Origin of the sequence: Dactylosporangium sp. CA-139066, from assembly GCF_050936175.1 — a bacterium.
GTDB lineage: Bacteria > Actinomycetota > Actinomycetes > Mycobacteriales > Micromonosporaceae > Dactylosporangium.
Genome location: NZ_JBNJNH010000001.1, coordinates 286,229 through 342,383, shown reverse-complemented (window position 1 = coordinate 342,383; position 56,155 = coordinate 286,229). Strand labels below are relative to the sequence as shown.

52 protein-coding genes (2 of these 52 cut by a window edge) are annotated in these 56,155 nt (G+C 72.4%); 22 read left to right on the top strand and 30 right to left on the bottom strand.

Annotated features, from left to right (window positions below; all coding sequences use genetic code 11):
- The 4 genes from ACQEVU_RS01595 to ACQEVU_RS01580 form a co-directional block, all read left to right on the top strand.
- A protein-coding gene (locus ACQEVU_RS01595) for a PHP domain-containing protein (RefSeq protein ID WP_433319378.1) crosses the window boundary here: on the top strand, positions 1–769 show its 3' portion. The gene continues 953 nt to the left of window position 1, outside the view; the window shows 769 of its 1,722 coding nt (coding positions 954–1,722); its start codon lies beyond the left edge, outside the window; its stop codon occupies positions 767–769.
- Positions 769–1,155 carry a hypothetical protein gene (locus tag ACQEVU_RS01590; protein ID WP_433319375.1) on the top strand — a complete coding sequence of 129 codons (387 nt, stop codon included), beginning with the start codon at positions 769–771 and terminating at the stop codon, positions 1,153–1,155. Before ACQEVU_RS01595 ends, ACQEVU_RS01590 begins: the two co-directional genes overlap by 1 nt.
- A gap of 102 nt (positions 1,156–1,257) precedes the next feature.
- Positions 1,258–1,764, top strand: coding sequence for a MarR family winged helix-turn-helix transcriptional regulator (locus tag ACQEVU_RS01585; protein WP_433319372.1), 507 nt, complete (start codon positions 1,258–1,260; stop codon positions 1,762–1,764).
- Positions 1,765–2,652 (top strand): aminotransferase class IV, encoded by an 888-nt coding sequence (locus ACQEVU_RS01580; RefSeq protein WP_433319370.1) that lies wholly within the window; start codon positions 1,765–1,767, stop codon positions 2,650–2,652.
- Here ACQEVU_RS01580 and ACQEVU_RS01575 read toward each other — a convergent pair.
- Positions 2,649–3,347, bottom strand: coding sequence for an HAD family hydrolase (locus ACQEVU_RS01575; RefSeq protein WP_433319367.1), 699 nt, complete (start codon positions 3,345–3,347; stop codon positions 2,649–2,651). The genes ACQEVU_RS01580 and ACQEVU_RS01575 overlap by 4 nt on opposite strands.
- Before the next feature lie 198 nt (positions 3,348–3,545).
- On the opposite strand from ACQEVU_RS01575, the gene ACQEVU_RS01570 reads away from it, so the two are divergent.
- From ACQEVU_RS01570 to ACQEVU_RS01555, 4 genes are read left to right on the top strand one after another with little or no spacing between them, the layout of a single operon-like run.
- Complete coding sequence (locus ACQEVU_RS01570) at positions 3,546–6,836, top strand: FtsK/SpoIIIE domain-containing protein (protein ID WP_433319364.1); 3,291 nt, start codon at positions 3,546–3,548, stop codon at positions 6,834–6,836.
- Positions 6,837–6,851: 15 nt separating this feature from the next.
- Entirely contained in the window at positions 6,852–7,748 is an 897-nt protein-coding gene (era, locus tag ACQEVU_RS01565; protein WP_433319361.1) for a GTPase Era, read from the top strand.
- Between the two features lie 16 nt (positions 7,749–7,764).
- Positions 7,765–8,544: a DNA repair protein RecO gene (gene recO / locus ACQEVU_RS01560; RefSeq protein ID WP_433319358.1), complete on the top strand. Its 780-nt coding sequence runs from the start codon at positions 7,765–7,767 to the stop codon at positions 8,542–8,544.
- Complete coding sequence (locus tag ACQEVU_RS01555; RefSeq protein WP_433319355.1) at positions 8,541–9,332, top strand: isoprenyl transferase; 792 nt, start codon at positions 8,541–8,543, stop codon at positions 9,330–9,332. Before recO ends, ACQEVU_RS01555 begins: the two co-directional genes overlap by 4 nt.
- Here the strand turns inward: ACQEVU_RS01555 and ACQEVU_RS01550 are convergent.
- Positions 9,329–9,895: a hypothetical protein gene (locus ACQEVU_RS01550; RefSeq protein ID WP_433319352.1), complete on the bottom strand. Its 567-nt coding sequence runs from the start codon at positions 9,893–9,895 to the stop codon at positions 9,329–9,331. The genes ACQEVU_RS01555 and ACQEVU_RS01550 overlap by 4 nt on opposite strands.
- A gap of 99 nt (positions 9,896–9,994) precedes the next feature.
- Here ACQEVU_RS01550 and ACQEVU_RS01545 point away from each other — a divergent pair, with 99 nt between their 5' ends.
- The gene (locus ACQEVU_RS01545) at positions 9,995–10,591 is read left to right on the top strand and encodes a TetR/AcrR family transcriptional regulator (RefSeq protein WP_433319349.1); all 597 of its coding nucleotides are present in this window, start codon (positions 9,995–9,997) and stop codon (positions 10,589–10,591) included.
- Positions 10,592–10,594: 3 nt separating this feature from the next.
- Here the strand turns inward: ACQEVU_RS01545 and ACQEVU_RS01540 are convergent, their stop codons facing one another.
- The 4 genes from ACQEVU_RS01540 to ACQEVU_RS01525 are packed head-to-tail and all read right to left on the bottom strand — an operon-like array spanning position 10,595 to position 13,788.
- Positions 10,595–10,933 (bottom strand): cytidine deaminase, encoded by a 339-nt coding sequence (locus ACQEVU_RS01540; RefSeq protein ID WP_433319346.1) that lies wholly within the window; start codon positions 10,931–10,933, stop codon positions 10,595–10,597.
- Positions 10,926–12,272, bottom strand: a complete 1,347-nt coding sequence (locus ACQEVU_RS01535) for a hemolysin family protein (RefSeq protein ID WP_433334746.1) — start codon at positions 12,270–12,272, stop codon at positions 10,926–10,928. Before ACQEVU_RS01535 ends, ACQEVU_RS01540 begins: the two co-directional genes overlap by 8 nt.
- Positions 12,245–12,700, bottom strand: a complete 456-nt coding sequence (gene ybeY, locus ACQEVU_RS01530) for an rRNA maturation RNase YbeY (RefSeq protein WP_433319344.1) — start codon at positions 12,698–12,700, stop codon at positions 12,245–12,247. The genes ACQEVU_RS01535 and ybeY overlap by 28 nt, the downstream gene beginning before the upstream one ends.
- 14 nt (positions 12,701–12,714) lie before the next feature.
- On the bottom strand, positions 12,715–13,788 hold the full coding sequence (locus ACQEVU_RS01525) for a PhoH family protein (RefSeq protein WP_433319341.1): 1,074 nt from the start codon (positions 13,786–13,788) through the stop codon (positions 12,715–12,717).
- A gap of 243 nt (positions 13,789–14,031) precedes the next feature.
- Between ACQEVU_RS01525 and ACQEVU_RS01520 the strand changes: the two genes are divergently transcribed.
- The gene (locus ACQEVU_RS01520) at positions 14,032–14,814 is read left to right on the top strand and encodes a VOC family protein (RefSeq protein WP_433319338.1); all 783 of its coding nucleotides are present in this window, start codon (positions 14,032–14,034) and stop codon (positions 14,812–14,814) included.
- Here the strand turns inward: ACQEVU_RS01520 and ACQEVU_RS01515 are convergent.
- Positions 14,811–16,160, bottom strand: coding sequence for a serine hydrolase domain-containing protein (locus ACQEVU_RS01515; RefSeq protein ID WP_433319335.1), 1,350 nt, complete (start codon positions 16,158–16,160; stop codon positions 14,811–14,813). The two genes, ACQEVU_RS01520 and ACQEVU_RS01515, sit on opposite strands and share 4 nt — an antisense overlap.
- A complete protein-coding gene (locus ACQEVU_RS01510; RefSeq protein ID WP_433334744.1) occupies positions 16,157–16,510 on the bottom strand; it encodes an HIT domain-containing protein in 354 nt (117 codons plus the stop codon). The genes ACQEVU_RS01515 and ACQEVU_RS01510 overlap by 4 nt, the downstream gene beginning before the upstream one ends.
- A gap of 51 nt (positions 16,511–16,561) precedes the next feature.
- Here ACQEVU_RS01510 and ACQEVU_RS01505 point away from each other — a divergent pair, with 51 nt between their 5' ends.
- A complete protein-coding gene (locus ACQEVU_RS01505) occupies positions 16,562–17,404 on the top strand; it encodes an SDR family NAD(P)-dependent oxidoreductase (RefSeq protein ID WP_433319332.1) in 843 nt (280 codons plus the stop codon).
- A gap of 556 nt (positions 17,405–17,960) precedes the next feature.
- On the opposite strand, the gene ACQEVU_RS01500 is transcribed toward ACQEVU_RS01505, so the two are convergent.
- Genes ACQEVU_RS01500 through hrcA form a run of 3 tightly spaced genes read right to left on the bottom strand, consistent with a single transcriptional unit; the run spans position 17,961 to position 20,829 of the window.
- Positions 17,961–18,659 (bottom strand): 16S rRNA (uracil(1498)-N(3))-methyltransferase, encoded by a 699-nt coding sequence (locus ACQEVU_RS01500; protein ID WP_433319329.1) that lies wholly within the window; start codon positions 18,657–18,659, stop codon positions 17,961–17,963.
- Positions 18,656–19,780: a molecular chaperone DnaJ gene (gene dnaJ, locus ACQEVU_RS01495; RefSeq protein ID WP_433319326.1), complete on the bottom strand. Its 1,125-nt coding sequence runs from the start codon at positions 19,778–19,780 to the stop codon at positions 18,656–18,658. The genes ACQEVU_RS01500 and dnaJ overlap by 4 nt, the downstream gene beginning before the upstream one ends.
- A gap of 26 nt (positions 19,781–19,806) precedes the next feature.
- Positions 19,807–20,829 carry a heat-inducible transcriptional repressor HrcA gene (gene hrcA, locus ACQEVU_RS01490; protein ID WP_433319323.1) on the bottom strand — a complete coding sequence of 341 codons (1,023 nt, stop codon included), beginning with the start codon at positions 20,827–20,829 and terminating at the stop codon, positions 19,807–19,809.
- A 184-nt stretch (positions 20,830–21,013) separates the two neighbouring features.
- On the opposite strand from hrcA, the gene ACQEVU_RS01485 reads away from it, so the two are divergent.
- The gene (locus tag ACQEVU_RS01485) at positions 21,014–21,655 is read left to right on the top strand and encodes a DUF4870 domain-containing protein (protein WP_433319320.1); all 642 of its coding nucleotides are present in this window, start codon (positions 21,014–21,016) and stop codon (positions 21,653–21,655) included.
- A gap of 63 nt (positions 21,656–21,718) precedes the next feature.
- On the opposite strand, the gene hemW is transcribed toward ACQEVU_RS01485, so the two are convergent.
- Positions 21,719–22,915 (bottom strand): radical SAM family heme chaperone HemW, encoded by a 1,197-nt coding sequence (gene hemW, locus ACQEVU_RS01480; protein ID WP_433319317.1) that lies wholly within the window; start codon positions 22,913–22,915, stop codon positions 21,719–21,721.
- 17 nt (positions 22,916–22,932) lie between these two features.
- Between hemW and ACQEVU_RS01475 the strand changes: the two genes are divergently transcribed.
- From ACQEVU_RS01475 to ACQEVU_RS01465, 3 genes are all read left to right on the top strand, one after another.
- Positions 22,933–23,709 carry an enoyl-CoA hydratase-related protein gene (locus tag ACQEVU_RS01475; RefSeq protein ID WP_433319314.1) on the top strand — a complete coding sequence of 259 codons (777 nt, stop codon included), beginning with the start codon at positions 22,933–22,935 and terminating at the stop codon, positions 23,707–23,709.
- 56 nt (positions 23,710–23,765) lie between these two features.
- On the top strand, positions 23,766–24,665 hold the full coding sequence (locus tag ACQEVU_RS01470; protein ID WP_433319311.1) for a hypothetical protein: 900 nt from the start codon (positions 23,766–23,768) through the stop codon (positions 24,663–24,665).
- A 152-nt stretch (positions 24,666–24,817) separates the two neighbouring features.
- Positions 24,818–25,738 carry a phytanoyl-CoA dioxygenase family protein gene (locus tag ACQEVU_RS01465; protein WP_433319308.1) on the top strand — a complete coding sequence of 307 codons (921 nt, stop codon included), beginning with the start codon at positions 24,818–24,820 and terminating at the stop codon, positions 25,736–25,738.
- Between the two features lie 62 nt (positions 25,739–25,800).
- On the opposite strand, the gene ACQEVU_RS01460 is transcribed toward ACQEVU_RS01465, so the two are convergent.
- The 9 genes from ACQEVU_RS01460 to ACQEVU_RS01420 form a co-directional block, all read right to left on the bottom strand.
- On the bottom strand, positions 25,801–26,079 hold the full coding sequence (locus tag ACQEVU_RS01460; protein WP_433319305.1) for a GlsB/YeaQ/YmgE family stress response membrane protein: 279 nt from the start codon (positions 26,077–26,079) through the stop codon (positions 25,801–25,803).
- Between the two features lie 69 nt (positions 26,080–26,148).
- Positions 26,149–26,628 carry an NUDIX domain-containing protein gene (locus ACQEVU_RS01455; protein WP_433319302.1) on the bottom strand — a complete coding sequence of 160 codons (480 nt, stop codon included), beginning with the start codon at positions 26,626–26,628 and terminating at the stop codon, positions 26,149–26,151.
- Positions 26,625–28,502, bottom strand: a complete 1,878-nt coding sequence (gene lepA / locus ACQEVU_RS01450) for a translation elongation factor 4 (protein ID WP_433319299.1) — start codon at positions 28,500–28,502, stop codon at positions 26,625–26,627. The genes ACQEVU_RS01455 and lepA overlap by 4 nt, the downstream gene beginning before the upstream one ends.
- A 179-nt stretch (positions 28,503–28,681) precedes the next feature.
- The gene (locus ACQEVU_RS01445; protein WP_433319296.1) at positions 28,682–28,936 is read right to left on the bottom strand and encodes a hypothetical protein; all 255 of its coding nucleotides are present in this window, start codon (positions 28,934–28,936) and stop codon (positions 28,682–28,684) included.
- A gap of 502 nt (positions 28,937–29,438) precedes the next feature.
- Positions 29,439–29,993 carry a YbjN domain-containing protein gene (locus ACQEVU_RS01440; RefSeq protein WP_433319294.1) on the bottom strand — a complete coding sequence of 185 codons (555 nt, stop codon included), beginning with the start codon at positions 29,991–29,993 and terminating at the stop codon, positions 29,439–29,441.
- 169 nt (positions 29,994–30,162) lie between these two features.
- On the bottom strand, positions 30,163–30,786 hold the full coding sequence (locus ACQEVU_RS01435; RefSeq protein WP_433319291.1) for a hypothetical protein: 624 nt from the start codon (positions 30,784–30,786) through the stop codon (positions 30,163–30,165).
- Positions 30,774–31,175, bottom strand: a complete 402-nt coding sequence (locus ACQEVU_RS01430) for an acyl-CoA thioesterase (protein ID WP_433319288.1) — start codon at positions 31,173–31,175, stop codon at positions 30,774–30,776. Before ACQEVU_RS01430 ends, ACQEVU_RS01435 begins: the two co-directional genes overlap by 13 nt.
- A gap of 20 nt (positions 31,176–31,195) precedes the next feature.
- Positions 31,196–32,875, bottom strand: coding sequence for an energy-dependent translational throttle protein EttA (gene ettA / locus ACQEVU_RS01425; RefSeq protein ID WP_433319286.1), 1,680 nt, complete (start codon positions 32,873–32,875; stop codon positions 31,196–31,198).
- 92 nt (positions 32,876–32,967) lie between these two features.
- Positions 32,968–33,552 (bottom strand): hypothetical protein, encoded by a 585-nt coding sequence (locus tag ACQEVU_RS01420; protein ID WP_433319283.1) that lies wholly within the window; start codon positions 33,550–33,552, stop codon positions 32,968–32,970.
- A 111-nt stretch (positions 33,553–33,663) separates the two neighbouring features.
- On the opposite strand from ACQEVU_RS01420, the gene ACQEVU_RS01415 reads away from it, so the two are divergent.
- A complete protein-coding gene (locus tag ACQEVU_RS01415) occupies positions 33,664–35,064 on the top strand; it encodes an alpha,alpha-trehalose-phosphate synthase (UDP-forming) (RefSeq protein ID WP_433319280.1) in 1,401 nt (466 codons plus the stop codon).
- Between the two features lie 63 nt (positions 35,065–35,127).
- Positions 35,128–37,683, top strand: coding sequence for a trehalose-phosphatase (gene otsB, locus ACQEVU_RS01410; protein ID WP_433319277.1), 2,556 nt, complete (start codon positions 35,128–35,130; stop codon positions 37,681–37,683).
- Between the two features lie 159 nt (positions 37,684–37,842).
- Here otsB and cobA read toward each other — a convergent pair whose 3' ends face one another.
- The 3 genes from cobA to cobC are packed head-to-tail and all read right to left on the bottom strand — an operon-like array spanning position 37,843 to position 41,113.
- Positions 37,843–39,054: a uroporphyrinogen-III C-methyltransferase gene (cobA, locus tag ACQEVU_RS01405; protein WP_433319274.1), complete on the bottom strand. Its 1,212-nt coding sequence runs from the start codon at positions 39,052–39,054 to the stop codon at positions 37,843–37,845.
- Positions 39,051–40,094, bottom strand: coding sequence for a nicotinate-nucleotide--dimethylbenzimidazole phosphoribosyltransferase (cobT, locus tag ACQEVU_RS01400; RefSeq protein WP_433319272.1), 1,044 nt, complete (start codon positions 40,092–40,094; stop codon positions 39,051–39,053). Before cobT ends, cobA begins: the two co-directional genes overlap by 4 nt.
- The gene (gene cobC, locus ACQEVU_RS01395; protein WP_433319270.1) at positions 40,088–41,113 is read right to left on the bottom strand and encodes an Rv2231c family pyridoxal phosphate-dependent protein CobC; all 1,026 of its coding nucleotides are present in this window, start codon (positions 41,111–41,113) and stop codon (positions 40,088–40,090) included. The genes cobT and cobC overlap by 7 nt, the downstream gene beginning before the upstream one ends.
- 47 nt (positions 41,114–41,160) lie before the next feature.
- On the opposite strand from cobC, the gene ACQEVU_RS01390 reads away from it, so the two are divergent.
- A complete protein-coding gene (locus ACQEVU_RS01390) occupies positions 41,161–43,380 on the top strand; it encodes a transglycosylase domain-containing protein (protein ID WP_433319267.1) in 2,220 nt (739 codons plus the stop codon).
- 333 nt (positions 43,381–43,713) lie between these two features.
- Here the strand turns inward: ACQEVU_RS01390 and ACQEVU_RS01385 are convergent, their stop codons facing one another.
- Positions 43,714–44,289: a GNAT family N-acetyltransferase gene (locus ACQEVU_RS01385; RefSeq protein WP_433319264.1), complete on the bottom strand. Its 576-nt coding sequence runs from the start codon at positions 44,287–44,289 to the stop codon at positions 43,714–43,716.
- Positions 44,289–48,152: a cobyrinate a,c-diamide synthase gene (locus tag ACQEVU_RS01380; protein WP_433319261.1), complete on the bottom strand. Its 3,864-nt coding sequence runs from the start codon at positions 48,150–48,152 to the stop codon at positions 44,289–44,291. Before ACQEVU_RS01380 ends, ACQEVU_RS01385 begins: the two co-directional genes overlap by 1 nt.
- A 90-nt stretch (positions 48,153–48,242) precedes the next feature.
- On the opposite strand from ACQEVU_RS01380, the gene ACQEVU_RS01375 reads away from it, so the two are divergent.
- Positions 48,243–49,079, top strand: a complete 837-nt coding sequence (locus ACQEVU_RS01375; protein WP_433319259.1) for an SURF1 family cytochrome oxidase biogenesis protein — start codon at positions 48,243–48,245, stop codon at positions 49,077–49,079.
- Positions 49,080–49,140: 61 nt separating this feature from the next.
- Here the strand turns inward: ACQEVU_RS01375 and ACQEVU_RS01370 are convergent, their stop codons facing one another.
- Positions 49,141–50,670, bottom strand: coding sequence for an ATP-dependent DNA ligase (locus ACQEVU_RS01370; RefSeq protein WP_433319256.1), 1,530 nt, complete (start codon positions 50,668–50,670; stop codon positions 49,141–49,143).
- A 38-nt stretch (positions 50,671–50,708) separates the two neighbouring features.
- Positions 50,709–50,954, bottom strand: a complete 246-nt coding sequence (locus tag ACQEVU_RS01365; protein WP_433319253.1) for a hypothetical protein — start codon at positions 50,952–50,954, stop codon at positions 50,709–50,711.
- Positions 50,955–51,132: 178 nt separating this feature from the next.
- On the opposite strand from ACQEVU_RS01365, the gene ACQEVU_RS01360 reads away from it, so the two are divergent.
- A complete protein-coding gene (locus ACQEVU_RS01360; RefSeq protein ID WP_433319251.1) occupies positions 51,133–52,059 on the top strand; it encodes a GGDEF domain-containing protein in 927 nt (308 codons plus the stop codon).
- Between the two features lie 233 nt (positions 52,060–52,292).
- Here ACQEVU_RS01360 and ACQEVU_RS01355 read toward each other — a convergent pair whose 3' ends face one another.
- Positions 52,293–53,816: a putative bifunctional diguanylate cyclase/phosphodiesterase gene (locus ACQEVU_RS01355; RefSeq protein WP_433319249.1), complete on the bottom strand. Its 1,524-nt coding sequence runs from the start codon at positions 53,814–53,816 to the stop codon at positions 52,293–52,295.
- A gap of 186 nt (positions 53,817–54,002) precedes the next feature.
- On the opposite strand from ACQEVU_RS01355, the gene ACQEVU_RS01350 reads away from it, so the two are divergent.
- Complete coding sequence (locus ACQEVU_RS01350) at positions 54,003–54,263, top strand: hypothetical protein (protein WP_433319247.1); 261 nt, start codon at positions 54,003–54,005, stop codon at positions 54,261–54,263.
- 300 nt (positions 54,264–54,563) lie between these two features.
- Here ACQEVU_RS01350 and ACQEVU_RS01345 read toward each other — a convergent pair whose 3' ends face one another.
- On the bottom strand, positions 54,564–54,782 hold the full coding sequence (locus ACQEVU_RS01345) for a DUF7455 domain-containing protein (protein ID WP_433319244.1): 219 nt from the start codon (positions 54,780–54,782) through the stop codon (positions 54,564–54,566).
- 427 nt (positions 54,783–55,209) lie between these two features.
- Between ACQEVU_RS01345 and ACQEVU_RS01340 the strand changes: the two genes are divergently transcribed.
- Positions 55,210–56,155, top strand: the 5' portion of a protein-coding gene (locus tag ACQEVU_RS01340; RefSeq protein ID WP_433319241.1) for a CBM96 family carbohydrate-binding protein. 689 nt of this gene lie beyond the right edge of the window; 946 of the gene's 1,635 nt are visible here — the first part of the coding sequence; the start codon lies at positions 55,210–55,212; its stop codon lies off the right edge, out of view.

The following is a 56,155-nucleotide window of genomic DNA, read 5'->3' as shown; positions in this document are numbered from 1 at the left end:
GACCGTCGGCGGCCTCTGGGACAGCCTCCTGGCCGAGGGCAAGAGCTGGTGGATCACCGCGAACTCGGACTCGCACGTCGTCTGGGAGGAGACGGCGAAGCGCCCCGGCGACACGGACTTCAACACCAACGGCTTCCACTTCGACCCGGTCTACGGCCAGCCGAACAACTCCACCGCCGGCGACTTCTGGCCCGGCTTCTACAGCCGGACCCACGTGGGCTCGCGCAACTTCAGCTACGCCGCGGTCATGGACGGCATGCGGGCCGGCCGGATCTGGGTCGACCACGGCGGCCTGATCAGCGACCTCGACGTGCAGGTGCGTGCCAAGGGCAACCCGTTCGGCGTGACCCTCGGCGACTCGCTGGTGCTGCGCCGCGGCCAGAACGCCGAGCTGGTCATCAAGATCAACCTGGCCAACAAGGCGAACTGGGCGAACTTCGTGCCGGTCCTGTCCCGGGTGGACGTCATCCGCGGCGAGATCACCGGCCCGGTCGCCGACCAGGACTCGCTCAAGGCGCCCAACACCAAGGTCGTCAAGAGCTTCGAGGTCAACAAGTCGACCGGCACCGTGTCGTTCACCTACGACCTCGGCCCGGTGGACAAGCCGTTCTACGTCCGCCTGCGCGGCACCGACGGCAACCGCACCGCCCCGGGTTACCTCGGCGCGGCGATCGACCCGGCCGGCCCGGCGATCGACGTGCTCGGCGACGCCGACCCGTGGAAGGACCTCTGGTTCTACGCGAACCCGATCTTCGTCTACGCGCGGTAATGACCGGCTTTCCCGACGTGCAGGCGGCCGACCACCACATCCTGGAGGGCGGCCGCCCCGCGTTCACGTATTTCGAGGGCGGCCAGGTCGTCGTCGGCACCGAGGCGGACCGGCCCCCGGAGGGCGCCCGCCAGGTGCTGTTCGAGGGCGCCGAGCGGCTCAAGGGCACGGTCGCGGTCGCGGCCATCGTGGCCGGGTCGGCGATCGACCAGGTCGTGATCCTGGGCGGGATGGCGGCCGTGCCGGAGATGCTCGTCGACACGCGCGACCACGTGCGCCCGATCTGGCGCGACGGCGTCCTGACGCTCGTCACCCAGTTCGGCCGCGGCGGCGTGCTCGTGCCGTTCGAGCCGCCGAACAACCGGCCCTGCTGCGCCGATCACTGAAAGCGGATCACGGGAAAACCGATCACGGAAGAACCGATCACTGCAACCTGCCGCAAACGGGGCCCGCCGGGAGATCCGGCGGGCCCCGACTAGTCTCGTGACATGCCCCGAGACCATCTCGACGCCGTCATCGACGAGTGGCGCGAGCAGCTGCCCGACATCGTCGGGCCGTCCATGGCCCTGGGCAAGCGCGTGCACCGCCTGGCGCTGCGGCTGCAGGAGGTCGTGCGCAACGAGACCGCGGCCGCGGGCCTGACCCCGGCCGAGTACGACGTGCTGTCCGCCCTGCGCCGCGCCGGCCCGCCGTTCGCGCTCAAGCCGTCCGACCTGGCCTCCGGGCTGCTGCTCACCTCCGGCGGGATCAGCAACGTGCTGCGCCGGCTGCAGCAGGACGGGCTCATCGAGCGCGCGCCCGACGCGGCCGACGCCCGGGTCGCGTGGGTCCGGCTGAGCCCGGCCGGCGTGGCCGCGGCCGAGAAGGTCGTGCGGGCGGTCACGAGCGCGCAGGCGCGGCTGTTCGCCCCGGCGTCCGAGGCGCTCGTCGGCGCGGCCGCGGACCGCCTGCGCGACGTGCTGATCGCCCTCGGGGACACTGCGAAAGAGGACTAGATGCTGCAGCGGTACGACGAACGCAACGCGGACCTGCGGTACTGGGTCAACGGCACCCTCCGGCACCGCGACGAGCCGGGCATCTCCCCGTTCGACTCCGTCGTGCAGGGCGGGGACGCGGTGTGGGAGGGCCTGCGGGTGTACGACGGCGGCGTCTACGGCCTGCACGAGCACCTGGCCCGGCTGCGCCGCTCCGCCGCCGCGCTCGGCTTCGAGGGCGTCCCCGCCGACGCGGACATCGTCGCCGCGCTGCGCGAGACCCTCGCCGCCAACGGCATGCGCGACGGCGTCCACGTGAGGCTGACGCTCACCCGGGGGGTCAAGGTCACCAGCGGCATGGACCCGCGCCTCAACGCCTCGGGCTGCACGCTCATCGTGCTCGCCGAGTTCAAGGCGCCCGTGTACGACACCGGCGGCCTCACGCTCGTCACCAGCAGCGTGCGCCGCCCCGGCCCGGACGTGCTCGACCCGCGCATCCACCACAACAACCTGATCAACTCGATCCTGGCCAAGATCGAGGCGAACGTCGCCGGCGCCGACGACGCGATGATGCTCGACGGGCGCGGCTTCGTGGCCGAGACCAACGCCACCCACCTGTTCGCGGTGGCCGGCGGCGAGCTGCACACGCCGCGCGCGGTCGCCTGCCCGGAGGGCATCACCCGGGACACGGTGCTGCGCATCTCCCCCGTGCCGGTGCACGTGCGCGATCTGGGCCAGGTCGAGATGTACACCGCCGACGAGGTCTTCTGCACCGGCACCATGGGCGAGATCGCCGGCGTGGTGGCGATCGACGGCCGCCCCATCGGCGACGGCAAGGTGGGCCCGGTGACCAGGCAGATCGCCGACCTGTACCGGGCGCACGCCAGGGCCAACGCGGTCGCCGTCTAGAGCTTGCGCGCGGCGAGCTCCTCGTAGAGCGGCGCGGCCCGCTCGACCAGCGGCCGCAGGTGGTCCGGCACCTCGGCCGGGCGCGGGTCGTAGGGCCCGAAGCCGGTGGAGCGCTCGACGGCGGCGTACCAGTGCGGCGCCCACACGCCGTCGGTCTCGCGCCGCCCGGCCGGCCACGCCAGCATCGCCGGGTCCCACGGCACGCCCAGCGCCTCGCACAGCGCCGACAGCACGCCCGGGGGGTCGCGCAGGATGTCGGCGGCGTCCACGACCGGGCCGCCGTGGGCGCGGAAGATCTCGACCTGCTGCGGGTACCCGAGATCCTCCAGCGTCGGCTCCCCGCGCACCTTCGCGTAGGAGGCGACGACGTGCGCCGGGTCGCGGATGAGGTACGCGTTGGCGACCTCGCCCAGCCACTCCCGCCCGACCTGGGGCAGCAGGTGGTGAGCCATGTGCTTCTGGTAGAACACGGCGGCGTCGACCGGCGCGAGCAGGCCCGCGACGGCGTCGGCCCAGCGCCGCGGCTGGGAGTCGAGAATCTCGTCCCGGCCCGGGTGGTCGAGGCCGGTTTCGGCCAGGTAGTGGGCGTAGAGGGGCTCGTCGACCACCACCGCGTCCGGCCGCGCGCCGAAGCTGCGCAGCATCGCCGTGGAGATGTTGCGGGGCCCTGACCACATCGCGACTCGCACCGTCATGGTGCACGAGGGTAACCCACGCGGCATTCCGCCCGTTTTACTCGCGTATAGCATGAAATCCTGGCGCGCGTCGATGCGATCCACTCGGCGTCGTGGCGCTTACTGTCGAGGCAGAGCCCTGCAGTGCGCCCGCCCCGCCACCAGGCTTTCTGGAACCGATGACGGATCGATGCTGCACGGGAAGAAGGGGGCCGGTCGATGGACCTGCTGATCGACGTGCGAGTGGCGAGGCGAGATTCGACCGCGACGCTGGATCGCACCGTGCGGCTGCGGGCCGACCCGGGCGGCGCGGTGGCCGACCTCATCGCCGCGCTGCTCGACCTGCTCGACCCGGCCGACCGGCCGCAGCAGACGACGTGGGCCTGGCTGGCCCGCACCGGCCGCCGCCTCGACCCCAACCGGCCGCTGGGCGACCAGGGCCTGCGCTGCGGCGACGCGATCCTGCTGGCCCCGCCCGAGCAGCGCCCCGAGCGCCCGGCCCGCACGGAGGCGCACCGCTTCGAGCTGCTCGTCGTGGCCGGCCCGGACGCCGGGGCGTGGGCCCCGCTGCCGCCGGGCGAGTTCGTGATCGGCACCGACCCGGCCGGCGACCTCGTCCTCACCGACCCGGCCGCCGGGCGCCGCCACCTGCACCTGGGCATCGGCAGCCACGAGGTGGCGGCCACCGACCTGCGCTCGCCGGCCGGCACCCGGCTGGACGGGGAGCCGCTGACCGGGACCGTGACGCTGACCGGCGGGCAGCTGCTGCGCCTCGGGGAGACGCTCATCGCCGTCGAGGAGGTGCCGGCGGAGCCGCCCGCGCCCAAGGGTCCGCCGCCGGCGGTGTGGCTTCCGGCGGTACCGCAGCAGCCCAGACGACGCCGCCTGAGCCTGCGCCGCCGCGGCCCCGATCCGGCCGCCGAGTTCGCCGCGGCGATGGACCGGGCCGAGGCGGACGCGGCGATCAAGCACCGGGCCGTGATACAGGCGCGGCGGGCCGAGGCGCCCAGCCTCGCCCACCTGGCGCGGGCCGCCGACCGGCAGGAGAAGCCGGCCCGCCGCCCCGACGACCGCGACTTCCTCGCCCTGCGCCTGGCCACCGCCGACCAGCCGAGCCGGCTGCGCTTCGAGCAGGCCCCGACCACCGGCGACTTCGACCCGGCCCACACCGACCGCATCGGGGCGCTGCGCCGGCGCCACGCCGTCGACCCCGACGTCCCGGTCGAGGCCGACCTGCGGGCGCTGGGCGCGCTCGGCGCCGCCGGGCCGCCCGAGGCCCGCCGCGCGGTGCTGCGCTCGTGGATCGTGCAGCTCGCGACGCTCGTCGGCGCGGCCGACCTGGCGCTGGTCGTGCTGAGCACCCCCGAGGAGGCCGAGCACTGGGCGTGGACCGGCTGGCTCCCCCACACCCGCACGCTGACCAGCGCGTTTGCACCCGGCGCGCGCACGGTGGCGGCCCAGGAGGACGACCGCCGGCGGGTGCTGGCCCTGGTCGAGGCGCTGCTACGGCAGCGGCGGCTGGGCCGGCACGCGATCGCCGAGCAGTTCGCGCCGCACGTGGTGGTGGTGCTTCCGGACCCGGATTCGGTACCGCGGGAGTCGCTGGCCCGCCTCGTCGAGGACGGCCCCCGGGGCGGGATCAGCCTGCTCACCGCCGCCGAGACGCCCGACCGGCTGCCGCCCGGCGTGGTCGTGCTCGACGGCGAGGGCGTCAGCGCCGCCGTGGCCGACCGGGTCGCGCACGCCCTGGCCGCCACCCGGGACGCGGCCGGCAACGCCGCCCCGCGCATCGCGTCGCTGGGCGAGGCGCTCAAGCTCGGCGGCGACCCGGCCCCGAGCGCGATCGTGAAGCGCTGGGTCCCCTCGACCCGCGACCGCGGCCTGGCCGCCCCGATCGGCCTCGGCGGCGCCGGCCCGGTCGTGGTCGACCTGCGCCGCGACGGCCCCAACGGCATCGTCGCCGGCGCCGAGGGCTCGGGCCGCACCTGGCTGCTGCGCTCCTACCTGGCCGGGCTCGCCGCGACGTACCCGGCCAACCGCCTCACCTTCGTCCTCATCGACCCCCAGTTCGCCGACTCCCGGCGCGGCACGTTCGGCGAGTGCGCCGACCTGCCGCACACCGTGGGCCTCTTCACCGGCGACGACACGTACATGGCCCGGCGCGTCCTGATCTCCCTCGGCGCCGAGGTGCGCCGCCGCGAGGCGGTCCTGCGCCGGCACGGGGTCAAGGACATCGTGGAGATGGAGCGGCGCCACCCGGCCGCGGCCCCGGCCAACCTGCTGATCGTCGTCGCCGAGTTGGCCGCCACGCCCGCCGACTTCGTGACCGGCCTGCGCGACCTGGCGCGGCGGGGCCGCCCCGCCGGCGTACACCTGCTGCTGTCCACGGCGCACCCGTTCGACGTGATCGACGACGACCTGCGCGCGGAGGCGCCGCTGCGCATCGCGCTGCGGGTCGAGACGGAGCAGGACAGCCTCGAGGTCCTGGAGCGCCCGGACGCGGCCCACCTGTCGCCGCTGCTGCCGGGGCGCGCGTTCGTGCGCTCGGGCGCCTCCGAGCCGGAGCCGGTCCAGATCGCCTACGGCGGCGCCCGCTCCCCCTCCGAACGCTCCGCCGGCCCCACGATCGTGTCGGACTGGCGCTTCGAGTCGGGCCTGCTCGAGGCGGCGGCCGAGACGGACGAGGCCGGCGAGCCGGACACCTCCGGTTCGCCGGGCACGGCCCTCGTGCTGGTCGACGGGCCGAGCGACCTGCAGCGGCTCGTGGCGGCGATCAGCGCAGCGCACCGCGAGGCCCGGGTACCGGACCAGCCGCGCGCCTGGCAGCCGCCGCTGCTGGCCACGTATGACATTGCCGACATCTCGGATTTCGCGGGAACGCCCGGTCACGACGAGGAGCACGGGGCGCGGGCGCTGGGCGCCCGGGCCGCGTTCGCGGCGCCGATCGGGATGGTCGACCTGCCCAGCTCGCAGTCGGTGCAGGTGTGGCCGCTGGACCTGGACGAGCTGGGGCACCTGCTCGTGTACGGCCCGAACGGCGCCGGCAAGACCACCCTGCTCGACACGATCGCGGCGTCGTTCGCGCAGCGCTTCGACCCGGCGGCGCTGCGGGTGTACCGCGTGGACGCCGCCGACGCCCCGGCCGCCGCCGAGCTGCTGGCCACGATCGAGGCGCTGGTCGCCGAGCGGGCCGCGCTGCGCGAGCCCGCCGGCGCGCGCGTGCTGGTGCTGGTCGACGGGCACGACCCGCTGCTCAACGACGTGCTCACCGCGGTGGCGGCGGGCGGGAAGGCGGTCGGCGTGCACCTGGTGCTCGCCACCGAGCAGCGAAGCGCCGTGCCGACGTCGCTGTCGCGGCTCATGCCGGGGCGCATCGTGCTGCGCTCGGCGGGCCGGGGTCTGGTCGAGGGGACGGTCGAGCTGCAGGTCGCCACGGCGGCCGAGCACCCGGTCCGGTCGTCGCGCACGACTCCTTCACAACGCCCCCGCCAGTTGCAGCTGGAAGTCTGAGTACCCTGAAACATCGTGCAGCAACGTGAAGGTGAGTACCACGCGGGCTTCGCCTGCTTCGTCGGCCGGCCCAACGCGGGCAAGTCGACGCTGACCAATGCCATCGTCGGACAGAAGATCGCGATCACCTCGCCAAAGCCGCAGACGACGCGGCACACGGTGCGCGGGGTGGTACATCGGCCGGACGCCCAGCTGGTCCTGGTCGACACGCCCGGCCTGCACCGCCCGCGCACACTGCTCGGCGAGCGGCTCAACGACCTGGTGCGCTCGACCTGGAGCGAGGTCGACGTCATCGGCCTGTGCCTGCCCGCGGACGAGGAGATCGGCCGCGGCGACCGGTTCATCACCGGCGAGATCGCCGAGCTCAAGGCGACGCTCGTCGCGATCGTCACGAAGATCGACCTCGTCGACCGGGGCACCCTGGCCCAGCGCCTGCTGGCCGTGCAGGAGCTCGGCGAGTTCGCCGACATCGTGCCGGTCAGCGCGGTCTCCGGCGCGCAGGTGCAGACCCTCGTCGACGTCATGATCGGGCACCTGCCGCGCTCGCCCCAGCTGTACCCGGACGGCATGCTCACCGACGAGCCCGAGCAGGTGCTGATGGCCGAGCTCATCCGCGAGGCGGCGCTGGACGGCGTCCGCGACGAGCTGCCGCACTCGATCGCCGTTCTGGTCGAGGAGGTACAGCAGGAGGAGAGCGGCCTGACCAAGATCTACGCCGACATCTACGTGGAGCGCCCGAGCCAGAAGGCGATCGTGATCGGCCACCAGGCGAGCCGGCTCAAGGAGGTCGGCACCCGGGCCCGCCGCGAGATCGAGGACCTGGTCGGCGGCCGCGTGTACCTCGACCTGCACGTCCGCGTGGCCAAGGACTGGCAGCGCGACCCGAAGCAGCTGCGGCGCCTGGGCTTTTGAGGTCCTGGGCCCCGATATGGCTAACGCTGCCTTCCGCGGGAAGCTCTACCGCGACGACGCCGTGGTGCTGCGGGTCCAGAAGCTCGGCGAGTCCGACCGGATCATCACGCTGTTCACGCGCCATCACGGCCGCATCCGCGCGGTCGCCAAGGGCGTGCGCCGCACGACGTCGAAGTTCGGCGGGCGGCTCGAGCCGTTCGGCCACGTCGACGTGCAGCTGCTGGAGGGGCGCAGCCTCGACGTGATCAGCCAGGTGGAGGGCCTGGACCTGTTCGGGCGGCGGTTCCTGGAGGACTATTCGCGGTACACCCTGGCCAGCGCCATCGCCGAAACCGCCGAGCGGCTCACGCCGGTCGAGGAGGAGCCCGCGCTGCGGCTCTTCCAGCTCACGCTGGGCGCCCTGCGCGCCCTGGCGGTGGCCGAGCACGCCGGCGGCCTCGTGCTGGACGCCTACCTGCTGCGCGCGATGAGCGTGGCCGGCTGGGCGCCCGCGCTGCGCGAGTGCGCGGTCTGCGGCACGCCGGGCCCGCACCGCGGCTTCTCGGTCCCGGCCGGCGGCGCGGTCTGCCCCGACTGCCGCCCGCCCGGCGCCGCCCACCCCGCCCCGGCGACCCTCGAACTGATGTCGGCGCTGGCCGAGGGCGACTGGACGATCGCCGACGCCGCCGCCGCGAACCACCAGCGCGAGGCGAGCGGCCTGGTCGCCGCGCACCTGCAGTGGCACCTCGAGCGGGCACTACGCTCGCTCCCGCTCGTCGACCGCGATGAACGCCCCCTGCGAAAGGAAAGCACGTGAGCAACTTCCGCCCGCCGTCGCAGCATCCCAGCGGTGCCCGCCCGCCGGCGCTGCCGAAGGAGGCCGTACCGCAGCACGTGGCGATCATCATGGACGGCAACGGCCGCTGGGCGAAGCAGCGCGGCCTGCCCCGCACCGCCGGCCACACCGCCGGCGAGGCCGCCCTGTTCGACGTCATCGAGGGCGCCCTGGAGCTGGGCATCAAGTACGTCAGCGCGTACGCCTTCTCGACCGAGAACTGGAAGCGCTCCCCCGACGAGGTCCGCTTCCTCATGAACTTCAACCGCGAGGTGATCCACCGCCGCCGCGACGAGTTCCACGAGATGGGCATCCGGGTGCGCTGGGCGGGCCGCCGCCCCCGCCTGTGGCGCTCGGTGATCAACGAGCTCGAGTACGCCGAGCAGCTCACCCGCCACAACAACCTGCTCACGTTCACCATGTGCGTCAACTACGGCGGCCGGGCGGAGGTCGCCGACGCCGCGGCCCGCATCGCCGCCGACGTCGCCGCCGGCCGCCTGAAGCCGGACCGCATCTCGGAGAAGACGTTCGCGCGCTACCTCGACGAGCCTGACCTGCCCGACGTGGACCTCATGATCCGCAGCTCGGGCGAGATGCGCACGTCGAACTTCATGATCTGGCAGGCCGCGTACGCCGAGTTCGTCTCCGTCGACACCCTGTGGCCCGACTTCGACCGCCGCCACCTCTGGTACGCCTGCGAGGTCTACGCCAAACGCGACCGCCGCTTCGGCGGCGCGATCCCCAACCCGGTCGTGCCGGTGACGCTTTAGGCCGGCAGGGCGCCCTTCGCGGCGCGGCCGAGGCGGATCGCCGAGATGAGGAAGAAGACGGCGCCGGGGATCGCGTAGGCGATCGCGTTGGTCAGCACCGGGTCGTCCGCGGAGGCGCCGGCGATGAACGACCCGCCGGCGAGCACGGAGATGCCGCCGCTGACGATCATCGGCCACTGCCCGCCCATCCTGCGGCGGGTGACCGCCACGAGCAGCTGCACCAGCCCGGCCACGACCGCCCAGGCGCCCCACACGCGCAGGACCGCCGGGATGCCGGATGCGGCGGCGATGGCCAGGCCGGCCGCGGCGAGCAGGCTGACGGCGACGTTCACGTACAGCAGCGCGGGCGATCCGGTGGCGCGCGACGCGCGGGCGTCGACGACGGCCGCGGCCACGTCGAACAGCGGGTAGAGCACGAGCAGCGTCGCGGCGAGCGGGCCGAGGTGCTTGGCGGTCGTGAACATCACGAGGGCCCAGACGACGGCGAAGGCGAAGCGGACGAAGTACAGCCGTCGCAGGGTGGACGCGGTCGTCGAGATGCCGGGGGCGGCAACGGTGGTCATCGCGGACCTCTCAGGGAGAACGAACGTTCTGTCTCCTCGACAATGACGCCCGAGGGTCGACGTGTCAAGACCGAACGTTCTGTCGCTACCATGGGGCCCATGGCGCCCAGCGACACCGAGACCCGGCCGTCCGAGGCCCGGGACCGGCTCCTGACCACGGCGGCCGGCATCTTCTACGGGCAGGGCATCCACTCGGTCGGCGTGGATCGGATCATCGCCGAGGCGAAGGTGACCCGGGCCACGTTCTATCGGCACTTCCCCGGCAAGGAGGACCTCGTCCTCGCCTATCTGCGGGCGGCCGACCAGGCCATCCGCGGCCAGGTGGACGCGGCCGTCGCCGGCGGCCTACCGGCGCCCGACGCCCTGCGGGCCATTGCCGAGTCGATTGCCCAGGGCATCCGGTCCCCCGGCTTCCGCGGCTGCGCCTTCCTCAACGCCGTGGCCGAGTATCCCGATCCCGGCCACCCCGTGCACCGGGCCGTCCTCGCGCATCGGCAGTGGTTCCTCGACACGATCAGCACCCTGATGGCGAGCGTCCGCGAAACCGGGGCCGAGGCCGCCGCGCAGCACTTCGTCATGCTGCGCGACGGCGCCATGGCGGCCGGCTGCCTGGTCGACCCGGCGCCGATCTGCGAGACGTTCCTGCGCGGCGTCGACGGACTCGTCCGGGCTCACGCCGCCCGAGAGGCGTCCTGAGCGTCAGTCCTCGACGGTGGCGAAGACCGCGGCGTCCGGTGTGGCCAGGTGGATCGGCGCGGCCGGGGCGACGTCGCGGACCGCGGCGTGGCCCAGCGGGTCGAGGGCCGAAGCCTCCGTCACCACCGCGGCCGCCTCCAGCTTCGTCGCGCCCGACGCCACCGCCGACGCGACCGCCAACTGCAGGGCCGTGAACGACAGGGACGGCAGGGAGACCGTGGCCGCGTTGTAGGTGCGGCCGTCCTGGTCGCGCACCGCCGCGCCCTCGACGGCGCCGATGCGCGCCCGGGCCGCCCGGGCCAGGGTGACCAGCTTGGTGTCCTCGGCGGACAGGTCAGGCATCGGCGTGCTGCCTCTCGGTCTCGTGGCTGGCGCGGTCGTCGTCCGACGGTTCGGCCCGCCGGACGAGCAGGGTCTCGATGCGGTTGCGCCGGCCGGTGGCGCCCTCGGCGACGAGGACCAGGCCGCCGACGACCGCGGTCGCGCCCGGGATCGGGACCCGGCCGAGGGCCTGGGCCAGCAGGCCGGCCACCGTCTCGACCTCGTCGGCGGGCAGCTCCACGCCGAACAGCTCGCCGAGGTCCTCGATCGGCAGGCGGCTGGTGACCCGCACGGCGCCGTCGGGCAGCTCCTCGATCGGCGGGCGCTCGGCCACGTCGTACTCGTCGGTGATCTCGCCGACGATCTCCTCGAGGATGTCCTCGATCGTGACCAGGCCGGCCGTCCCGCCGTACTCGTCGATGATCACGGCCATGTGCGTGCGCTTGGCCTGCATCTCGCGCAGCAGGTCGTCGACCGGCTTGGACTCGGGCACGAACGTGGCGACGCGCATCACCTGGGCGACCGGGATGTCCGCCGCGGCCGGGTCGTCGCCGGCGGTGCGGCGCACGAGGTCCTTGAGGTACACGATGCCGAGCACGTCATCGACGTTCTCCCCGACCACGGGGATGCGCGAGAAGCCGCTGCGCATCGCGAGCATCAGGGCCTGGCGGACGGTCTTGTGCGCCTCGATCCAGACCATCTCGGTGCGGGGCACCATCACCTCGCGGGCGATCGTGGTGCCCAGGGCGAAGACCGAGTGGATCATGTCCCGCTCGCCGTGCTCCACCACGCCACGCTGCTCGGCGATGTCGACGAGCTCGCGCAGCTCGATCGTGGTGGCGAAGGGGCCCTCGCGGTAGCCCTTGCCGGGGGTCACCGCGTTGCCGATGAGGATCAGCAGGCGGGCCAGGGGGCCCAGGGCCGTGCCGAGCCAGCGCACCGGCGGGGCGGCGAACCGGGCCACGTGGTAGGCGTGCTGGCGCCCCATCGTGCGCGGGGCCACGCCGACGACGACGAAGCTGATGACGGTCATGACGCCGGCGGTGATGAGCGCGGCGAGCCAGTCGCGGTCGCCGCCGACCCACGCGGCGGTCTGCAGCGCCACCAGCGTGGTCGCGGTCAGCTCGCACAGCAGGCGCAGCAGCAGGAGGAGGTTGATATATCGGGCCGGGTCGGCGGCGACGACCTCGAGCGCGCTCGCGCCGGGCCGGCCCTCGCGGGCCAGCTCGTGCGCGCGCGCCGGGGAGACGACGTTGAGCGCCGCGTCGGTCATCGCGAACAGCCCCGCCAGCACGACGAGCCCGGCGGCCGTCGTCAGCAGGGTGACGTCACTCACGACTTTCGCCAGCTCTCCAGCAATCGGGCCTGGAGGCCGAACATCTCGGCCTCCTCCTCGGGCTCGGCGTGGTCGTACCCGAGCAGGTGCAGGATGCCGTGGACGGTGAGCAGCGCGAGTTCGTCGATGGTGGCGTGCCCGGCGGTGGCGGCCTGCTTGGCGGCCACCTCCGGGCAGAGCACGATGTCGCCGAGCAGCGCCGGCTCGCCGGAACCCTCGCCGGGCCCATGGTCGACGCTACCCTCGTCCATCGGGAAGGCCAGGACGTCCGTCGGGCCGTCGCCGTCCATCCAGCGGTGGTTGAGCTCGGTCATGTACTCCACGTCGACGCACAGGATCGACAGCTCGGCGAGCGGGTTGACACCCATCTCGTCGAGGGCGTGGCGCGCCACCGCGAGAATGGTGTCGGAGTTGACGTCGGCACCGGACTCGTTGGCGATCTCGATGGACAACAGGGCTCCCGAGGCTATCTGCGTCGCCCGGGCCGGCCGCCCTGTGCGGCGCGGTCCGGGACGGCGCGCACCGGCTGCTGAGCCTCCTGCGCTTCGTCCCAGCGGGCGTAGGCGTCGACGATGTCACTGACCAGCCGGTGGCGCACGACGTCGGCGCTGCCGAGGGCGGCGAAGTGGACATCTTCGACGCCGTCGAGGATCTCACGGACGACGCGGAGGCCGCTTCGGGTCCCCCCGGGCAGGTCGACCTGGGTCACGTCGCCGGTGACGACGATCTTCGAGCCGAAGCCGAGCCGGGTCAGGAACATCTTCATCTGCTCGGGCGTGGTGTTCTGGGCCTCGTCCAGGATAATGAAGGCGTCGTTGAGGGTGCGGCCGCGCATGTACGCCAGCGGCGCCACCTCGATCGTCCCGGCCGCCATCAGCTTCGGGATGGACTCCGGGTCGATCATGTCGTGCAGGGCGTCGTACAGCGGCCGCAGGTAGGGATCGATCTTGTCGTAGAGCGTGCCCGGCAGGAAGCCCAGTCGCTCGCCCGCCTCGACCGCCGGCCGGGTGAGGATGATCCGGTTGACCTGCTTGGCCTGCAGCGCCTGGACGGCCTTGGCCATGGCGAGGTACGTCTTGCCGGTGCCCGCCGGGCCGATGCCGAACACGATCGTGTGCTGGTCGATGGAGTCGACGTAGCGCTTCTGGCCCAGGGTCTTCGGCCGGATCGTGCGGCCGCGCCGGGACAGAATGTTGAGGGTCAGCACCTCCGCCGGGCGCTCGGCCGTGTTCTGCTGCAGCATGCCGACGGTACGCCGGACATTGTCCGCGGTCAGGATCTCTCCCTTGCGTACCAGCTCGATGAGTTCGCTGAAGATGCGCTCGGCCAGCGCATTGTCCGCGGCGGCGCCGGTGATGGTGATCTCGTTGCCCCGAACGTGCACATCGCTCTGCACCGACCGCTCGACGAGCTTGAGAATCTCGTCGCCGGCCCCGAGCAGCCTGACCATCACGTGCGGGTCGGGAACGGTGATCTTGCTGATGGCCCGCACGGGCTGCTCCGGCGATGCTGCCGGCACGGGGTTTGGGGTCTCGGTCATACCTTGGCCGCGTTGGGCCTCAAGCACCTGCTTCCGGGCTCGCTCCTGCCTGGGCTGATGTCCAGGCTCTTCATGGTATCGGCTGGGCGCCGCTGTCACCTTTCTCATTTTGGCCGTCGGCCGGATCCCATATTCACCACCTACCGGTTCGGCCGATCATGCCGTTCGTCGCCATTCGCCCGCGCGGGGCCCACCTGTGCTGGTAGGGAGGCAGATGACCGATTCGACAGGAGGCCTCAAGCGATGGTGGAGCGCACCGGATACATCGACGGCGAGCCCTGCTGGGCCGATGTCGTGGCGGCCGACGTACCGGCCGCGCGGCACTTCTACGAGGCCCTGTTCGGCTGGACGTACCTCGACAGCGGACCGGAGTTCGGCCACTACGTGATGTGCCTGAAGAACGGCCGGGTCGTCGCCGGGATGAGCCCGCCGATGCCCGGGTCCGAGCAGCTTCCGGCCGCCTGGAGCCTGTACCTCATGTCGCACGACCTCCCGGGCACGGCGCTGCGCATCGAGGAGCACGGCGGCAAACTGCTGGTGCCGCCGATGGAGATCCCGGACAACGGCCGCATGCTCTTCGCGATGGACCCGTCCGGCGCGGCGTTCGGCGCGTGGGAGCCGGGCCGGCACACGGGCTCGCAGCTGTTCGACGAGGACGGCGCCCTGTGCTGGGCCGAGGTGAACACCCGCGAGCCGACCGTGACCGACTACTTCTACCACGGCCTGTTCGGCTACCGGCAGCACCGCATCGGCGACGACGGTCCCGGCGCGGAGGGCTTCGACTACTCGGCGTGGAGCCTCGGTGACGCCGACCCGGTCGCCGGCCGCCTCACGATGACGTCGGCCTGGGACGGCGTGCCGGCCCACTGGACCGTCTACTTCGCCACCGACGACACCGACGCCGCCGCCGCGCGCGTCCTGGCCGCCGGCGGCCGGGTGCAGCACGGCCCGTTCGACTCCCCGCACGGCCGGCTGGCCGTGATCGAGGACCCGAACGGGGCCGTGTTCACGCTGATCAACCGCTAGAAGCGGTGCCCGTCGAAGGCCTCCTGCCCCCGGGTGAAGCGGTACGTCGCCCAGTGCATCCGCACCACCCGGCCGTCCGCGTCGCGGGTCAGCCGCAGCAGCTCGCCCGCCTCGCGGCCGGACACGGTGCGAAACACGTCGGGCTCCCCGTCGACCGGGGCGAACACCGCCGGGGGCCGCTTGGCCACCGCCTCGACGGCGCGGGCGTGCAGGGTGCCGTCGTGCCAGCTGAAGGTGTACTCGAACCCCTCGCCCCACCAGCGGCCCAGCGCCGAGCGGTACTCCGGCGGCGCCGCCGGACCGGGCACCCAGGGCTCGATGTCGGCCGGGTCGTGCTCCACCACGGCGGCGAGCAGCTCATGCGGCAGCTCGGTGACCTCTCCCGCGGTACCGGATGATCCAAGGGAGGCGACGGCCAGGCCTTTCGGCGTGCCGGAACCACCGACCCGGCCGTAGGCCGCGGCCAGGAAGCCCGGCATCGCGCCGTCGTGCCCCACGTGCACGACCCGCTCGGCCCCCGGCTGCGGCTGCACGATGAGCCCCAGCCCGAAGGCGCGCGCCCAGAGCACGTCCTCGGTGACCGCCTGCGGTACGCGCATCTCCTCGACGGTCGCCGCGGACAGCACCGTGCCGTTGGGGTCCATCTCGCGCGGGTCGGCCAGGAACGCCGCCCAGCGGGCCAGGTCGGCCGCGGTGCTCCACAGCTGCGCGGCCGGCCCGATGGCCCCGAAGTCGTCGAGCGGCTCCGGGTGGGCGTAGTCCGACCAGGCGTCGACCTGGTACCCCGGGATGGGCCGCCGCGGCGTGACGGCGACGTCGTGCAGCCCGAGCGGCTCGAGGATCCGCTCGCGCAGCGCCTCCTCCCACGTGCCGCCGCGCAGCCGCCCGACGAGGTGCCCGAGCAGGGCGATCGCCAGGTTGGAGTAGTGGAACCGCCGCCCCGGCGGCAGCACCTGCTCGGCCCGGTCGAGCTGGGCGAGCAGCGTCTCCACGTCCGGCGCCTGCATGGTGTCCCACATGTCCCCGTAGGGCTCGCGCTGCAGCCCGGACAGGTGCGAGAGCATCCGCCCGACGGTCAGCTCCCCGTGCGCCTTGACGGGCAGGTGCCGCGCGATCGGATCGCCGAGCTCGAGCAGCCCATCGTCGCGGCACTGCATGACCAGCACCGCCGTGAACGTCTTGGTGATCGACCCCATCCGCAGCTGACTGCCGGCGTCGACCCCCTCACCGACCTGGTAGGTCCACAGTGGACGATCCGCGCGGTGCACGGCGACGCTGATCCCCGGCACCCGGCCGTCCGCCTGGACCTTCTGGACCATTCTCTGGTACCGCTGGACGGCCTTCATGCGCTGACCATCGGCCCGAGCGCCCGCCCGCCCAGGACGTGCGCGTGCACGTGGAAGACTTCCTGCCCGCCGTGCTCCCCGGTGTTGAAGATGACCCGGAACCCGCCCCCGGTCAGCCCTTCCTCCTCGGCCACGGCGGCGGCGGCCGCGAGCACCTCCCCGGCGAGCCCGGAGTCGGCCGCGGCCAGCGCGGCGACGTCGGCATGATGCTCTTTGGGGATCACCAGGACGTGGACGGGCGCCTTGGGCCCGATGTCGCGAAACGCCAGGGTGGTCGCCGTCTCATGCACGACGGTCGCCGGGAGGTCACCTTTGACGATCCGGCAGAACAGGCAGTCACTCGTCACGATTCGCATCCTATGGCGTCGTGAAGCGTCGATCTTGGCCGCTAGGGTACGCATATGGCAGATCGAAGGGTCCTGGTCACCGGCGCGTCCCGCGGCATCGGCGCCGCCATCGCCCACGCGTTCGCCGCGGCGGGCGACCGGGTGGCCGTCCACCGCCGCACCGGCAACGACCCGGCCCTCCCCGGCGAGGGCCACACGGTCGTCACCGGCGACCTCCACGACGCCGCCTCCCACGCGTTCGCCGCGGCGGGCGACAGCGTGCCCGTCCACCGCCGCACCGGCGGCGCCCTCGCCCTCCCCGGCGAGGGCCACACGGTCGTCACCGGCGACCTCCACGACGCCGCCGCCACCCGCGCCCTGGTCGACGCCGCCGCCACCGCCCTCGGCGGCCTGGACGTGGTGGTGAACAACGCCGCCGTGTACGTCGAGCACAAGATCCTCGACACCGACTACGACCAGTGGCAGGCCGCCTGGCACGACACCCTGGCCGTCAACCTGCTGGCCCCCGCGAACGTCTGCTGGGCCGCGGCCCGCCACCTCCCCGCGGGCGGCCGGATCGTGAACGTGAGCTCCCGCGGCGCGTACCGCGGCGAGCCCGACCACCCGGCCTACGGCGCCGCGAAGGCCGGCCTGAACTCCCTGACCCAGAGCCTGGCGAGGGCCCTGGCCCCGCGCGGCATCGCGGTGACGGCGGTCGCTCCGGGCTTCGTGGCCACGGACATGGTCTCCGAGCTGCTGGCCTCGCCGGCCGGCGAGGCGATCCGCGCCCAGAGCCCTCTGAACCGCGTGGCGACGCCGGAGGAGATCGCGGCGGCGGTGCTGTTCCTCGCCTCCCCGGAGGCCGAGTGGGCAACCGGCACCATCCTGGACCTGAACGGCGCCAGCTACTTCCGCTGACAACCCCGCCCCGCGCTTCGGAGGTGCGCACACGCCAAGCCGGTCCGCTCCACGCCGCGAAACCGTCGCTCATGCACCCCCGACGCTCGACCGCTCCGCCCGGGTGCACAAACCGACCCGCGGCCGGCACGACCGAATGCCACACTGCGGCGGCGACGCCGCGACCAGCACCCCCGACGTCCCTGCGACCCCGGCGCGCTCCGCAACGCCGCGCTTCCGCACCGCGGGACCCGCCGCCGCTCGCACCGCCGACAAGACCGGACGCTTTGCACCCCGGCAACGCCGCCGCCCGGTCCGCCCGGGTGCACAAACCGACCCGCGGCCGGCAACGACCGCACCGCTCAATGCCACAGTGCGGCGGCGACGCCGCGACCAGCACCCCCGACGGCCCTGTGTCCGGCGCGCTCCACAACGAGGCGCTTCCGCACCTCGCGGGCGCACACACGATAAGTCGGGCGCTCCGCGCCGCGACTTATCGGATTTATGCCCCGGCAGGCGAAAAGTCGGAAATATCCGGACGCGCCAGTGTCCGGATATTTCCGCGGTCGTAAGAGCGCTACCAGCGGGCCAGGCGGACCGACAAGGCCGCTACCGCCGCCGCGCCGGCCGTCGACGTGCGCAGGACTTCGGGGCCGAGGCGGACCGCGGTGCCCGCCAGAGCCTCCAGCTCCTCCGGAGCCACGCCGCCCTCCGGGCCCACGACCAGTGTGATCGAGCCGGTGGACGGCAGCGGCACCGCGGACAACGGGGTCGAAGCCTCCTCGTGCAGGACCAGCACCGTGCCGGAGAGGGAGAGCTGCCGAGTCGGGCACGCCGGCGTGACCTCGGGGAGCCAGGCGCGGCGGGACTGCTTCGCGGCCTCGCGAGCGGTGGAGCGCCAGCGCTCCAGAGGCTTCGCGTCCTTCCACCGGGGAATGCTGCGGGCCGCCGGCCAGGGGACGATGCGGTCCGCGCCGACCTCGGTCAGCAGCTGTACGGCCAGTTCCGCCCGCTCACCCTTCGCGATGCCCTGGACCACCGTGATGGACGGGTCCGCGGCCGGCGTGAAGGTGGGGGCCTCGACGGCCAGGTCGAGCGCGCCCTTGCGGGCCGCGAGCACGACGGCGCGGGCCTGGGCGCCGCGGCCGTCGCCCAGCAGCAGCGCCTCCCCGACGGAGAGGCGCTGCACGTTCGCGGCGTGGTGGCCCTCCGGGCCGTCCAGCGTGAAGCGGTCCGCCGGGGGGAGCGCGTCGACCAGGAACAGGGGCAGGCTCACGCGTGGCCGTTGAAGGCGTCGCGCATGCGGGAGAAGAAGCCGCCCTGCTTCGACAGCTCGGCGACCTCCTCGCCGCGGCTGCGGGCGAACTCGCGCAGCAGGCGCTCCTGCTCCGGCTCCAGGCGGGTCGGGGTGCGCACGTCCAGGTGGACGTAGAGGTCGCCGCGGCCGGCGCCGCGCAGGTGGGGGACGCCCTTGCCGCGGATGCGCAGCGTGGAGGTCGGCTGGGTGCCGGCCTTCACGTCGACCATCTCCTCGCCGTCCAGCGTCTTGATGGTGAGGCGGGTGCCGAGCGCGGCGGCGGTCATCGGGACCGTGACGCGGCAGTGCAGGTCGTCGTCCTTGCGCGAGTAGACGTCGTGCGGGCGCTCGTGGATCTCGACGTAGAGGTCGCCGGGAGGACCGCCGCCGGGGCCGACCTCGCCCTGCTGGGCCAGGCGGATGCGCATGCCGTCCTCGACGCCGGACGGGATCTTCACGGTGAGCGAGCGGCGGGTGCGGACCCGGCCGTCGCCGCCGCAGGTCGCGCACGGGTGCGGGATGACCGTGCCGAAGCCCTGGCAGGCCGAGCACGGGCGGGCGGAGACGACCTGGCCGAGGAACGTGCGCTGCACCGACTGGACCTCGCCGCGGCCCTGGCAGATCTCGCAGGTCTGCGGGTGGGTGCCGGGCGCGGTGCCGGCGCCCTGGCAGGTGCCGCACACGACCGCCGTGTCGACCTGGATCGGCGCCTCGACGCCGAAGGCCGTCTCGTGCAGGTCGAGGTCGAGGCGCAGGATCGCGTCGGCGCCGGGGCGCACGCGCGGCCGGGGGCCGCGGGCGGACTGGGTGCCGAAGAAGGCGTCCATGATGTCCTGGAAACCGACGAACGCGCCGCCGGCCGGGCCGGCTCCGCCGCCGCTGGGGGCCAGCGGGTCGCCGCCGAGGTCGACCATCTCGCGCTTGCGAGGGTCGGAGAGGACCTCGTACGCAGCGTTGATCTCCTTGAACTTCTCCTGCGCCGCCGGGTCGGGATTGACGTCCGGGTGGAACTCGCGGGCCAACCGACGGTAGGCCCGCTTGATCTCATCGGCCGTGGAGTCCCGCTTGACGCCGAGAATCCCGTAATAGTCCTTCGCCACTGAGTCCTATGCCCCTGAGATAGATGTCAACTCTGTGCCAGCAGATCGCCGACGTAGCGTGCAACGGCGCGCACGGTCGCGATGTTTCCGGGGTAGTCCATGCGGGTCGGGCCGAGCACACCCATGCCGCCGACGACCATCGAGCCGGGACCGTAGCCGGTGGCCACGATCGACGCGGTTCGCAGGTCCTCGATCTCGTTCTCGTCGCCGATGCGCACCCGGGTGATGCTGGGCTCGACCTCGCCGAAGAGCTTGAGCAGGATGACCTCCTCCTCGAGCGCCTCGAGGATCGGCCGGATGGAGCCCTGGAAGTCCAGCAGGCCGCCGCGGGCCAGGTTGGCGGTGCCGGCGAGCGCGATGCGCTCCTCGGTCCGCTCGACCAGCGTCTCCAGCAGTACCGTCGAAAGGGCCGTCATCGGGGGACGCAGGCTCGGCGCGGCCTCCTCGACGAGCGCCGCCACCAGGGGCGGCGTGTCCACCAGGCGCTTGCCGACCAGCTTCTCGTTGATGACCCGACGCAGCTCGGTCACGTCGTCGGCCAGGATCGGCCCGGGCAGGTCGACCAGGCGCTGCTCCACCCGGCCGGTCTCGGCGATCATCACCACCATGAGCCGCGTGGTGGAGATCGGCACCAGCTCGAAGTGCCGCACGCTCGCCCGGGACAGGCTCGGATACTGCACCACGGCCACCTGCCGGGTGAGCTGGGCGAGCAGCCGCACGGTGCGGTGGACCACGTCGTCGAGGTCGACCGCGCCGATCAGGAACCGCTCGATCGCCCGGCGCTCGGCCTGGCTGAGCGGCTTGACCCGGGAGAGCTTGTCGACGAACAGCCGGTAGCCGGCGTCGGTGGGCACCCGGCCCGCACTGGTGTGCGGCTGCCTGATGTACCCCTCCTCCTCCAGCACGGCCATGTCGTTGCGGACCGTCGCCGGGGAGACCCGCAGGTTGTGCCGCTCGACGAGCGCCTTGCTGCCGACGGGTTCCTGAGTGGCGACGTAGTCCTCGACGATGGCGCGAAGCACCTCAAGCTTGCGCTCGTCAAGGGCCATGGCACCTCCTCGAAGACTGGCACTCCCAGATAGTGAGTGCCAGTCTACGTCAGTCGCGCAGGGGCACGCGATGATCGTTTGGCGCACGATAGACGGCAAGGCCGCTGGACAGGGCGAAAGTTGTCCAAAAGAAGTCATGTCGTGTCGCTGGCGCCGCTTGATCGGTGCACCTACGGTGGCCACCATGAGTGAGCCACCTCGCCCCCCGGGGGATTACGGCATGCCGTCGGACCCCAACTCCGGGTATCCGCCCCAGCCGCCCGTGTCGGGCGGCGGTTACGCTCCGCCGCCGTCGAGCGGTGGCGGCGCCTACGCCCCTCCGCCGACCTCCGGCGCGGGCTACCAGCAGCCGGGCTATGAGCAGCCCGGCCAGTACCAGCAGCCGGGGTATCAGCAGCCCGGGTATCAGCAGCAGGGCTACCAGCAGCCCGGCAACGCCTACGGCCAGTACCAGCAGCCCGGCGCCTACGGCGCGCCCGGTGTCGGCGGCCCGGCCCCGGTCGGCTACGCCAACAGCGACGAGAAGACGTGGGCGCTCATCGCCCACTTCGGCCCGATCCTCGTCGGCTTCATCGCCCCGCTCGTGGCGATGCTGGCCAAGGGCAACGAGTCGCCGACCGTCAAGGCGCACGCCGTCGAGGCGCTGAACTTCCACATCACGTGGGGCATCATCATCTTCGTCGGCGCCATCCTCTCCGTGTGCACGTTCGGCCTCACGCTGATCGCGCCGTGGATCGTGGCCATCGTCTTCTCGATCATCGGCGGCATGAAGGCGAACAACGGGGAGCTGTACCGCTACCCGATGACGTTCCGCATGGTGAAGTAGTCCAACCGAACGCCCGAACCCGAAAGGGCGGCCGCACCTCGGGGCGGCCGCCCTTTGTCGTATTCACGTCAGTGCGCGCGCGACCCCGTCGGCGAGCAGCCGGCCCCGCAGCGTCAGCACGGCCCGGCCGGCTTCGAACGCGCCCGGCTCCAGCTGCCCGTCGGCCAGGCACTCGCGCGCGGCCGCGAGCCCGGCGGCGTCGAGCACGGACAGCGGCAGGCCGTCGGCGAGCCGGATGCGCAGCAGCACGTCCTCCATGTGCCGTTCCTCCGCCGTCAGTACCTCCCGAGCCTGCCCCGGCGACGCCGAGTCGGCCAGGCGCGCCGCGTACGCGTGCGGGTGCTTGACGTTCCACCAGCGCACCCCGCCGACGTGGCTGTGCGCCCCCGGCCCGAGCCCCCACCAGTCGCCGCCGCGCCAGTACAGCTCGTTGTGCCGGCACGGCGAGTCCTTCGACCAGTTCGACACCTCGTACCACGTGAAACCGGCCGCGCGCAGCGCCTCGTCGGCGGCGATGTACCGGTCGGCGGCGACGTCGTCGTCGGGGTACGGCAGCTCGCCCCGGCGCATCCGCGCGGCCATGCGCGTGCCGTCCTCGACGATGAGCGCGTAGGCGCTGACGTGGTCGACCCCGGCGTCGACGACCGCGCGCAGCGAGGCGGCGAAGTCCTCCGGGCGCTCTCCCGGCGTACCGTAAATGAGGTCGAGATTGACCCGGTCGAAGCCGGCGGCCCGGGCCTCGGCGGCGACCAGCGGCGGGCGCCCCGGCGTGTGGCGGCGGTCCAGCACCGCCAGCACGTGCGGCGCGGCGGACTGCATGCCGAGCGAGATCCGATTGAAGCCGGCCGCCCGCAGCTCGCGCAGCGACGCCGCGTCCACCGACTCCGGGTTGGCCTCGGTGGTGACCTCGGCGTCCGCGGCCAGGCCCCACGTGCGGTCGATGCCGTCGAGGATGCGCCCGAGCTCGGCCGGGGGCAGCAGCGTGGGCGTGCCGCCGCCGAAGAACACGGTGTCGACCCGCGGCGGGCGGACCACCTTCGCGGCCAGCGCCAGCTCGTCGAGGACCTGCTCGGCGTAGCCGGCGCTCAGCACGCCCTCGCTCGCCGTGTAGGTGTTGAAGTCGCAGTACCCGCAGCGGGACGCGCAGAAGGGCACGTGGACGTACACGCCGAAGCCGGATCGGCCGGCGCCGTCGGCGACCCCGTCGGGCAGGCTTCCGTCGCGCGGCATCGGCTCGCCGTCTGGTAGTGCTCCGGGCATTTCACTAGTGTGCCCGCATGTCTCTCGTGCGGTCACAAACCGAGCGGGGCGTGGCGACCCTCACCCTGGACAGCCCCGCCAACCGCAACGCACTGTCGACGGCCCTCATCGACGAGCTCCTGTCCGCGCTCGCCGCGGCCGAGGCCGACGCCGGGGTCCGGGCGGTGGTGCTCACCCATACCGGGCCGGTCTTCTGCTCCGGCGCCGACCTGAAGGAGACCGCGGCCGCGTTCGGTACCGGCCGGCCGCCGATCAGCCGCCTCGGCGACGTGCTCGCCGCGATCTGGGAGGGCGGCAAGCCGGTCGTGGCCCGGGTCGCCGGCCCGGCGCGGGCCGGCGGGCTCGGCCTCATCGCCGCCGCCGACATCGCCGTGTGCAGCACCGACGCGACCTTCGCGTTCACCGAGGTGCGCATCGGGGTCATCCCGGCAGTGATCTCGGCCACAGTGCTGCCGCGGCTGTCCTCCCGGGACGCCGCCGAGCTGTACCTCACCGGGGCCACCTTCGACGGCACCCGGGCCGCCCGGGCCGGGCTGGTGACCGCCGCCGTCGACGCGGCCGAGCTCGACGCCGCCGTCGCCGGCTACGTCGCCGACCTCGCCAAGGGGGCGCCCGGCGCCCTGGCCGGCGCGAAGGCGCTGCTGCGGCGCCGGACATCCGACACCTTCCGCGACGAGATCGCGGCGCTTACGGAGCTGTCTGTCGGATACTTCGGATCCCCGGAGGGCATGGAAGGCATCATGGCATTTCGGGAAAAAAGGGCCCCAAACTGGGTACCCGACGGCGCCGCCTGACCCCGCGCGCTGGCGGGCTGCACGTACGCTGGTCGACCTGACGACGGGAGGTGACAATGCGGGCTCGACGACTGGTGACGGTGGCGGCGCTTTCGGCCATCGCGATCGCCGTGTGCGCTTACGTCGTCATCCACCAGATCGGCGACAACATCCCGCTGCGCATCCCCGTCGGCGGCAAGGCCTGCGTCGTCAACGCCGGCAACGCCTCGGTCACCGCGACCGGCGACGGCTCGGGTGAGGTCGAGCTCGACGCCGAGCAGGTCGCCAACGCCGCGACCATCACGGCGGTCGGGCTGACCCGCAAGGTGCCGCAGCGCGGGCTGGTCGTCGCGCTGGCCACCGCGTGGCAGGAGTCGAAGCTGGAGAACCTGACCGGCGGCGACCGCGACTCGATCGGGCTGTTCCAGCAGCGGCCCAGCCAGGGCTGGGGCACGCCGGAGCAGATCGCCGACCCGCGCTACGCGGCCAACGCGTTCTTCACCGCCCTGCTCAAGGTCAAGGGCTGGGAGAAGATGCGGGTCACCGACGCCGCGCAGGAGGTCCAGCGCAGCGCTCACCCGGAGGCCTACGAGAAGTGGGTCGACGAGTCCGAGATCATGGTGCGCGCGCTCAGCGGCGACGTGACGGGCGCGGTCGCGTGCACCGTCAGCGAGGCCTCCAGCCACGGCGCGGAGGCGGCCAAGTCGCTCGGCGCGAGCCTCAAGCTCGACTGGGGCAGCATCAGCACCGCCGATGCGTCGAACCTGGTCGGGGTCGCGCTGAAGGTCCGCGAGTCGAAGGCCGGTTGGCAGTACGCCCACTGGCTCGTCGCCCACGCCCAGGAGCACGGCGTGAAGCGGGTCGTCTACGCCGACATGCAGTGGACCGCCTCCAGCGGAGCGTGGGCGCACGTGACGGAGCGTGGCGGCATCGACGCCGGTCCCGCCGGGGAGCGCGTCGTCGCCGAGGTCTACTAGAAGTCTGACGTTCGCCGCGACCAGCCGGTTGTCGTGCGTTCGGACATTGTCAGGTGGCCAACTCCCGAGTCGGCGTCCCATACACCTCGCGTTACGATCGGGCGTTCGCTCGGACGAAATGTAAAGCGGTTGGATCAAGTAAAGGGGAGGACATGACGTCCTTTACACCCGACTACGGCGGCCTCACGGGCTACGAGCCGATCAGCGAGGCCGACCGGAAGGAGTTCCTGGACAACGGCTTCCTGCTGGTCCGCAACGTCCTCAACGAGGACCACCGTGCGGCCCTCGAGGCGGCGATGGACCGGGTCTACGCCGAGGAGCAGGCGGCCGGGTCGTCGAGCATGAAGAAGGACGGCACGCTGCACCTGCTGGGCTTCCTCAACCGGGACGAGCTCTTCGGGCAGTTGCTGACCCAGCCGACCATCTTCCCCTACATGTGGGGCCTGGCTGGATGGAACATCTACACGCACCACAACCACCTGGACGTCACCCCGCCGACGTCCGAGGAGGAGCCGCCCTCGTGGGGCTGGCACCAGGACGGCTACCGGCAGAACTCCGACCCGGAGACGATGGACCCCAACGTCCCGCGGCCGATGTTCTCGCTGAAGGTCGCCTACGTCATCTCCGACCTGTCGGAGACCGGCCGCGGCGCCACCAAGGTGATCCCCGGCAGCCACCTGCGCAACTCGCTGCCCCGTCCGGCCGACACCACGGTGTGGAACCCGGACCCGGAGGGCACCGTCGAGATCACCGCAAACCCCGGTGACTGCTTCATCTTCGACCGCCGCCTCTGGCACTCGCGGTCGCCGAATTACTCCGGCATCACGCGCAAGATGCTGTTCGTCGGCTACACGTACCGGTGGATCCGCATCCTCGACGACATGCCGATCGACTTCGACGGCGAGTGGTGGGCCAACCGCACGCCCGTGCAGCGCCAGCTGCTCGGCGAGGCGTCGCACACGGCCAACTACTGGGGCATCAACTGGAACGGCTACATCGACGAGGAGATTCCGCTCCGCAAGGAGCTGAAGACCCGCGGCCAGCTGGACCGTGCGATTCCCTGGCTTCGCTGAACATCCAAAACGCGCACGGCACCCGATTCTTCGATCGGGTGCCGTGCGCGTTTTAGCGGGCTTTACAGAGCGCGACGTCCGCGGCCGTGGAAACCGGCAACCAGGGCCACACCGACGGCGGCGAGCACGACCTGGACCAGCAGCTCGCCCCAGTCCACGCCGGGGGTGTCGGTCGAGATGCCGATCGCGTGCGCCACCACCGTGCCCAGCAGCGCGGCGATCACGCCGACGACCATCGTGAGCAGGATGGACATGTTCTGGCGGCCGGGGACGACCAGCCGTCCGAGCGCGCCGACGATAAGACCGACGATCAGCGCGGTAATGATTCCGGTGACAGTCACTGGTCTCCTCCTTGTACAAGTACAACCGGGGGGCTTGCATTTGCGGTTGCACTTGTATTGCCCGTCGGCTCAGGAGACCAAACGCATCCGGCCCAGCACCCGGTCCATGTTGGGAAATGCCATCTCCGGCGGGTCGTCCAGCGCGAGCCAGGCGTATTCGCTGCCCTCGGACGGATCGAGGGCGATCTCGCCGCCGGTGATCGTGGCGAACCAGAAGCATTCCAGGACGGGCAGGAGCTCGCCCTGGAAGTCGTACTCGCCGATGTACATGCCGGCGGACTCCCCCAGCTCGACGGTGACGCCGAGCTCCTCCCGCGCCTCGCGCACGGCGGCGTCCGCCGGGTGCTCGAAGCCGTCGCAGAAGCCCCCGGGCAGGTCCCACCAGCCCGCGCGGGGCTCCCGGGTGCGCCTGATGGCCAGGAAGCGCCCGTCGCGCACGATGATGACCGTCGCCGTCGGCCGGGGGTTGAGGAACGCCTCGTAGCCGCAGGCGGCGCACCTGGCCGGCAGGTCGCCGGTCGGGCCGCCGCAGCGCGGGCAGTACCTCATTTCTTCTTGTTGTCGGCCACGGGCGTGTCGGAGGTCGACAGGGCGGCGATGAAGGCCTCCTGCGGTACCTCGACCCGGCCGACCATCTTCATGCGCTTCTTGCCTTCCTTCTGCTTCTCCAGCAGCTTGCGCTTGCGGCTGATGTCACCGCCGTAGCACTTGGCGAGCACGTCCTTGCGCATGGCGCGGATCGTCTCGCGGGCGATGATCCGGCTGCCGATGGCGGCCTGGATCGGCACCTCGAACTGCTGGCGCGGGATCAGCTTCTGCAGCTTGCCGGCGATCGTGACGCCGTAGTTGTACGCCTTGTCCTTGTGCACGATCGCGCTGAAGGCGTCGACCGGCTCGCCGTGCAGCAGGATGTCGACCTTGACCAGGTCGGCCTGCTGCTCGCCGGACGGCTCGTAGTCGAGGCTCGCGTACCCCTTGGTGCGGCTCTTGAGCTGGTCGAAGAAGTCGAAGATGATCTCGCCGAGGGGCAGCGTGTAGCGCAGCTCCACGCGGTCGGCGGACAGGTAGTCCATGCCCAGCAGCGAGCCGCGCCGGCCCTGGCACAGCTCCATGACCGCGCCGACGTAGTCGTTCGGGGTCAGCACCGTGGCGCGGACGGTCGGCTCGAAGATCTGGCCGGTCTTGCCGTCCGGGAACTCGCTGGGGTTGGTGACCTGGTGCTCGCTGTCGTCGTCCATGATCACGCGGTACACCACGTTGGGCGCCGTCGAGATCAGGTCCAGGTTGAACTCGCGCTCCAGCCGCTCCTGGATGATCTCCAGGTGCAGCAGGCCGAGGAAGCCGCAGCGGAACCCGAAGCCCAGCGCCGCGCTCGTCTCCGGCTCGTACACCAGCGCGGCGTCGTTGAGCTTGAGCTTGTCGAGGGCGTCGCGCAGCAACGGGTAGTCGGAGCCGTCGATCGGGTACAGCCCGGAGTACACCATCGGCTTGGGGTCCTTGTAGCCCCCCAGCGCCTCGCTCGCGGGCCGCGCGTTGATGGTGACGGTGTCACCCACCCGCGACTGGCGCACGTCCTTCACGCCCGTGATGAGGTACCCCACCTCGCCGGCGCCCAGCGCGGCGGCCTTGATCGGCTCGGGCGAGATGACGCCGATCTCCAGCAGCTCGTGCACGGCCCCGGTCGACATCATCTTGATCCGGTCGCGCGCCTCGATCCGCCCGTCGACGACCCGCACGTACGTGACCACGCCCCGGTACACGTCGTACACCGAGTCGAAGATCATCGCCCGCGCCGCGCCCCCGGCCTCGCCGGTCGGCGCGGGCAGCTGCCGCACGATCTCGTCCAGCAGGTGCGCGACGCCGACCCCGGTCTTGCCGGAGACCCGCAGGCAGTCGTCCGGCTCACACCCGATGAGGTGCGCGAGCTCCTCGGCGTACTTCTCGGGCTGCGCCGCCGGCAGGTCGATCTTGTTGAGCACCGGGATGATCTGCATGTCGTTCTCGAGCGCGAGATACAGGTTGGCCAGCGTCTGCGCCTCGATCCCCTGCGCGGCGTCCACCAGCAGGACCGCCCCCTCGCACGCCGCCAGGCTGCGCGACACCTCATACGTGAAGTCGACGTGCCCCGGCGTGTCGATCATGTTGAGGACGAACTCCTCGCCGGCCAGCCCGCCTTCGCGAACCTTCCACGGCATGCGCACGGCCTGGCTCTTGATCGTGATGCCGCGCTCGCGCTCGATGTCCATGCGGTCGAGGTACTGCGCCCGCATCTGCCGCGCCTCGACCACCTCGGTGAGCTGCAGCATCCGGTCGGCCAGCGTAGATTTGCCGTGGTCGATGTGGGCGATGATGCAGAAGTTGCGAATCCGGTCCGGCACGGTGGCTCCGGGTCGGTTCGCGCCGGGGTCGATCGTCGGTGGCACAGGCGTCCTTCTCCATCGGGCAGGGGATCTCGTACATCGTCCCACGCCCGCCGCGAGTCCCGCTCATGGCAGTGCTCATAGCTCGCTTCGCTCGCGGTGGGGGAGCTTCGCTGCACCCACACCCCCGCAAGACCCGCAGCGTGGCCCTCAAGCCGTACGTCCAGATGCCACGATTCAGGTCAAACGTCCGGTTCGCGCCTCGGGTCGTCCAGATCTTGGATCGTCTCCGCCGTGAGCGCCTGGAGGATCCATACGCCGAGCCGCTCCTGGTCGGTGCAGTAGAGGATCTCGTCGCGGACGTCGACGGGCACGGCGACACCGCGGGCGTAGAGGACCGTGAGCACCGACTTGGCCTTCCCGCGCGCCTCGCCCACCTCGAAGAACCTACGAGCGAAGTCGCTGGTGTACTCAAGCCGCCGGATCGGGGGCACCATCAGGTCCTCCCGGCCCTTCCGCGGCATCTCGCGCCTGGTGTGGAGTGCATGCCGCGGAGCCTATTGAGCCACCCCCACGATCCGCCAAACTTGTGTCACTGATTGTGAGCCAAGTTCAATGACATTTCGCCCGGCGACGCATAAATCCGACAAGTCGCGGCACGGAGTGCCCGACTTGTCGGAAAGCGCATGATGAACGCGAACCGTACGCAGCGCCGTCAACGTCCGAGCCGGGACCGCATGCCGCGCAGAAAGCGGCGAGTTGCCCGGTAACGCCCCTCGAAGGCGACCACAGAGAGGGCGGCGAGAGGCGGCGAAGAGCCCATCGAGAGCGTTATATCCAACGATGGGTATCGGGTCGAGCGCCGAACCCGGTACGGGGGCCGGCGAGACGGCGCGACTCCCCCTGGGGATCGGCATCACGCGGAGGTTGCCGATCCCCGGGGTACTCGCATGACGACACCTTGATCGCCGGCCCCAGAAGGGCGCCGGCGCGGTGGGGCTAGAGCAGGCCGCCCTCGTCGTGGAGCCAGTCCACGAAGCCCAGGGCGACAACGGCGGCGCAGTCGACGAGCTCGGCGACGAGCGCGTCGTGCACGCCCGACAACAGCGGGACCTGCATCTCGGCGTAGATCGGCAGCTGGCCCCGGTCCGTGGGGTCGCCGACATAGGCCTTGTAGAAGCGGCGCGTGTGGTTCCATTCGTTGACCACCCGGTAGGAGCGGTCGGACCAGTCCGGCGGGACGGTCGCGTGCGGCCGCGCCCGGATGACCAGGATCTCGTCCGACGGGCCCTCCAGCGCGAACAGCACGGCGTGGCGCTCCCACAGCGCCAGCAGGCTGCCGTCCCCGTCGGTCAGGTATCGGATCTCAAGCTTCTCGAGGGCCTCGGCCACCCGTAGCAGTGTCACCGGCGCTATCCCGCCGGCCGCGTCCTCCTGCTGCGCTTCGCACGCTCCGTCGAGCGTCGGGGTCGCATCTTCCCGCGGCAGCTGAGCGACGATCGAGTCGGCCTTCGACCCGTTCGACTGCTCGGCACGCCATGGCCACCTTGGCATCGTCCCGGCTCCCTGCTCCCCCGTGCGCCTCCACCCGCATGTGCGGTCCGTTGCCGATCGAACTCGCTCGGCGGTGGACCCGAAAGAGGACGGTACCCGTTCGGTCGAGTTTCAGCAGCCCCCAATTTCACCCTCTCCCCACCCGTTCGGGTGAGGGTCTTACAGCCGTCTATCCGATGAGCGCTGAACCAGCGCCGCGCTGCCAGGCAGAGCCATATGCGCAGGCCAGGGCCGTCCACGGGCCCGAAATCCGGACATCGACGAAGTCTCCGGCCGAGCCCTCGGTGAAGCCCATCCGGATGACCGCCTGGACGAGACGCTGGGAGACTGGTACACGCGTATCACCCTCGGTGGTCACCGTGATCGGCACGTGATCGAGGAGGGCGTCGCGCAGCATCCGGGAGCCGACCGGGCGGCCGCCGATGCCCTCGGCGGCGGCGGTGCGCACCGTGCGGGCCGCGGCCTCGCCGACCCGCTGGACGTCGCCGGCCGGGATGCGCTCGACGACCGTCCCGGGGACGGCGGGCAGCGACCAGTGCCAATCGTTGTCCCGCGATGCGGGAAGCTCTCCATCGACCGACGTGAGCAGGTCACGCGCGCCGAAGGTCCGGTCGCAGGGGACGGTGGCCGGCAGGGCGCGGCTTACGAGTACACCCCAGGGAAGCCGGGACCACAGGACGGCCGCGCCCTCCCCCGCGGGCCGCAACCGGGCGACCGCGCCGGGGTCCAGGCGCACCACCCGGGACAGGAACGCGACGGCGTCGGCGCGGCCGGAACCGGCTAGCCAAGCCATGGTGAGAGAAACTCGCGCTCGATGTCGCGGACCCGGCGGGGCCGGCCGGCGTCGAGGTCGTACGGCACGCACACGGTCCGCGCCCGGGACGCGAGGTCGTCGCCGTCGAAGAGCTCATAGGCAACGCTCAATCGAGATGCCTTGATCTCCTCGATCCACAGTTCGATCCGCACCGGGTCGCCGTAGTCGACCGGCCGGAGGTAGTCGATCTCATGACGTGAGATCACGATCCCGTTCTCGAACGACTCCAGGCCGGCCGCCCGGGCGGCGGTGAACATCAGCGCAACGCGCGCCTCCTCGTAGAGCGTGAGGAAGCGCGCGTTGTTGACGTGCCCGTACGCGTCCAGGTCGGACCAGCGCAGGGCGCAGTGGTAGACGAAGCGGGCCAACTGACGACCAATCGATGCTGTCAGTCGCGAGTGAGCTTGCGGTAGGTGACGCTGTGCGGGCGCGCCGCGTCGGGGCCGAGCCGGTCGACCTTGTTCTTCTCGTACGACTCGAAGTTGCCCTCGAACCAGAACCACTTGGACGGGTTCTCGTCGTCGCCCTCCCACGCCAGGATGTGGGTGGCCACGCGGTCCAGGAACATCCGGTCGTGGGAGATGACCACGGCGCAGCCGGGGAACTCCAGCAGCGCGTTCTCCAGCGAGGACAGCGTCTCGACGTCGAGGTCGTTGGTCGGCTCGTCGAGCAGGATCACGTTGCCGCCGATCTTCAGCGTCAGCGCGAGGTTGAGCCGGTTGCGCTCGCCGCCGGAGAGCACCTTGGTCGGCTTCTGCTGGTCGGGGCCCTTGAAGCCGAACGCGGCCACGTAGGCCCGCGAGGGCATCTCGACCTTGCCGACCATCAGGTGGTCCAGGCCGTCGGAGACGACCTCCCACACCGTCTTGTCGCCGTCCAGGCCGGAGCGGTTCTGGTCGACGTACGACAGCTGCACCGTGTCGCCGACCCGCACCGTCCCGTCGTCCGGCTTCTCCAGCCCGACGATGGTCTTGAACAGCGTCGTCTTGCCCACGCCGTTAGGGCCGATGATGCCGACGATGCCGTTGCGCGGCAGCGTGAAGGACAGGTCGTCGATGAGCAGGCCGCGCTCCTCGAAGCCCTTGCGCAGGTGGGCGGCCTCGATGACCACGTTGCCCAGGCGCGGGCCCGGCGGGATCTGGATCTCCTCGAAGTCCAGCTTGCGGGTCTTCTCGGCCTCGTTGGCCATCTCCTCGTAGCGGCCGAGGCGGGCCTTCGACTTGGTCTGGCGGGCCTTGGCGTTGGAGCGCACCCACTCGAGCTCCTCGCTGAGGCGCTTCTGCAGCTTCGCGTCCTTGCGCCCCTGTACCGCCAGGCGCTGGGCCTTCTTCTCCAGATAGGTGGAGTAGTTGCCCTGGTAGCCGTGGACCTGGCCGCGGTCGACCTCGGCGATCCACTCGGCGACGTGGTCGAGGAAGTAGCGGTCGTGGGTGACGGCGAGCACGGCGCCGGCGTACTTCTGCAGGTGCTGCTCCAGCCACTGCACACTCTCGGCGTCGAGGTGGTTGGTGGGCTCGTCGAGCAGCAGCAGGTCGGGCGCCTCGAGCAGCAGCTTGCACAGCGCGACGCGGCGGCGCTCACCACCGGAGAGCTGGGAGACCTCGGCGTCCGGCGGCGGGCAGCGCAGCGCGTCCATCGCCAGCTGCAGCTTGGAGTCGATGTCCCACGCGTCGGCGTGGTCGAGCTCCTCCTGCAGCCGGCCCATCTCCTCCATGAGCGCGTCGGTGTAGTCGGTCGCCATCAGCTCGGCGACCTCGTTGAACCGGGCGAGCTTGGTCTTGGTGTCGGCGACGGCCTCCTCGATGTTGCCCAGGACCGTCTTGCTCTCGTTGAGCGGGGGCTCCTGCTGCAGCATGCCGACGGTGTAGCCGGGCATGAGCCGGGCCTCGCCGTTGCTGGGCTTGTCCAGCCCCGCCATGATCTTGAGCAGGCTCGATTTGCCGGCGCCGTTCGGGCCGACCACACCGATCTTCGCGCCGGGCAGGAACGACAGCGTGACGTTGTCGAGCACGACCTTGTCGCCGTGCGCCTTGCGCGCCTTCTCGAGCACGTAGATGTACTGCGCCACGGTGCGCCCCTACCTCCGGTCAACGTTTCATGTGTGCTGCTTGTGGGGTCAATCTTTCCAGGCGCGAGGCCCGCTCCCAAATCGGCCCCAACCTACGCCGGCGGATTCGCCTGCGTGGCGGTGTCGGTGAAGTTCTGTCCGCCCGAGACCTTCAGGCCGCCCGGCGTCACGGTGTACGTCGTGCCCTCGTTCATGACGCTCCAGGTCCGGTTGCCCTTGGCGGTCACGCCGGGGCGCAGCAGCCCGTTCACGCCCTCGGTCGGGACCTCGCCGTCGTCGTAGAACGCCTCGCGCTTGTCGTGGCCCTGGTACCACAGGCCGGAGCCGTCGGCCTCCTGGCAGATCCACACCTCGTGGTCGTGGGCGGTGCGGATGTACTGCACCAGCATCAGCGGCACCGCCGCCTTGGCGTCCTGGGCCTTCGCCGCCTGGCTGATGAAGCCCGGGCAGGGCGTCGGCGGGATGCTCGGCGCGCGCCGCGTGGCGGCGGCGGAGGTCACAGCCGAGGGCGCCGCCGACGGACCGTCACCGGATGCTGACTTATTCTCATCGATGTCACGCCGGCCCAGCACGTAGCCGAAGAGCGCCCCAATGACCGCGAGGATGAGCAGAGAGAGCAGGACGACGGTGAAGGTACGGCTCGACTCCTGCTCGGGTCCGGCCTCGAAACGCGACATGCAAAGCAGGATCGCATCTGTGAGCCAGCACTCCGCATGCTGCCGGGGTGCCAGCGGGATCAGTAGGCTGAAAGTACGAGGGTGGATCACCCAGGGGGAGGAACCGAACACGTGGCTGGAAACAGTGCATTCGTGGTGGTCGCCAACCGGCTGCCCGTCGACAAGGTGGTCGGCCCGGACGGAGAGGTCAGCTACCGCAGGAGCCCCGGCGGGCTGGTGACCGCGCTCGAGCCAGTGCTCCAGCAGTACAACGGGACGTGGGTCGGCTGGCCCGGCGGCGCCGGCGAGGCCGACGCCCCCGAGGAACGCTTCGAGGCCGGCGGCGTGCACCTGCACACGGTGCCGCTCTCGGCGGGCGAGATCGAGCGCTACTACGAGGGCTTCTCCAACTCCAGCCTGTGGCCGCTCTACCACGACGCCGTGGAGACGCCCATCTTCAAGCGCCGGTGGTGGGAGTCGTATCGGCTGGTCAACGAGCGCTTCGCGAAGGCCGTCGCGGACGACGCGGCGCCCGGCGCCACGGTGTGGGTGCAGGACTATCAGCTGCAACTGGTGCCGGCGCTGCTGCGCGAGACGCGACCCGATCTCAAGATCGGGTTTTTTCTGCACATCCCCTTCCCCCCGGTCGAGCTGTTCATGCAGCTACCCCGGCGCGCCGACATTCTCAAGGGTTTGCTCGGTGCCGATCTGGTCGGTTTCCAGCGGCCACTCGGCGCGCAGAACTTCGTCCAACTGGCCCGACATCTGCTCGGCACCCGCGTGCGGCGCGGGATCGTCGAGTGGGAGGGGCGCACCGTGCGCGCCGAGGCCTTCCCCATCTCCATCGACGTCGAGGAGATGCGCCGGCTCGCCGGCTCGCCGGAAGTGCAGGCCAGGGCGGCCGCCATCCGCACCGAGCTGGGTGAGCCGCGCTCGATCATCCTCGGCGTCGACCGGCTCGACTACACCAAGGGCATTGAGAGAAGGCTGAAGGCATTTCGAGAACTGCTGTCGGAAGGACGACTCACGGCGCCCGAGACGGTGATGGTACAAGTGGCTACGCCGAGCCGGGAACGAGTGGAGCATTACCAGACGCTGCGGGTGAACGTTGAGCGCGAGGTCGGGCGGATCAATGGCGAGTACGGACGAGTTGGCCAACCGGCCGTGCACTATCTCCATCAGTCGTACAGTCGGGCTGAGCTGGCCGCCCTGTATGTTGCGGCCGACGTCATGATGGTGACTCCGTTGAGGGATGGCATGAACCTGGTGGCCAAGGAGTACGTCGGCGCCCGCGTCGACGGCGGAGGCGCCATTGTGCTGTCAGAATTCGCCGGCGCGGCGGCCGAGCTGCGCCAGGCGTTCCTGTGCAATCCACACGACCTCGACGGGGTGAAAGACGCACTCATGCGTGCTATCCACGTCGACCCGGTCGAGGGGCGCAAACGTATGCATGCTATGCATTCGCATTTGCGCGCGCACGATGTCCGCGCCTGGGCGGACGCGTTCCTCGACGCCCTCGGCGCGGCATCATGACCAACCGCCCACGCAAGGCCATCGGACACCCTGAACGCATCAACTCCCACGAACAGGCCGGACATGAACCAGACCTCGGCGACAGGCAACGTCCTCTCGCTCGACCCGGACCTCCGCGCGGCGGTGCTACGCGTCGCCCGCGTGCCCAACCTCTTGGTGGCGTGTGACTACGACGGCACCCTCGCGCCGATCGTCGCGGACCCCACCAAGGCAACCCCGACCGCGGAATCCGTAGCCGCTGTTCGCGCGCTGTCGTCGCTGCCGCAGACGACGGTCGGCGTGATCAGCGGGCGGGCTCTTCGCGACCTGGCCGCCCTTTCCCGCCTCCCAGCCGAGGTACGCCTGGTCGGCAGCCACGGATCCGAGTTCGACGTCGGCTTCGTCGACGAGCTTCCGTTCGAGCGCCAGCAGCGCCGCACCGAGCTGCAGGCCGCGCTCAACGCCATTTGCAACAACCAGCCGGGTGTACGCCTGGAAGGCAAGCCGGCCAGCATCGCCGTACACACCCGGGCCGCGCCGCGGGACGTGGCCCAGCGGGTCTTCGACGCGGTGCGCAGCGGCGCGGCGCTGTGGCCCGACATCGAGGTGACCACCGGCAAGGAGGTCATCGAGCTGTCGGTGGTGCCGACCGACAAGGGCCTGGCCGTCGACGCGCTGCGCATGCAGGTGTCGGCCAGCGCCGTGGTGTACCTGGGCGACGACGCGACCGACGAGAAGGCGTTCGCCCACCTGCACGGCCCGGACCTGGGCATCAAGGTCGGCGCCGGCGACGAGACGCAGGCCCGCTTCAACATCGCCGGCAACGCCGAGGCCATCGCGGTGCTGGAGCTGCTGCTGTACACCCGCCGCCGCTGGCTCTTCGGCGAGCAGGCGGTGCCGATCGAGCGGCACTCGATGCTCTCCAACACCCACACCGTCGCCCTGCTCACCCCGGCCGCCCGGGTGACCTGGCTGTGCCACCCGAAGCCGGACTCCGGCGCGGTCTTCGCCGACCTGCTCGGCGACACCGCCGCGGGGCACTTCACGGTGCAGCCGGAGAAGGGCGGCACCCCGCTCGGGCAGCGGTACCGCCCGGGCACGATGACGGTCGAGACGCGCTGGTCGGGCCTCACGGTCACCGACTGGCTCGACCACCACCGCACCGGCAACGCCCTCATCCGGGTCCTGTCGGGCAGCTCGCGGGCCCGCATCGACTTCGTGCCCCGCCCGGACTTCGGCCAGGTGCACATCCGCCTGCAGCCGCTGGGCGACGACGGCCTGCTGGTGCTGGGCAGCAACGAGCCGATCGCGCTGTACTCCCCCGGCATCGAGTGGGAGATCAGCTCCGACGGCCACAGCGACCTCGCCCGCGCCACCGTCGACCTGGGCGCGATGGGCGGCAGCGCGATGCTGGAGCTCCGCCTCGGTACGGACTCCATCGAGGCGCCCCGGGTGCCTCTGGCGGAGCGGCAGATCGCCGCGGAGTCGGCCTGGCGCGACTGGTCGGACGGGCTCAAGCTCCCGTCGGTCGCCAAGGACCTCGTGCGCCGCAGCGCGCTCACCCTGCGCGGCCTGTGGCACAAGCCGACCGGCGCGATCCTCGCCGCGGCCACCTCCTCGATGCCCGAGGAGATCGGCGGTTCCCGGAACTGGGATTACCGGTACTGCTGGCTGCGCGACGCCTCGCTGACCGCGAAGGCGCTGGTCGACCTCGGCTCGACCGAGGAGGCGGAGTCGCTGGTGCGCTGGACGCTGCGCGTCGCCGACAACACCGACGGCCACCCGGAGCGGCTCCACCCGCTGTACACCCTGGACGGCACCGAGCTCGGCCCCGAGGCCGTGATCGAGGCGCTGCCCGGCTACGCCGGCTCCCGCCCGGTCCGCATCGGCAACGCCGCCAACGGCCAGGTGCAGCTCGACGTGTTCGGCCCGGTCGCCGACCTGCTGTGCGCCCTGGCCGACGTGCGCCCGCCGGAGGAGGGCGACTTCGCGCTCATGAACGCGATGGTCGAGGCCGTCGAGCGCCGCTGGCACGAGCCGGACCACGGCATCTGGGAGGCCCGCCGCCGCCCTCGCCACTACGTGTACTCCAAGGTCATGTGCTGGATGACGGTCGACCGCGGCATCCAGCTCTTCGAGCGCCAGGGCCGCCCGGTCCCCGAGGTCTGGCACACCCTGCGCACGACCATCGCCGACAACGTCCTCGACAAGGGCTGGAACGCCAAGATCGGCGCCTACACGGTCGCCTACGGCTACGAGGAGATGGACGCCTCGGTCCTGTGGATCGGCCTCTCGGGCCTCCTGCAGGACGACGACCCGCGCTTCCTGGCCACCGTCCTGGCGGTGGAGGCCGACCTGCGCGAGGGCCCGACGGTGTACCGCTACCGTTGGGACGACGGCCTCCCGGGCGTCGAGGGCGGCTTCCACCTGTGCACCACGTGGATGATCGAGGCGTACCTGCGCACCGGCCGCCGCGCGGACGCGGAGGAGCTGTTCGCGCAGTTCATCGAGTGCGCCGGTCCGACGGGGCTGATCCCGGAGGAGTACGACCCGATGACGGAGCGGGCGCTGGGCAACCACCCGCAGGCGTACTCGCACCTGGGCCTGATCCGGTGCGCTCTGGAGCTCGACCGCTCCTGACGCTCGTCTTTTTCGGGGCGCTTCCTTCGCGGGAGCGCCCCGAACTCTTGCAGCGGATATGTCCGAACACTTCGTGTCCGGACATATCCGATTTTTCGCCCGACGGGGCTTAAAGCGGGTGGGATGCCCGTGCGACCTGGCGTATCGGACAAAAGCCGCTTACTGGACGAGAGCGTCCACCACGGGACCGATCACGATCACGGCCGGCGGGCGCAGGGCCGCCTCCTTGGCCGCGTCCGCGACCGTGGACAGCGTCGCCCGTACCGTGCGCTGATCCCGGGTCGTGCCCTCCTGCAGCACGGCCACCGGCGTGTCCGGCCCTCGCCCGTGCGCCTGCAGCACCGCCGCGATGGCCGGCAGGTTCTTCAACCCCATGAGCACGCAGACGGTACCGCGGAGCCGAGCCAGCGCCGCCCAGTCGACCAGCGACTCGGGGTGGTCCGGCGCCAGGTGCCCCGACACGACGGTGAACTCGTGGGCCACCCCGCGATGGGTCACCGGGATGCCGGCCGAGGAGGGCACCGCGATGGCGCTCGTGACCCCGGGGACAACGATCACCGGAACGCCGGCCGCGGCGCAGGCCAGCACCTCCTCGCCGCCGCGCCCGAAGACGTACGGATCGCCGCCCTTGAGGCGGACCACGAACTTGCCGGCCAGGGCGCGATCGACCAGGACGCGGTTGATCTCCTCCTGGGCCGCGGAGGGCCCGTACGGGATCTTGGACGCGTCGACGAGCTCCACCTCGGGGCGCAGCTCGTCCAGCAGCAGGCCGGCGGCGAGCCGGTCGACGACCACGACATCGGCGGCGGCGAGCAGGCGGCGCCCCCGCACGGTGAGCAGCTCCGGGTCGCCGGGGCCCGAGCCGACCAGCGCGACCGTGCCGGGCCGGGCGTCGGCGGCGGCGGGCCCCGCCGCGTCGAACTCCCCGCTGACCAGCCGCTCCCCGATGGCGTCGCGCACCGCCACCGCGCGGACCGGGTCGCCGCCGGCCAGGACCGCGACGGTGACCGGGCCGTGGCGGGTCACCGCGGGCGTCCAGGCGGTCGCGGCGTGGCGGTCGTCGGCGCGGACGGTGAAGATCCGCCGGGCCGCGGTGACCTCGCTGATCGCCCGGCCCGCCTCCGGGTCGTTCACGGCGACGTGGACCAGCCAGACGTCGTCGACGTCGGCCGGCTCGAAGCGGCGGGCCCGCCACGTGAGGCGGCCCGCGTCGACGTGCGCCCGCAGCGCCGGGGTGATGTGCGGGGAGACGAGCACGATGTCCGCGCCCGCCGCGAGGAGCGCGGGCACGCGCCGGGTGGCGACGGCGCCGCCGCCGACCACCAGGACGCGCAACCCGTCGAGCTGTAAGCCGAGGGGGTAGGGGTTCACTTGTGGGCTACTCCAGCAGAGTCGAAAGTGGCGACTTCGTGCAACACGCGGACAGCACTGGCCACGATCGGCAGCGCCAGTACGGCGCCGGTGCCCTCGCCCAGCCGGAGGCCGAGGTCGACGAGCGGTTCGAGCTCAAGATAGCCGAGGGCGACCGTGGCGCCGGGCTCGGCCGACCGGTGCCCGGCGACCATCGCGCCCGCCGACAGCGGCGACAGCGCGTGGGCGGCGAGCGCGGCCGCGGCGGCGATGACCCCGTCGAGCACGACGGGCACGCGCAGCGCGGCGGCCTTCAGGATGTACCCGGCCAGCGCCGCCTGCTCGAACCCGCCGACCGCGGCCAGCACGTCGATCGGGTCCTCGGCCCGCAGCCCGACGACGGCCGAGGTGACGACGGCGAGCTTGCGGGCGTGGGTCTCGCTGTCGATGCCGGTGCCGAGCCCGGTCACGGCCGCCGGGTCGGCGTGCGTGAACGCGGCGATGAGCGCCGCCGACGGGGTGGTGTTGGCGATGCCCATGTCGCCGGTGAGCAGCGCCCGGGCGCCGCCGGCCACCAGGTCCTCGGCGACCTGCATGCCGACCTCGATCGCGCGGATGGTCTCCTCGCGCGTCATCGCCGGCTCCACGCTGAGGTCGCGCGTGCCGGCCCGCACCTTGCGGTCGAGCAGGCCGTCGGCCGGGTCGAGGGTGGCCTTCACGCCGACGTCCACCACCGTCACGGCCACCCCGGCCTGGCGCGCGAACGCATTCACGACCGCGCCGCCGGCGACGAAGTTCGCCACCATCTGCGCGGTGACCTCCTGCGGCCACGGCGTCACGCCCTGCTCGTGCACGCCGTGGTCGCCGGCGAAGATCGCGAGCGCGGCCGGCTCGGGGATCGGGGGCGGGCAGGCCCCGGCGAGCCCGGCGAGGCGCACGGACAGGGCCTCCAGCGCGCCGAGCGAACCCGTCGGCTTGGTGAGCCGGGCCTGCAGCGCCCGCGCGGCCGCGACGGCCTCGTCGTCCAGCGGCCGGATCGCGGCGATTGTCTCGTTCAGCATGTTGCCCCTCCCAGTACGTTCGACAACACCGCGACGAAAGCGTCACTCGTGGCAGTGTCCCGCACGGCAATACGTAACCAGTCCGGACCCAGTCCCGGGAAGGTTTCGCCACGTCGCACCGCAAACCCCCGCTCGCGCAGCAGCGCGCGCACCCGCTCCCCGCCGGGCACCCTGACCAGCACGAACGAGCTCGCGGGCCGCCCGGCGACGGCCACGCCGGCCCGCTCGAGCGCCGCGACGAGGTGCGCGCGGTCGCCCGCGAGCCGGGTGGCGATCTCACGCTCGGTGTCCACCGCGAGCGGCGAGGCGCACGCGGCCGCGGCGGCCAGCGCCGGCGTGGAGACACTCCACAGTGGAGCGTGCTCGCGCAGCCGGTCGATCAGCTCGGGCGGCCCGAGCACGTAGCCGATCCGCAGCCCCGCCAGCCCCCACGTCTTCGTCAGGCTCCGGATGACCAGCAGCCCCGGCAGGTCGCGGCGCCCGGCCAGCGACTCGGGTTCGCCCGGGATCGTGTCCGCGAACGCCTCGTCCACGACGGTGATCCGCCCGTCACGGGTCAGCGCGGCGACGTCGGCGGCGGGATGCAGCACCGAGGTGGGGTTGGTCGGATTGCCCACCACCACCATGTCTGCTTCATCCGGAATGTCGGCATTCTTGAGTACGAAACCGTCCTCCTCGGAAAGCAGCACTCGCGTCACCGGATGCCCCGCCGTCACCAGCGCCGCCTCGGGCTCGGTGAACTGCGGGTGCACGACGACCGGGCGCACCGGGCGCAGGGCCGGCCCGAGCAGCGTGAACGCCTGCGCGGCGCCCGCGGTCAGCAGGGCCTCCGACGGCGGGCGGCCGTGCCGGGCCGCGATCGCCGCCGTGGCTGAGGAGGGGTCGGGGTAGCGCGCCAGGTCCGCCAACGACGCCGCGATCGGCCCGGTCAGCCAGGCCGGCGGCGCCTCCTGCCGGACGTTGACCGCCAGGTCGACGAGGCCCGGCGCGACCTCCGCATCGCCATGGAACCGCAGCATCAGCCGATCGTCGCGTACGGCGCGGCGATTTGTCCTAGCTTAAGAATGTGATCGCGCGCACGATGCGGCTGACCGGCGGCTTCCTGACGCTCCTGCGGACCGGGCTGCTCGTCGGCCTGGCCGTGGCGGCGCTGATCTATCCGCTCGCCGCCATCAGCGGCACCGGCGCGAAGAAGGGCGCCGATTCCCTGGCCATGCCCCCGGACGCGCTGCGCCAGTCGCTGCCCGCGCAGACGACGCACGTGTACGCCGCCGACGGCACGACCATGCTGGCGCAGTTCTACGAGGAGTACCGCACGTACACCTCGCTGGATTCGATGTCCGTCAACGTGCAGCACGCCATCGTCGCCGCCGAGGACGCGCGCTTCTGGGAGCACCACGGCGTCGACTTCAAGGGCGTCGCCCGCGCGTTCGTGGCCAACCAGAAGGCCGGCGCCGTGTCGCAGGGCGCGTCGACGATCACCATGCAGTACGTCCGCAACGTCCTGCGCGACTCCGCCAGCACCCCGGCGGAGGTCAACGAGGCCACCGAGCAGACCGGCGCGCGCAAGCTGCGCGAGATGAAGCTCGCGATCGAGCTCGAAAAGCACATGAGCAAGAGCGAGATCCTTGAGCGGTACCTCAACGTCGCCTACTTCGGCCATCGCGCCTACGGCATTCACGCCGCTTCCGAGGTGTACTTCTCGAAGAAGCCCGCCGACCTCACCGTCGCCGAGGCGGCGCTGCTGGCCGGCCTCGTGCAGGCGCCGTCGGCCTACGACCCCGCGGGCGCGGACGCCCGGGCGGCCACCGCCCGCCGCGACTACGTCATCGACCGGATGGTCGACCTCAAGTACCTGAGCGCGCCCGACGCCGCCGCCGCGCACGCGTCGCCGATCGCGCTGAAGCTCACCGAGCCGCCGAACGACTGCCTCGCCACCCAGCCCGGCTGGGGCTTCTTCTGCTCGATGCTGCGCACCTGGTGGACGAGCCAGCCCGCGTTCGGCGCCACCACCAACGAGCGCCTCGACAAGCTGCGCCGCGGCGGGTACAACATCGTGACCTCGCTCGACCCCCGCGTCCAGGAGATCGCGCAGCAGCAGATCCTCAAGCGGGAGAAGGCCCGCAGCCCGTACGCCCTGGGCCAGGTCGCGATCGAGCCCGGCACGGGCCGGATCCGGGCGATGGCGGTCAACCGGGTGTACTCCCTCGACCGCGCCAGCAACGGCCCGCACTCCGACCCGAGGCAGCGCAAGCGCCTGCGCGGCAACTACCCGAACACGGTCAACCCGCTGCTGGGCGGCGGCGACATGGCCGGCTACCAGGCCGGTTCGACGTTCAAGATGTTCACCATGCTGGCCGCCCTGGAGCAGGGCCTGCCCCTGTCGACCGCGATCTACGCCCCGAAGACCTTCCAGTCGAAGTACAAGACGGGCCGCGACAGCCCCGCCCACTGCGGCAACGACTCCTGGTGCCCGTCCAACGCCTCCGACGCGATGACCGGCCGCCAGACGATGTGGTCGGGCTTCGGAAAATCCGTCAACACGTACTTCGTCCAGCTCGAACAGCGCGTCGGCGCCGACTCGGCGGTCCGCATGGCCGAGCGCCTGGGCCTGCAGTGGCGCACGAACATCGACAAGCTGCAGGCCTCCCCCGCCAAGGCCCGCGGCTGGGGCGCCTTCACCCTGGGCGTCGCCGACACCACGCCCCTGGAGATGGCCGGCGCCTTCGCCACCGTCGTCGCCGACGGCGTACATTGCGAGCCCATCCCGGTCGAGTCGATCACCGACGCCGACGGCAACCCCGCGCGGGACGACAAGGGCGTCGAGGTGGCGAAGCCCCGCTGCTCCCAGGTCGTCTCCGCCGACGTGGCCCGCGGCGCCGTGGACGCCGCCCGCTGCGTCACGGGCTACCGCGCCGCCACGGGCGACTGCGGCGGCTGGTCGACGGCCCCGCGCGTGTACTCCACGGTCCACCGCCCGGTCGCCGGCAAGTCCGGCACGACCGACGACGACCGCTCCGCGTGGTTCGTGGGCATGACCCCCACCTTGACGATCGCCGGTTTCATCGCCGACCCCGACAACCCGCTGCACCACGTGGGCAGCGGCAACGCCGGCAAGCCCCGCGAGGCGGTGGCCGAAACCCTGCGCGACGCCTTGGCCGGCGCCCCGGTCCGGGACTTCGTGGCCCCCAGCGCCGCCATCACCGGCAAACCGGCGCCGAAGCCCCGCACCCGCACCACCCACGCGAAGCCCACAACGCCCGCACCGGTCTCCCAGCGCCACTGACTCCACGGCCCCGAGACCCGTCCCACGCCGGACGGACTGCGTCCGGCCGCGGGGCCCCGAACGCCCACGCCGCGTCAGCCCCACTCGCACCGCGCATGCGCCGCCCCCGCGGCCGGACGCAGCCAGGTGTAGGCGCCCGAATTCTGCGGCCCGCACGCCCGGCCCGATCGCGCGGCCGGCACCGCACCCACTGCCCGAGCCGACGACCACCACCCGCGGCCCGCGTAGCCGCCCAACGCCGGCCCCAGCTTGACGTGTTCCGCCCAGCACGCGTCAGCGACCTCGACCCCAGACCCGCCGCCCGGCCGCCAACGCGACGGACCGATCGTCGGCTCAGCGGATGTCGGACGGCAGCAACGACCAGCTCTCAAGGTCGACCCGCCCACTGGCCAGCGACCCCGCGTTGCGCAACAGCCCTTCGTACGTGAACCCCGCCTTCTCCGCCACCCGCCGCGACGCCACATTCCCGGGCGCGACGCGAAGCTCGATGCGCTGAAACCGATGCTCAAGCAACAACGACAGCGCCAGCACGTCGACGGCCTCGGGCGCCACGCCGTAGCCCCGAGCATCGGCCGCGACCGCGTACGCAATCTCGGTCGACCGCGTCAGCCAGTCCGTGTTCTTCGTCCACAGGCACCCGACGAGCCGCTCGTCCTCCCGCCGCACGATCCCGTAGTGATCGCCGGCCCCACTGTCGCGCCGTTCGACCGCGAGCTCGGTGCACCACGCGTACCCGTCGAACTCTCCCAGCTCATCCTGCGCCACCGGCAGCCACCGCCGCACGAGCCGATCCGCGAAGATCTCCGCGACCCGCTTGTCGTCGTCGGCACACAGCGGCCGCACGGTAAGCCGCGGCGTCTCCACCATCAGCGTCGGGAAGCGTCGCAGCGCCACCGACCACGTGGACATCAGGCCGCCTCGCTCGAGCCACCGGCCGGCGGCTTCCCGCCACCGTTCCCGTCCTCGTCAGCCTCTCCGGCGCCCTCGGCAACCACCGACCCCGCGCCGCCCTCACCGGACGACCCCGAGTCGGCACCAGCGGCCCCTGCGAACGAAGCCCCGGCACTCCCGGCACCCGACGCCCCTGAGTCGACCCCAGCGGTTCCCGGGAACGAAGCCCCGGCACTCCCGGCACCCGACGCCCCTGAGTCGACCCCAGCGGTCCCTGCGAACGAAGCCCCGGCACTCCCGGCACCCGACGACCCCGAGTCGACCCCAGCGGTCCCCGCGAACGAAGCCCCGGCACTCCCGGCGCCCGGCGATCCGGCGACGGTCCCAGCGACTCCCGCGAACGACGAGCCGGAGTCACCGGCACCCGGCGACCCGGCGGCTCCGCCGAACAATGAACTGGCCGGACCGGCGGCCGGCGGCGCGGAAATGGCGCCGGGCACGGACGGATCGGACGGAGATCCAGAAACAGGCGTAGAAGGCACGGAACCGGACACTACCGAACCGGGCGGCCCGGACACCGGCGCCGACACGGGCGCGGCCGGAATGGACGCGCTTCCGACAGAACTCCCGCTCGACGGCGGCGCCGAAACGGGCGGCGCGGACACGGGCGCCTGCTCGGCGACCTCGGCCCCGGCCCGCCCCGCCGACGCATACGACCCGGAGCCCGGCTCCTCGCCGGCCCCGGCGAGCTGCGAGTCGGCCGCCGGCATCGCCGTCACCCCGCTCGGCGCGGCGGACACCGGCGCGCTGGGGCGCGGCATCGGCGCCGACGACACGGGCATGGCGGCCGAGGTGGCCGGCCCCTCGCCGCCGCCCCGCTCACCCCCGCCCGGAGACGGCGAACCGAGCGGCGATTCGGACTGGACCGGCACGGAGGGCACGAGGTTGAGGACGGTCGTCGGCACAACCCCAGACGATGGCAGGCCCGAGCCGGTCGCGGGCCCGTTCTGCGCGGAAGGCACCCCAACGCTCGCCTCATCCGTCTCGGTGACCGGACTGTCACCGGCGGCACCGCTGGTGGCGAGCCCGGGCAGCACCGTCGTCGCCTCGTCGTCACCCTCACGGGCGGACCAGGGCCCCGACGTCACGAGCCCCGCCGCCGGCAGCCCACCCCCGGACCGCCCGCCCGCGGCGTCGTCCTCACCATCCGACAAGCCCGATGAGTCCGGCCAGTCGGCCACGAACGACAAATCCGACCCATTGGACGAACCGCCCCCGGGCGCCGAGTCGCCGTCCGCATCCGCCACGGTCCCGGAATCACCGGCGCCCGAGGCAGCCGCGCCGGAGCCATCGGTCGCCGCAACGGGAGCCGGAGCCGCCGACACCGACGCGGCAGAAACCGACGCCGACGACACCGGAGCGGCCGCGGACACGTCGGAGGCCCCGGAGCCCGCGGGCGCCGCCGACACGGGCAGCGAGGACACCGGCGCCGCCGGCCCCGACATGGACGCAAGCCGCCCGGACGAGTTCGACTCACCGGACGACGACTCGTCGGAGCCGCCCGGCGCCAGGACGGACGACGAGGGCAGCGCGGAGGCCGACGGCGAGGCCGCGGAGCTGAACGGCATCGGGACCGGCGCCGACGAAACAGGCGCCGAGGAGACCGGCGACGAAGAAACCGGCGACGAAGAAACCGGCGACGAAGAAACCGCCGACGAAGAAACCGGCGACGAAGAAACCGCCGACGGAGCGACCGCCGACGAAGAGGCCGGTGAGGAGACCGGCGACGAAGCGACCGCGGACGAAGAGACCGCCGGCGAGGAGACCGGCGACGACGGGCCGGGCGAGGACGACGGCGGGGTCGACGAGGACGGCCCCGACGACAGCCCGGACGGCCCGGGGCCGCCGGGCGAGGTCCACGGGGTCGGCATCGCCGGCCCGAGCGCCGGCCCGAACGGCGACGACGCCCCGGGCGAAACCGGCGCGGAAGCGGGCGGCTCGACGCTCCCGGCCGCGGGAACGGAAGACGTCCCGACCGCCACCCCGGACACCGACGCCGAACCGACGGCGGCCGAGCTGACCGAAGCCGTGCCGAAGGCGGCCGTACCGGAGGCCCTGGAGCCCGGGGCGGAAGAACTCGACGCGGCCGGAGCTGAGACGGAGGCGGACGGACCGGCGGGCGCCGAGACGGACGCGGCCGGGGCCGAGACCGAGGAGGCGGCCGGGCTCGAAGCGGGCGCGGCGGCGATCGAGCCCGGGCCGCCCGGGCTCGCCAGGATCGAGCCGGGGATCGCCGTGCCGGGCAGGCGCGGCGGGGGCGGCGGCTCGGGCGTGGTGTATTCGGAGGCGTAGCTCGGGGTGCCGGGCGCCGGCGCGGCCGTCACCGGGGCCGCGGTCACCGGCGCCGTCGGGAAGGTCATGACCGGCACGGACGGCCGGCCATACGGGCTGGTCGACGGCGTGCTCCACTGCCCCGGCGCCGGGGCGGCGGTCGCGCCCGCGGCGGCGACGAAGCGCGACGCGATCGACGGGGTGCCGGCCCAGTGCAGGCCCAGGTAGGAGGCGTGGACGCCGCGCTGCACGAAGCCCTCGGCCGGGCCGCCGGCCCAGGTCCAGGCGGCTTGGAGGCCGGCCCGCGGGCTGATGCTCGTGCGGTGCATCTTGTGGCCGATGACCTGCGCGCCGACGGGCAGCAGGACCGAGGAGGAGCGGGCGGTGGCCTCCCGGTAGCCGAGGACCACGAGGTCGGTCTCGCGGGCCGAGGCGTCCACCACGCCGCACATCGGGCGGCCGTTGTAGTCGCGGCACAGCCAGACCAGGCCCGTGCCCTCGGCGGCGATCGGCTTGCCGGCCGCGGCGTGTGCGGCGACGGCGGAGCGCAGCCGGCCGTTGAACGTGAGCTCCTCGGCGTAGGACTCCGGGAGGGCGGCGCCGATGACCAGGCCGTCGACCCCGGTCGGCAGGGCCTCGTCGCGCAGCGGGTCGAACGGCACGACCTCCGCGCCGGCGGCCGCGAGCAGTTCGGCGGTCTCCGGGTAGGCGAAGGCGACGCCGATGAGCGGGCGGCGGCCGATGCGGGTGGCGGCGAGCGAGGACAGGGCCGCGTCGCTCGCGCCGGCCTCGGCGATCTCGGCCTCCGCGCTCCACGGGTCGGAGGTCAGGCGGGGCGCGGAGCGGGCCAGCGCCATGGTGCGGTCGATGTCGACGGCGCCGGCGATGACCTCGCCGAGGCGGCGCACGGCCCGCACCGCGTCGATGTTGTGGTGCACGACCGGGGCGACGCCGTGGTGGCGGGAGGGCAGCGGGGCCCCGGCGTCGCCGGCGTCGGTGAGGGCGTGGCGGCGCAGGGCGCCGAGCACCGGCACGCCGATGTCGTCGAGCGCCTCGCGCAGCAGCTGCTCGTGGCGGCTGGAGGCGACCCGGTTGAGGATGACGCCGCCGAGCCAGAGCAGCTCGTCGTAGGCGCGGAAGCCGTGCACGAGCGCGGCGACCGACTGGCCCATCGCGCCGACGTCGACGACCAGGATGACCGGGGCGCGCAGCAGGCCGGAGATCTGCGCGGTGGACTCGCTGTCGGTGCGCCCGGCGAGCCCGTCGAACAGGCCCATCGTGCCCTCGACCACGGCGATGTCGAGCGAGCCGGCGCCGTGCGCGAACAGGGGCCCCATCCGCTTGGCCCCGACCATGCGCGGGTCGAGGTTGCGGCCGGGGCGGCCGGCGGCCAGGCCAAGATAGGCGGCGTCGACGTGGTCCGGCCCGATCTTGAACCCGGCGGCCCGATAGCCGCGTGCCGACAACGCCGCGAGCAGGCCGACCGAGATCGCCGTCTTCCCGTGACCCGACGACGGCGCGCTGATCACCAGCCGCGGAATCGTGCTCATGTGTTCCTCCGGCGCTGAGGCATACGTGTGTCCCGGACGATACCGAACGGGCGCCACCCCGACCGTCCGGAAGAGGACGGGATACCGTGCATGGTTGTGTACCGGTTTCTCGCGACGTCCCGCTGGCTCGGCTATGCCGCGCTGACGGTGGCCGCGGCGACCGTCATGGTGCTGCTCGGCCTGTGGCAGCTCGACCGCTACCACCAGCGGGCGGAGATCAACGCCCGCATCGACGCCGGCACCACGGCGACGCCCGTGCCCCTGACCTCGGTGATCGGCGCCCCCACCGGCGGCGCCGGGACGGTCGGGCCGCAGCCCGCCGAGCACCTTGAGTGGACGCGGGTGACGGTGTCCGGCCGCTACGACGCGGCCCACGAGATCCTCGTGCGCGGGCGCACCGTCGAGGGCGCGGTCGGCTTCGAGGTGCTCACGCCGCTGGTGCTCAGCGACGGCACGGCGGTGCTGGTCGACCGCGGCTGGGTGCGCCCGGCGGCCTCCGGGGCGCTCACCGCGCCCGAGGTGCCCGCAGCGCCCGCGGGCAGCGTGACGGTGGCCGGCCGCCTGCTGCCGCCGGAGAGCCGGGGCGGGCGGCCGCAGGAGGTCAACGGCCGCGCGGAGATCCGCCGCATCACACCGTCGGCGATCGCTCCCGCGGTCCCCTACGCCCTCTTCGACGCCTACGTGAGCTCCGACCAGCCCGCCGGCGGCTTCACCGCCGTCCCGGCCGAGAAGCAGAACGCCCTGCAGAACGCCGGCTACGTCCTGCAGTGGTGGCTCTTCGCCGCGATGACCCTCTACGGCTTCGTCTACCTGGCCCGCCGCGAGGCCCGCGGCCCGGCGCCGGCGAGCCTCCTCGACGAGGAGAGCGATGAACCGGAGCCCGCTCATGCCGACACCTCCGCTTCGCTTCCGCAGCGGCGGGAGTAACGGCTGAGCCCATGGCGAGCGGCGCCGGCTCCGAGCCGGGCGCCGCCTCGTCTCGGACCGCTCACGGCATGCCCTTGTGAATCGCGCGGACCGTGTCGATCGTGTCCGCCTCTTCCGGGCGCTTGTCCTCCCGATACCGCAACACCCGCGCGAACCGCAGCGCCACCCCGCCCGGATAGCGCGGCGAGGTCTGCACACCGTCGAAGGCGATCTCGACGACCAGCTCGGGCCGCACCCGCACGACCCACTCGGACTCCTCGACGGCAAGGGCCTGCAGTCGCTCGGTCTGCCAGCGCAGCATTTCGTCGGTCATGCCCTTGAACGTCTTGCCGAGCATCACGAATCCGCCGGTCTGCGGGTCGCGGGCGCCCAGGTGGAGGTTGGACAGCCAGCCGCGGCGCCGGCCGTGACCCCGCTCGACGGCGAGCACGACCAGGTCGAGCGTGTGCCGGGGTTTGACCTTGACCCACGCGGCGCCGCGGCGGCCCACGTCGTAGGGCGCGGCGGCCGACTTGATCACCAGACCCTCGTGGCTCTCGGCGACCGCGCGGGCGAACGCCTCCTCCGCCGCCTCGGGCGTGTCGAGCATGGTGCGCCCGACCCGCAGGGCCGGCGGCACGACCCGCTCCAGCGCCGCCCAGCGCGTCGCGGCCGGCTCGTCGAGCAGGTCGGCGCCGTCCAGGTGGAGGATGTCGAAGAAGAACGGATGCAGGATCGACACCCCGTCGCGGCGCGCGGCGCGGCTGGCGGTCTCCTGGAACGGGATGGCCCGGCCGCTGTCCGGGTCGACGCCGACCGCCTCGCCGTCGAGCACCACCGAGGTCACGTCGAGCGCGGCGACGGCGGCGACCACGCCCGGCACGCGCGCGGTGATGTCGTCGAGGCTGCGGCTATACACCGAGACAACTTCCCCGTCCCGATGCACCTGGATGCGCACCCCGTCGATCTTGATGTCGGCGGCGGCCGGCACCCCGGTGGCGGCGAGGGCCTCGGTGGCATTGGGCGCGCTCGAGGCGAGCATCGGCGAGAGCGGCCGGCCGACGGTGAGGCGATAGGCGTCGAGGGCCTCGGCCCCGCCGAGCAGCGCGTCGACCGCGACTGCCTTGAGGTCGCCGGCGAGCAGCAGGGCCCGGCGGATCGTGGCGAGGGGCAGTCCGGCGGCCCGGGCCAGCGCGTCGGCCAGCAGCCCGGCCTGGGCGCCCTGGCGCAGCTCGCCGCTGAGCAGCCCGACCAGCAGACGGCGCTCGGCATCGGTGGCGGCGCCGAACAGGGCGGCGACCTCGGCCTTGCGGGCGGCCTGCGAGCCCTTGCCGGACAGCTCCGACATGCGCTGGAACGCGATGTCGACGTCGGCGACGCTCAGCGAGGCCTCGGCGGCGGGCGGCGGCAGGTCGCGGAGGCTCGCGTAGCCGACCCCGGTCTGGCGCTGGCGCAGCTCACCGGCGAGGTAACCGGCCCCGGCCGACACGGTGCGCTCGTCGCCGGACTCGGCCAGACCCCGCAGCGCGGCGGCGAGCAGCTCGATCTTGGCGTTGCGCGCCGGCGTGGCGGCCACCGCCCTCGACACCCCGGCCAGGTCCTCGAATCGCATACCCCGGATTCTGCCTCCGGGGTACGACAAAAACCGGCTCAGGCGTAAGCGCGCGCGTATGCCTGGCGGATCGCGTCGAGCACCCAGCCCATCCGGCTCACCGCGGTGTCGGGGTGCTCGCCGAACTCGTGCGCGACCAGCGCCGCGCAACCGCGCGGCCCGTGCCGGCGGACGCTCAACATGACCGCCCGGCGGACGCGGTCGGTGTCGAGCGCCTCGGATGACTGCACGTCCGACACGAAGAGCGCTTCGGCGCGGACGTGTTCGAGAAGCTGTGGCGTCATGACTTGCTCCCTTCGCCTCAACCAAGGACACGCTCCCGCCAGAGCACCGCCGTGTCCTTCAGGTTGCAGACAGGGTTGGATCGCACCGCCGACACCTACGCCGCCGGTGTGACATGGAGAACTGTGGATCATCTGACTCGGGGGCGAAATTCGCCCACGGATGACGGAACATAGTCACGTGAGCACGTTCAGTGACCAGAGGCCACGCTGGGCGATCTTCGCCGCGCGCGGGACGGACGGCGCCATCCTGGCCGTCGCCGCCGGCCTGCTGTGCCGCGTGCAGCCCATCGCCGGCCTCGCGGTCCTCGTCGTCGGCCTGTTCCTGCTGCTCAGCGGCGCTCGGCGGCATCCGGCCGAGGTCCGCGCCGGGCCGGCGTTCGCGCGCCTGGTCGCGCTGGCCGCCGCCGCACTGTTGCCGCCGTCGGTACTGCTGGTGCAGTACAACTCCGGCAAAACGCGCGACGTCCCGCTGATCGCCGTCGCGTGCGCCCTGCTGTTCCTGCTCGTGCTCGCGCGGGTGGCCGTCCTGGTCGCCGACCAGCACCGCCTCGCGGTGACCGATGCGCTGACCGGCCTCGCCACCCGCCGCGCCTTCGAGGACCGCCTCCGCGCGCCGCGACGCGACCGGACCTTCGGCGTCGTACTACTCGACATCGACCACTTCAAGCGCATCAACGACGCGTTCGGCCACCCGGCCGGCGACCGCGTGCTGCGCGAGGTCGCGGCCCGCCTGCGCGTCGCGGCCGGCCCGGGCGTGACCCTGGCCCGATACGGCGGCGAGGAGTTCGCGCTGCTCGCACCGGGCGCCGGCGCGGCCCGCACGGCCGAGCTGGCCGACCGTGTGCACGCGGCGGTCGGTGGCGAGCCGGTCGACCTGGGCCGCGGAGTTCGCCGCGCCGTCACGGTTTCCGTCGGTACGGCACTCCTGCCCGCCGACACCGCCGACCCCGACGAGCTGATCGTGCTGGCCGACCGGGCCCTCTACGCCGCCAAGCAGGCCGGCCGCGACCGCGTCGTGGCGACCGCGAGCCGGCGACCGACCGAGGCCGACGGCTGGCCGGCCCCGCTCCCCCGCCCGCGCCGCACCAAGCTCGAAGCGGCTTGAGTCAGCCCACCGAGACCGAACCCGACGCAGCCCAAAAGCAGGCCGCCGAAACCGAACCCGCGCCGCCCGGAAGCGGGCCGCCGACACCAAACCCGGCGCGGCCCGGAAGCGGGCCAACGGAAGCGGCAGGCCGCGACACCAAACCCGGCGCGGCCCGGAAGCGGGCCGCTCCCCCACGCCTGGGGCGCGAATGAGCCGAGACGACTGGCCAGCGGCGGCCCGAGCCGAGGACGCTACCCCGCCCGCGCCGCGCCGAGTTCCAGGCGGCCGGAGAGCAGCGGCTCGAGGGCGTCGGGCGGTACCGGACGGGAGAACAGGTAGCCCTGCGCGTGCTCGCAGCCCAGGGCGCGCAGCGTGGCGGCCTGCTCGGCCGTCTCGACGCCCTCGGCGACGGTCTGCAGCGACAGCCCGCCGGCCAGCTGCAAAATCGCGCGCATCAGCGTCGTGTCGACCGAGGTCGCGATGAACGTCCGGTCGATCTTCAGCACGTCGACGGGCAGATGCACCAGGTACGCCAGCGACGAGTACCCGGTGCCGAAGTCGTCGATCGCCACCCGCACCCCGTCGCCGCGCAGCACGTCGAGCCGGGCGGTGGACTCCGCGTCGGCGACCAGCGTGCTCTCCGTCACCTCCAGCACGAGCGCGGCCGCGGGCAGCCCGCCGGCCTCCAGCGCACCGCGCACCCGCTCGACGAAGTCCGGCTCGCGCAGCTGGTGTGCGGCGACGTTCACGGTGACGCTGACGCCGGCCCGCTCGTACCACTCCCGGGCCTGCACGCACGCCCGCCCGAGCACCCACCAGCCCAGCGGCACGATGAGCCCGGTGGCCTCGGCGACCGGGATGAACACGCCGGGCGGGATGAGCTCGCCGCCGGGCGGCCGCCACCGCAGCAGCGCCTCCACGGCCGTGACCCGCCCGTCGGCGAGGCGCACCACCGGCTGGTAGTGCAGCTCGAACTCACCGTCGCGCAGCGCGCGGCGCAACCCCACGGCCAGCTCGCGCTGCTGGTCGGCCGCGGTGCGCAGCCCCGCCTCGAACCACACGATCCGGTCCTTGCCGCCGCCCTTGGCCGCCTCCAGCGCCAGGTCGGCGTCGCGCAGCACCTCCGCGGACGTCGCCTCCGCCCCCGCCGCGACCACGCCCGCACTGCCGGTCAGGTACACCGAGCGCCCCTGCACCTGGTACGCCGGCCGCAGCGCCGCCAGCGCCCGCTCGGCCGCATCGCGCGGCGCCGCACCGCGCCACACGGCGGCGAACTCGTCGTCGCCCGGCCGGGCAAGCAGGTCGGCGTCGGGCAGCGCGGCCCGCAGCCGCCCGGCGACCTGCACCAACAGCCGGTCGCCGGCCTCGTGCCCGAGGTCGTCGTTGATCTCCTTGAACCCGTCCAGGTCCAGCAGCATCACCGTCGCCCCCGGCCCGATGTCGGCCAGCCGGGCGGTCAGCAGCGCCCGGTTGGCCAGGCCCGTCACGGGGTCGCGGATGGCGCTCTCGTGCAGCGCCCGCTCGAGCCCGCGGCGCCGGGCCGAGGAGCGGGCCAGCGACCGCGCCAGCCGCCGCGACCGCCGCCGTAGCAGCGCCAGGGCGACCCCGGCGGCCACCAGCGCCGTCCCGCCGGCCAGGACGGACGAGAATTCCCTGATCATCGCCGGTACCGCGGCCAGAAACGCCGCCCCCGACACGAAAACGGCGACGAGCAGCGCCCCCTCGCGACCCGCCAGCCCGGGCCGCCGCGGACGAGGGCTCGGCTTGCGACGCACACAAAGATGCTATCCGGCATATATCCGATTTTTTACGACTTAACGGACAACACGCGGTCGACCGCCACAACACCGGCTCGGGGCGACCCCGGTCGGGTCGTTGACGCGACGTACAGCGTACGTCTAACGTGGACGGCGTACGGCATACGTCGAGCCGTACGCCGTACGTGTCGGGGAGGTTCGCAAATGTCCGACGTCCACACCGGGGGCGGCCTGCTGCACCGGCTCACGCACAAGATCCCGGGGGTCCCGCCCCACACCGGCCAGCCGCGCGGCCACCAGGGCCGGTCCCCGCGCCTACGTGACCACCCACCGCGCCGGCAGGCCACGTCACCGCACCTCACGGGGCGGTCGCCATCCCTCAACCACTCGGCCGGGCGCCGACCGCGGGTGCTGGTCGGCTGGCAGCGCCGTATCGCCGCACTCTTCGGCCACGACCTGCCATGACCGAGGCCGGTTCGACAGCGGCCCGCTCAACCGGAAGTAATGAACGACCACACACGCCCGCGTGCCCGCCACTGGCCGCGGCGGACAACTCGGCCCTGTCGGTCCGGACGGGCCTTCACTGGCGGGGCCGGCTGGTCGAACTCATCCTGCCGGCACTGTTCCCCCTGATCGAAGGCCGGCAACGCTCCTCGAACCAGGCGTGTTCAGGACCGACCGCCTGACGGACGCGATCCACCCGGAAAAGCAGCGTGGCGCCACGGCATGATGCCGCGGCGCCACGTTCGCTTTTGTCTGGACGGCTCAGCCGCGCCAGTCGAAGCCCGACTCGACGACGACCTTGTCCGCCGTCGCGGCGATCCGGTCCGCAAACCGGTTCGCGTGGTGGCCGCAGAAGGACAGCTCGCCGGCCGTACCGAACGTCACGGTCAGCTTCGCCGCAGCACCACAGCTGTCGCAGCGCTCGCCCACGAGCTCGGGGACGACGTGAACGGCCGGGCGCGAGATCAGCATCGGGGTCATCTCAGTCTCCTCGAATCGTAACGATGGGCTGCTGTCTGAAATGTGGCATTTCCGGGTGTTGCGGCTTACCGGACCAACATTACGTTCGCCGGAAATGAGCGCCTAGTTCGTAAGCGTTGGCATTCGGTCACCGGTCGGTTGCCGGAACCGACCGTTCGTCTGATGCATCACGGACGCGATTCACATACCCGACCGGCAACGTTTCGACACCAGGCCACCCGGCGGGCGGCAGACCGGCGGCCGAGCGCGGGCCACGCGGCACACGTCCACAGTGGACAGACTCCCCGGAAGGCGGACACCCGAACGGCAACTTGCGGCGAACCGGGGGTGTACCTCGCCATCGCGAATCTTGTGGACGTCCGGATGACAACGCCGGCCGGCAAGACCGCTCACAGGATCGCGACACCCACGGAAGGGTTCTGAATAGATGATTCGCCGCTACGCCCGCACATTGATGCCGATCGCCGTGCTCGCCATCGGTGCCGGAATGGGCACCGCCGTCTACAGCGGCAGCGCCGCTGCGGAGACGACCGACGTCGTGCGCTCGGGCGCCGCGGACGACACCTACAGCTCGAGCAGCCGCCCGTCGTACAACTTCGGCTCCTCCACCACCCTCGTCGCCGGCCGCCAGGGCGGGGACACGATGATCGGCTTCCTGAAGTTCACCGTCGCCAACCCGGGCGCCGGCGCCACCGTCAAGAGCGCCAAGGTCACGCTGACCCGCGAGTCGAAGGCCCTGCCCGGCTCCATCTCGCTCAGCCGCGTGGCCGACACGACGTGGACCGAGAAGTCGCTGACGGCCAAGAACGACCCGGCGGTCGGCGCCGTCATCGCCACCGCGAAGCCCAGCTCGAGCGCGACGTCGGTCTCCTTCGACGTGAGCTCCGTGGTCAAGGGCGCCGGGACGTACACCTTCGCGGTCACCTCGAAGGTGTCGAACAGCCCGGCGCGGTTCCGCTCGGCCGAGGCCGCGACCGGGGCGCCCGCCCTGGACGTGACCGTCGCGCGCGCCGCCACCACCAAGCCGACCGAGAGCAGCCCGGCCCCGAGCGGCCCCGCGACGACCCCGAGCGGCCCGGCCACCACGCCGAGCAGCCCGGCCACCACGCCGGCGGACCCCGGCACCTGCACCGCCGGCGCGAAGCTGGTCCCGACCTGCGGCGTGCTGTGGGGCGCGGCGGCCGGCGGCTTCTCCGACGTGCCGCGCGACGAGGCGCTCAAGACGTTCGAGGCCAAGTCCGGCCGGACCTCGACGATCTACCACACGTACCACAAGGGTGACGAGCTCTTCCCGACCAAGGCCGAGATCGCCATGACCAACGACCCGGCGCACCCGCGCACGCTGATGCTGAACTGGAAGGTCGGCTACGGCA

Excerpts from the sequence above, each read along its gene's own strand:
- ACQEVU_RS01590 (WP_433319375.1), top strand. The coding sequence starts at position 769 with ATGACCGGCTTTCCCGACGTGCAGGCGGCCGACCACCACATCCTGGAG.
- ACQEVU_RS01585 (WP_433319372.1), top strand. The coding sequence starts at position 1,258 with ATGCCCCGAGACCATCTCGACGCCGTCATCGACGAGTGGCGCGAGCAG.
- ACQEVU_RS01580 (WP_433319370.1), top strand. The coding sequence starts at position 1,765 with ATGCTGCAGCGGTACGACGAACGCAACGCGGACCTGCGGTACTGGGTC.
- ACQEVU_RS01575 (WP_433319367.1), bottom strand. The coding sequence starts at position 3,347 with ATGACGGTGCGAGTCGCGATGTGGTCAGGGCCCCGCAACATCTCCACG.
- ACQEVU_RS01570 (WP_433319364.1), top strand. The coding sequence starts at position 3,546 with ATGGACCTGCTGATCGACGTGCGAGTGGCGAGGCGAGATTCGACCGCG.
- recO (WP_433319358.1), top strand. The coding sequence starts at position 7,765 with ATGGCTAACGCTGCCTTCCGCGGGAAGCTCTACCGCGACGACGCCGTG.
- ACQEVU_RS01550 (WP_433319352.1), bottom strand. The coding sequence starts at position 9,895 with ATGACCACCGTTGCCGCCCCCGGCATCTCGACGACCGCGTCCACCCTG.
- ACQEVU_RS01545 (WP_433319349.1), top strand. The coding sequence starts at position 9,995 with ATGGCGCCCAGCGACACCGAGACCCGGCCGTCCGAGGCCCGGGACCGG.
- ACQEVU_RS01540 (WP_433319346.1), bottom strand. The coding sequence starts at position 10,933 with ATGCCTGACCTGTCCGCCGAGGACACCAAGCTGGTCACCCTGGCCCGG.
- ACQEVU_RS01525 (WP_433319341.1), bottom strand. The coding sequence starts at position 13,788 with ATGACCGAGACCCCAAACCCCGTGCCGGCAGCATCGCCGGAGCAGCCC.
- ACQEVU_RS01520 (WP_433319338.1), top strand. The coding sequence starts at position 14,032 with ATGGTGGAGCGCACCGGATACATCGACGGCGAGCCCTGCTGGGCCGAT.
- ACQEVU_RS01515 (WP_433319335.1), bottom strand. The coding sequence starts at position 16,160 with ATGAAGGCCGTCCAGCGGTACCAGAGAATGGTCCAGAAGGTCCAGGCG.
- ACQEVU_RS01505 (WP_433319332.1), top strand. The coding sequence starts at position 16,562 with ATGGCAGATCGAAGGGTCCTGGTCACCGGCGCGTCCCGCGGCATCGGC.
- hrcA (WP_433319323.1), bottom strand. The coding sequence starts at position 20,829 with ATGGCCCTTGACGAGCGCAAGCTTGAGGTGCTTCGCGCCATCGTCGAG.
- ACQEVU_RS01485 (WP_433319320.1), top strand. The coding sequence starts at position 21,014 with ATGAGTGAGCCACCTCGCCCCCCGGGGGATTACGGCATGCCGTCGGAC.
- hemW (WP_433319317.1), bottom strand. The coding sequence starts at position 22,915 with ATGCCCGGAGCACTACCAGACGGCGAGCCGATGCCGCGCGACGGAAGC.
- ACQEVU_RS01475 (WP_433319314.1), top strand. The coding sequence starts at position 22,933 with ATGTCTCTCGTGCGGTCACAAACCGAGCGGGGCGTGGCGACCCTCACC.
- ACQEVU_RS01470 (WP_433319311.1), top strand. The coding sequence starts at position 23,766 with ATGCGGGCTCGACGACTGGTGACGGTGGCGGCGCTTTCGGCCATCGCG.
- ACQEVU_RS01465 (WP_433319308.1), top strand. The coding sequence starts at position 24,818 with ATGACGTCCTTTACACCCGACTACGGCGGCCTCACGGGCTACGAGCCG.
- ACQEVU_RS01455 (WP_433319302.1), bottom strand. The coding sequence starts at position 26,628 with ATGAGGTACTGCCCGCGCTGCGGCGGCCCGACCGGCGACCTGCCGGCC.
- ACQEVU_RS01445 (WP_433319296.1), bottom strand. The coding sequence starts at position 28,936 with ATGGTGCCCCCGATCCGGCGGCTTGAGTACACCAGCGACTTCGCTCGT.
- ACQEVU_RS01440 (WP_433319294.1), bottom strand. The coding sequence starts at position 29,993 with ATGCCAAGGTGGCCATGGCGTGCCGAGCAGTCGAACGGGTCGAAGGCC.
- ACQEVU_RS01435 (WP_433319291.1), bottom strand. The coding sequence starts at position 30,786 with ATGGCTTGGCTAGCCGGTTCCGGCCGCGCCGACGCCGTCGCGTTCCTG.
- ACQEVU_RS01420 (WP_433319283.1), bottom strand. The coding sequence starts at position 33,552 with ATGTCGCGTTTCGAGGCCGGACCCGAGCAGGAGTCGAGCCGTACCTTC.
- otsB (WP_433319277.1), top strand. The coding sequence starts at position 35,128 with ATGAACCAGACCTCGGCGACAGGCAACGTCCTCTCGCTCGACCCGGAC.
- cobT (WP_433319272.1), bottom strand. The coding sequence starts at position 40,094 with ATGCTGAACGAGACAATCGCCGCGATCCGGCCGCTGGACGACGAGGCC.
- cobC (WP_433319270.1), bottom strand. The coding sequence starts at position 41,113 with ATGCTGCGGTTCCATGGCGATGCGGAGGTCGCGCCGGGCCTCGTCGAC.
- ACQEVU_RS01385 (WP_433319264.1), bottom strand. The coding sequence starts at position 44,289 with ATGTCCACGTGGTCGGTGGCGCTGCGACGCTTCCCGACGCTGATGGTG.
- ACQEVU_RS01380 (WP_433319261.1), bottom strand. The coding sequence starts at position 48,152 with ATGAGCACGATTCCGCGGCTGGTGATCAGCGCGCCGTCGTCGGGTCAC.
- ACQEVU_RS01375 (WP_433319259.1), top strand. The coding sequence starts at position 48,243 with ATGGTTGTGTACCGGTTTCTCGCGACGTCCCGCTGGCTCGGCTATGCC.
- ACQEVU_RS01370 (WP_433319256.1), bottom strand. The coding sequence starts at position 50,670 with ATGCGATTCGAGGACCTGGCCGGGGTGTCGAGGGCGGTGGCCGCCACG.
- ACQEVU_RS01365 (WP_433319253.1), bottom strand. The coding sequence starts at position 50,954 with ATGACGCCACAGCTTCTCGAACACGTCCGCGCCGAAGCGCTCTTCGTG.
- ACQEVU_RS01350 (WP_433319247.1), top strand. The coding sequence starts at position 54,003 with ATGTCCGACGTCCACACCGGGGGCGGCCTGCTGCACCGGCTCACGCAC.
- ACQEVU_RS01345 (WP_433319244.1), bottom strand. The coding sequence starts at position 54,782 with ATGACCCCGATGCTGATCTCGCGCCCGGCCGTTCACGTCGTCCCCGAG.